The 57,671-nt window shown below is 38.0% G+C and carries 61 protein-coding genes and 2 pseudogenes (1 of these 63 cut by a window edge); 26 read left to right on the forward strand and 37 right to left on the reverse strand.

What is annotated here, in order from left to right; all coding sequences use genetic code 11:
* Positions 1 to 143, reverse strand: the beginning of a protein-coding gene (locus tag WIW72_RS10835) for an APC family permease (RefSeq protein WP_337721461.1). The gene continues 1,204 nt to the left of window position 1, outside the view; the window shows 143 of its 1,347 coding nt (coding positions 1–143); it begins with the start codon at positions 141 to 143; its stop codon lies beyond the left edge, outside the window.
* 193 nt (positions 144 to 336) lie between these two features.
* Here WIW72_RS10835 and WIW72_RS10840 point away from each other — a divergent pair, with 193 nt between their 5' ends.
* The gene (locus WIW72_RS10840; RefSeq protein ID WP_337721462.1) at positions 337 to 1,611 is read left to right on the forward strand and encodes a TM1812 family CRISPR-associated protein; all 1,275 of its coding nucleotides are present in this window, start codon (positions 337 to 339) and stop codon (positions 1,609 to 1,611) included.
* Positions 1,612 to 1,637: 26 nt separating this feature from the next.
* Here the strand turns inward: WIW72_RS10840 and WIW72_RS10845 are convergent, their stop codons facing one another.
* A complete protein-coding gene (locus WIW72_RS10845) occupies positions 1,638 to 2,402 on the reverse strand; it encodes a sulfite exporter TauE/SafE family protein (RefSeq protein ID WP_337721463.1) in 765 nt (254 codons plus the stop codon).
* Positions 2,403 to 2,494: 92 nt separating this feature from the next.
* Between WIW72_RS10845 and acnA the strand changes: the two genes are divergently transcribed.
* Positions 2,495 to 5,038, forward strand: a complete 2,544-nt coding sequence (acnA, locus tag WIW72_RS10850; protein WP_337721464.1) for an aconitate hydratase AcnA — start codon at positions 2,495 to 2,497, stop codon at positions 5,036 to 5,038.
* Positions 5,028 to 6,275, forward strand: coding sequence for a DUF402 domain-containing protein (locus WIW72_RS10855; protein WP_337721476.1), 1,248 nt, complete (start codon positions 5,028 to 5,030; stop codon positions 6,273 to 6,275). Before acnA ends, WIW72_RS10855 begins: the two co-directional genes overlap by 11 nt.
* Here the strand turns inward: WIW72_RS10855 and WIW72_RS10860 are convergent.
* From WIW72_RS10860 to WIW72_RS10870, 3 genes are all read right to left on the reverse strand, one after another.
* Complete coding sequence (locus tag WIW72_RS10860; RefSeq protein WP_156007945.1) at positions 6,261 to 6,434, reverse strand: AbrB/MazE/SpoVT family DNA-binding domain-containing protein; 174 nt, start codon at positions 6,432 to 6,434, stop codon at positions 6,261 to 6,263. The genes WIW72_RS10855 and WIW72_RS10860 overlap by 15 nt on opposite strands.
* A gap of 62 nt (positions 6,435 to 6,496) precedes the next feature.
* Positions 6,497 to 7,639, reverse strand: coding sequence for a VWA domain-containing protein (locus WIW72_RS10865; protein ID WP_337721465.1), 1,143 nt, complete (start codon positions 7,637 to 7,639; stop codon positions 6,497 to 6,499).
* 22 nt (positions 7,640 to 7,661) lie between these two features.
* Positions 7,662 to 8,339 (reverse strand): FHA domain-containing protein, encoded by a 678-nt coding sequence (locus tag WIW72_RS10870; protein WP_337721466.1) that lies wholly within the window; start codon positions 8,337 to 8,339, stop codon positions 7,662 to 7,664.
* A 60-nt stretch (positions 8,340 to 8,399) separates the two neighbouring features.
* On the opposite strand from WIW72_RS10870, the gene WIW72_RS10875 reads away from it, so the two are divergent.
* The 10 genes from WIW72_RS10875 to WIW72_RS10920 all read left to right on the forward strand — a co-directional run bounded on the left by WIW72_RS10875 (position 8,400) and on the right by WIW72_RS10920 (position 17,126).
* Positions 8,400 to 9,488: a VWA domain-containing protein gene (locus WIW72_RS10875; protein WP_337721467.1), complete on the forward strand. Its 1,089-nt coding sequence runs from the start codon at positions 8,400 to 8,402 to the stop codon at positions 9,486 to 9,488.
* 38 nt (positions 9,489 to 9,526) lie between these two features.
* Positions 9,527 to 10,198, forward strand: coding sequence for a DsbA family oxidoreductase (locus WIW72_RS10880; RefSeq protein ID WP_337721468.1), 672 nt, complete (start codon positions 9,527 to 9,529; stop codon positions 10,196 to 10,198).
* A 160-nt stretch (positions 10,199 to 10,358) separates the two neighbouring features.
* Positions 10,359 to 10,742: a CBS domain-containing protein gene (locus tag WIW72_RS10885; RefSeq protein WP_443295007.1), complete on the forward strand. Its 384-nt coding sequence runs from the start codon at positions 10,359 to 10,361 to the stop codon at positions 10,740 to 10,742.
* 31 nt (positions 10,743 to 10,773) lie between these two features.
* On the forward strand, positions 10,774 to 11,409 hold the full coding sequence (locus WIW72_RS10890) for a hypothetical protein (RefSeq protein ID WP_337721469.1): 636 nt from the start codon (positions 10,774 to 10,776) through the stop codon (positions 11,407 to 11,409).
* A gap of 119 nt (positions 11,410 to 11,528) precedes the next feature.
* On the forward strand, positions 11,529 to 11,846 hold the full coding sequence (locus WIW72_RS10895; RefSeq protein WP_337721470.1) for a hypothetical protein: 318 nt from the start codon (positions 11,529 to 11,531) through the stop codon (positions 11,844 to 11,846).
* 148 nt (positions 11,847 to 11,994) lie between these two features.
* The gene (gene thsA, locus WIW72_RS10900) at positions 11,995 to 13,599 is read left to right on the forward strand and encodes a thermosome subunit alpha (protein WP_337709245.1); all 1,605 of its coding nucleotides are present in this window, start codon (positions 11,995 to 11,997) and stop codon (positions 13,597 to 13,599) included.
* Between the two features lie 52 nt (positions 13,600 to 13,651).
* Positions 13,652 to 14,116 carry a hypothetical protein gene (locus WIW72_RS10905; RefSeq protein WP_337721471.1) on the forward strand — a complete coding sequence of 155 codons (465 nt, stop codon included), beginning with the start codon at positions 13,652 to 13,654 and terminating at the stop codon, positions 14,114 to 14,116.
* Between the two features lie 38 nt (positions 14,117 to 14,154).
* On the forward strand, positions 14,155 to 14,976 hold the full coding sequence (locus WIW72_RS10910; RefSeq protein ID WP_337721472.1) for an isoaspartyl peptidase/L-asparaginase: 822 nt from the start codon (positions 14,155 to 14,157) through the stop codon (positions 14,974 to 14,976).
* 449 nt (positions 14,977 to 15,425) lie between these two features.
* Positions 15,426 to 16,541, forward strand: a complete 1,116-nt coding sequence (locus WIW72_RS10915; protein WP_337702793.1) for an MFS transporter — start codon at positions 15,426 to 15,428, stop codon at positions 16,539 to 16,541.
* 111 nt (positions 16,542 to 16,652) lie between these two features.
* The gene (locus tag WIW72_RS10920) at positions 16,653 to 17,126 is read left to right on the forward strand and encodes a DUF2258 domain-containing protein (protein WP_337702795.1); all 474 of its coding nucleotides are present in this window, start codon (positions 16,653 to 16,655) and stop codon (positions 17,124 to 17,126) included.
* Between the two features lie 42 nt (positions 17,127 to 17,168).
* Here the strand turns inward: WIW72_RS10920 and WIW72_RS10925 are convergent, their stop codons facing one another.
* Positions 17,169 to 17,399 (reverse strand): ribosomal protein L13e, encoded by a 231-nt coding sequence (locus tag WIW72_RS10925; protein WP_337702797.1) that lies wholly within the window; start codon positions 17,397 to 17,399, stop codon positions 17,169 to 17,171.
* A 345-nt stretch (positions 17,400 to 17,744) separates the two neighbouring features.
* Here WIW72_RS10925 and WIW72_RS10930 point away from each other — a divergent pair, with 345 nt between their 5' ends.
* Genes WIW72_RS10930 through WIW72_RS10940 form a run of 3 tightly spaced genes read left to right on the forward strand, consistent with a single transcriptional unit; the run spans position 17,745 to position 19,919 of the window.
* A complete protein-coding gene (locus WIW72_RS10930) occupies positions 17,745 to 18,713 on the forward strand; it encodes an SPFH domain-containing protein (RefSeq protein WP_337702800.1) in 969 nt (322 codons plus the stop codon).
* On the forward strand, positions 18,700 to 19,110 hold the full coding sequence (locus WIW72_RS10935) for a hypothetical protein (protein ID WP_337702801.1): 411 nt from the start codon (positions 18,700 to 18,702) through the stop codon (positions 19,108 to 19,110). The genes WIW72_RS10930 and WIW72_RS10935 overlap by 14 nt, the downstream gene beginning before the upstream one ends.
* 26 nt (positions 19,111 to 19,136) lie before the next feature.
* On the forward strand, positions 19,137 to 19,919 hold the full coding sequence (locus WIW72_RS10940; RefSeq protein WP_337702803.1) for an aldose 1-epimerase: 783 nt from the start codon (positions 19,137 to 19,139) through the stop codon (positions 19,917 to 19,919).
* Here WIW72_RS10940 and WIW72_RS10945 read toward each other — a convergent pair.
* Entirely contained in the window at positions 19,889 to 20,422 is a 534-nt protein-coding gene (locus WIW72_RS10945; RefSeq protein ID WP_337702805.1) for a hypothetical protein, read from the reverse strand. The genes WIW72_RS10940 and WIW72_RS10945 overlap by 31 nt on opposite strands.
* Positions 20,423 to 20,458: 36 nt before the next feature.
* A complete protein-coding gene (locus WIW72_RS10950) occupies positions 20,459 to 21,277 on the reverse strand; it encodes a cation diffusion facilitator family transporter (RefSeq protein WP_337721473.1) in 819 nt (272 codons plus the stop codon).
* A 171-nt stretch (positions 21,278 to 21,448) separates the two neighbouring features.
* On the opposite strand from WIW72_RS10950, the gene WIW72_RS10955 reads away from it, so the two are divergent.
* Both WIW72_RS10955 and WIW72_RS10960 read left to right on the forward strand, forming a co-directional pair.
* Positions 21,449 to 22,975 (forward strand): APC family permease, encoded by a 1,527-nt coding sequence (locus tag WIW72_RS10955; RefSeq protein WP_337702809.1) that lies wholly within the window; start codon positions 21,449 to 21,451, stop codon positions 22,973 to 22,975.
* Positions 22,976 to 23,163: 188 nt separating this feature from the next.
* On the forward strand, positions 23,164 to 23,478 hold the full coding sequence (locus tag WIW72_RS10960; RefSeq protein WP_337702811.1) for a helix-turn-helix transcriptional regulator: 315 nt from the start codon (positions 23,164 to 23,166) through the stop codon (positions 23,476 to 23,478).
* 9 nt (positions 23,479 to 23,487) lie between these two features.
* Here WIW72_RS10960 and WIW72_RS10965 read toward each other — a convergent pair whose 3' ends face one another.
* The 11 genes from WIW72_RS10965 to WIW72_RS11015 form a co-directional block, all read right to left on the reverse strand.
* A complete protein-coding gene (locus WIW72_RS10965; protein WP_337702812.1) occupies positions 23,488 to 23,850 on the reverse strand; it encodes a DUF973 family protein in 363 nt (120 codons plus the stop codon).
* 60 nt (positions 23,851 to 23,910) lie between these two features.
* Positions 23,911 to 24,690 (reverse strand): hypothetical protein, encoded by a 780-nt coding sequence (locus tag WIW72_RS10970; protein WP_337702814.1) that lies wholly within the window; start codon positions 24,688 to 24,690, stop codon positions 23,911 to 23,913.
* 30 nt (positions 24,691 to 24,720) lie between these two features.
* Positions 24,721 to 26,067: an ATP-binding protein gene (locus WIW72_RS10975; RefSeq protein WP_337702816.1), complete on the reverse strand. Its 1,347-nt coding sequence runs from the start codon at positions 26,065 to 26,067 to the stop codon at positions 24,721 to 24,723.
* On the reverse strand, positions 26,064 to 26,573 hold the full coding sequence (locus WIW72_RS10980) for a hypothetical protein (protein ID WP_337702818.1): 510 nt from the start codon (positions 26,571 to 26,573) through the stop codon (positions 26,064 to 26,066). The genes WIW72_RS10975 and WIW72_RS10980 overlap by 4 nt, the downstream gene beginning before the upstream one ends.
* A gap of 67 nt (positions 26,574 to 26,640) precedes the next feature.
* Positions 26,641 to 29,373 carry a hypothetical protein gene (locus WIW72_RS10985; protein ID WP_337702820.1) on the reverse strand — a complete coding sequence of 911 codons (2,733 nt, stop codon included), beginning with the start codon at positions 29,371 to 29,373 and terminating at the stop codon, positions 26,641 to 26,643.
* Positions 29,374 to 29,434: 61 nt separating this feature from the next.
* Positions 29,435 to 30,136 (reverse strand): class II glutamine amidotransferase, encoded by a 702-nt coding sequence (locus tag WIW72_RS10990; RefSeq protein ID WP_337702822.1) that lies wholly within the window; start codon positions 30,134 to 30,136, stop codon positions 29,435 to 29,437.
* Positions 30,137 to 30,289: 153 nt separating this feature from the next.
* On the reverse strand, positions 30,290 to 30,823 hold the full coding sequence (locus WIW72_RS10995; RefSeq protein WP_337702823.1) for a hypothetical protein: 534 nt from the start codon (positions 30,821 to 30,823) through the stop codon (positions 30,290 to 30,292).
* Positions 30,810 to 32,375: a phospholipase C gene (locus WIW72_RS11000; protein ID WP_337702901.1), complete on the reverse strand. Its 1,566-nt coding sequence runs from the start codon at positions 32,373 to 32,375 to the stop codon at positions 30,810 to 30,812. The genes WIW72_RS10995 and WIW72_RS11000 overlap by 14 nt, the downstream gene beginning before the upstream one ends.
* 84 nt (positions 32,376 to 32,459) lie before the next feature.
* Positions 32,460 to 33,449: an energy-coupling factor transporter transmembrane component T family protein gene (locus tag WIW72_RS11005; protein WP_337702825.1), complete on the reverse strand. Its 990-nt coding sequence runs from the start codon at positions 33,447 to 33,449 to the stop codon at positions 32,460 to 32,462.
* Positions 33,424 to 34,986: an ABC transporter ATP-binding protein gene (locus WIW72_RS11010; protein WP_337702827.1), complete on the reverse strand. Its 1,563-nt coding sequence runs from the start codon at positions 34,984 to 34,986 to the stop codon at positions 33,424 to 33,426. Before WIW72_RS11010 ends, WIW72_RS11005 begins: the two co-directional genes overlap by 26 nt.
* Positions 34,983 to 35,720, reverse strand: coding sequence for a hypothetical protein (locus WIW72_RS11015; protein WP_337702903.1), 738 nt, complete (start codon positions 35,718 to 35,720; stop codon positions 34,983 to 34,985). Before WIW72_RS11015 ends, WIW72_RS11010 begins: the two co-directional genes overlap by 4 nt.
* A 310-nt stretch (positions 35,721 to 36,030) precedes the next feature.
* Here WIW72_RS11015 and WIW72_RS11020 point away from each other — a divergent pair, with 310 nt between their 5' ends.
* Positions 36,031 to 36,867, forward strand: coding sequence for a hypothetical protein (locus tag WIW72_RS11020; RefSeq protein ID WP_337702829.1), 837 nt, complete (start codon positions 36,031 to 36,033; stop codon positions 36,865 to 36,867).
* Between the two features lie 8 nt (positions 36,868 to 36,875).
* A complete protein-coding gene (locus WIW72_RS11025; protein WP_337702831.1) occupies positions 36,876 to 37,193 on the forward strand; it encodes a hypothetical protein in 318 nt (105 codons plus the stop codon).
* On the opposite strand, the gene WIW72_RS11030 is transcribed toward WIW72_RS11025, so the two are convergent.
* From WIW72_RS11030 to WIW72_RS11090, 13 genes and pseudogenes are all read right to left on the reverse strand, one after another.
* Positions 37,190 to 37,759, reverse strand: coding sequence for a carbonic anhydrase (locus WIW72_RS11030; protein ID WP_337702834.1), 570 nt, complete (start codon positions 37,757 to 37,759; stop codon positions 37,190 to 37,192). The two genes, WIW72_RS11025 and WIW72_RS11030, sit on opposite strands and share 4 nt — an antisense overlap.
* 154 nt (positions 37,760 to 37,913) lie before the next feature.
* Positions 37,914 to 39,054, reverse strand: a pseudogene (locus WIW72_RS11035) (MFS transporter).
* A gap of 26 nt (positions 39,055 to 39,080) precedes the next feature.
* On the reverse strand, positions 39,081 to 39,557 hold the full coding sequence (locus WIW72_RS11040) for a hypothetical protein (RefSeq protein WP_337702836.1): 477 nt from the start codon (positions 39,555 to 39,557) through the stop codon (positions 39,081 to 39,083).
* A 95-nt stretch (positions 39,558 to 39,652) separates the two neighbouring features.
* On the reverse strand, positions 39,653 to 41,008 hold the full coding sequence (locus WIW72_RS11045; protein WP_337702837.1) for an APC family permease: 1,356 nt from the start codon (positions 41,006 to 41,008) through the stop codon (positions 39,653 to 39,655).
* A gap of 152 nt (positions 41,009 to 41,160) precedes the next feature.
* A complete protein-coding gene (locus tag WIW72_RS11050; protein ID WP_337702839.1) occupies positions 41,161 to 41,562 on the reverse strand; it encodes an SRPBCC family protein in 402 nt (133 codons plus the stop codon).
* A complete protein-coding gene (locus WIW72_RS11055) occupies positions 41,559 to 42,056 on the reverse strand; it encodes a class I SAM-dependent methyltransferase (protein ID WP_337702841.1) in 498 nt (165 codons plus the stop codon). The genes WIW72_RS11050 and WIW72_RS11055 overlap by 4 nt, the downstream gene beginning before the upstream one ends.
* A gap of 45 nt (positions 42,057 to 42,101) precedes the next feature.
* Positions 42,102 to 42,584, reverse strand: a complete 483-nt coding sequence (locus tag WIW72_RS11060; protein WP_337702843.1) for a PaREP1 family protein — start codon at positions 42,582 to 42,584, stop codon at positions 42,102 to 42,104.
* Positions 42,559 to 44,685 (reverse strand): protein kinase domain-containing protein, encoded by a 2,127-nt coding sequence (locus tag WIW72_RS11065; protein ID WP_337702845.1) that lies wholly within the window; start codon positions 44,683 to 44,685, stop codon positions 42,559 to 42,561. Before WIW72_RS11065 ends, WIW72_RS11060 begins: the two co-directional genes overlap by 26 nt.
* Before the next feature lie 130 nt (positions 44,686 to 44,815).
* Positions 44,816 to 45,127 carry a PH domain-containing protein gene (locus WIW72_RS11070; RefSeq protein WP_337702847.1) on the reverse strand — a complete coding sequence of 104 codons (312 nt, stop codon included), beginning with the start codon at positions 45,125 to 45,127 and terminating at the stop codon, positions 44,816 to 44,818.
* A 44-nt stretch (positions 45,128 to 45,171) separates the two neighbouring features.
* On the reverse strand, positions 45,172 to 46,149 hold the full coding sequence (locus WIW72_RS11075; RefSeq protein ID WP_337702849.1) for an ABC transporter ATP-binding protein: 978 nt from the start codon (positions 46,147 to 46,149) through the stop codon (positions 45,172 to 45,174).
* Positions 46,142 to 47,101 (reverse strand): ABC transporter ATP-binding protein, encoded by a 960-nt coding sequence (locus WIW72_RS11080; protein ID WP_337702851.1) that lies wholly within the window; start codon positions 47,099 to 47,101, stop codon positions 46,142 to 46,144. Before WIW72_RS11080 ends, WIW72_RS11075 begins: the two co-directional genes overlap by 8 nt.
* The gene (locus tag WIW72_RS11085; protein ID WP_337702853.1) at positions 47,098 to 48,186 is read right to left on the reverse strand and encodes an ABC transporter permease; all 1,089 of its coding nucleotides are present in this window, start codon (positions 48,184 to 48,186) and stop codon (positions 47,098 to 47,100) included. Before WIW72_RS11085 ends, WIW72_RS11080 begins: the two co-directional genes overlap by 4 nt.
* Positions 48,183 to 49,214: an ABC transporter permease gene (locus tag WIW72_RS11090; RefSeq protein ID WP_337702855.1), complete on the reverse strand. Its 1,032-nt coding sequence runs from the start codon at positions 49,212 to 49,214 to the stop codon at positions 48,183 to 48,185. The genes WIW72_RS11085 and WIW72_RS11090 overlap by 4 nt, the downstream gene beginning before the upstream one ends.
* Before the next feature lie 280 nt (positions 49,215 to 49,494).
* On the opposite strand from WIW72_RS11090, the gene WIW72_RS11095 reads away from it, so the two are divergent.
* Entirely contained in the window at positions 49,495 to 51,327 is a 1,833-nt protein-coding gene (locus WIW72_RS11095) for an ABC transporter substrate-binding protein (protein WP_337702905.1), read from the forward strand.
* 46 nt (positions 51,328 to 51,373) lie between these two features.
* Here WIW72_RS11095 and WIW72_RS11100 read toward each other — a convergent pair whose 3' ends face one another.
* The 3 genes from WIW72_RS11100 to WIW72_RS11110 form a co-directional block, all read right to left on the reverse strand.
* On the reverse strand, positions 51,374 to 51,784 hold the full coding sequence (locus tag WIW72_RS11100; RefSeq protein WP_337702857.1) for a hypothetical protein: 411 nt from the start codon (positions 51,782 to 51,784) through the stop codon (positions 51,374 to 51,376).
* Positions 51,785 to 51,923: 139 nt separating this feature from the next.
* Positions 51,924 to 52,136, reverse strand: coding sequence for a hypothetical protein (locus tag WIW72_RS11105; RefSeq protein ID WP_337702858.1), 213 nt, complete (start codon positions 52,134 to 52,136; stop codon positions 51,924 to 51,926).
* A 78-nt stretch (positions 52,137 to 52,214) separates the two neighbouring features.
* Positions 52,215 to 52,913: a hypothetical protein gene (locus tag WIW72_RS11110; protein WP_337702860.1), complete on the reverse strand. Its 699-nt coding sequence runs from the start codon at positions 52,911 to 52,913 to the stop codon at positions 52,215 to 52,217.
* Positions 52,914 to 53,030: 117 nt separating this feature from the next.
* On the opposite strand from WIW72_RS11110, the gene WIW72_RS11115 reads away from it, so the two are divergent.
* The gene (locus WIW72_RS11115; RefSeq protein WP_337702862.1) at positions 53,031 to 53,291 is read left to right on the forward strand and encodes a hypothetical protein; all 261 of its coding nucleotides are present in this window, start codon (positions 53,031 to 53,033) and stop codon (positions 53,289 to 53,291) included.
* Here the strand turns inward: WIW72_RS11115 and WIW72_RS11120 are convergent.
* Together WIW72_RS11120 and WIW72_RS11125 are read right to left on the reverse strand one after the other, a co-directional pair.
* Positions 53,276 to 54,073, reverse strand: coding sequence for an MBL fold metallo-hydrolase (locus tag WIW72_RS11120; protein ID WP_337702863.1), 798 nt, complete (start codon positions 54,071 to 54,073; stop codon positions 53,276 to 53,278). The genes WIW72_RS11115 and WIW72_RS11120 overlap by 16 nt on opposite strands.
* The gene (locus tag WIW72_RS11125) at positions 54,060 to 54,773 is read right to left on the reverse strand and encodes a DUF3834 domain-containing protein (RefSeq protein ID WP_337702865.1); all 714 of its coding nucleotides are present in this window, start codon (positions 54,771 to 54,773) and stop codon (positions 54,060 to 54,062) included. Before WIW72_RS11125 ends, WIW72_RS11120 begins: the two co-directional genes overlap by 14 nt.
* Before the next feature lie 34 nt (positions 54,774 to 54,807).
* Between WIW72_RS11125 and WIW72_RS11130 the strand changes: the two genes are divergently transcribed.
* The 4 genes and pseudogenes from WIW72_RS11130 (at position 54,808) to WIW72_RS11145 (ending at position 57,645) form a co-directional block, all read left to right on the forward strand.
* Positions 54,808 to 55,185, forward strand: coding sequence for a thioesterase family protein (locus WIW72_RS11130; protein WP_337702867.1), 378 nt, complete (start codon positions 54,808 to 54,810; stop codon positions 55,183 to 55,185).
* Between the two features lie 31 nt (positions 55,186 to 55,216).
* A complete protein-coding gene (locus WIW72_RS11135; protein ID WP_337702869.1) occupies positions 55,217 to 55,795 on the forward strand; it encodes an alpha/beta hydrolase family protein in 579 nt (192 codons plus the stop codon).
* On the forward strand, positions 55,788 to 56,429 hold the full coding sequence (locus WIW72_RS11140) for a maleate cis-trans isomerase (RefSeq protein WP_337702871.1): 642 nt from the start codon (positions 55,788 to 55,790) through the stop codon (positions 56,427 to 56,429). Before WIW72_RS11135 ends, WIW72_RS11140 begins: the two co-directional genes overlap by 8 nt.
* 936 nt (positions 56,430 to 57,365) lie before the next feature.
* Positions 57,366 to 57,645 (forward strand): annotated as a pseudogene (locus WIW72_RS11145) (hypothetical protein).
* Positions 57,646 to 57,671: the final 26 nt, after the last annotated feature.

The following is a 57,671-nucleotide window of genomic DNA, read 5'->3' on the forward strand; positions in this document are numbered from 1 at the left end:
GATCCACCGTACGAATAAGAAGCCACGCCATAAACTAATATGCTCAGGAAGGGTGATTGTCCTCCAAGACTCATAAAAACTAGGTCTCTTAGCCCTATCTCTCTAGTCGGCTTTTGAACTCCTCTCTGTGACGACTTTGACATACGCTAAACTTCTTCATCACCCTTTTCATTAAAAAAACTTACTACTAAAATTTAATTTATACAAAGTTATTAGGAAAAATCACTAATTATTTATCCAATATTGCAAAGAACAATAAGAGCCTATAAAAATCTAGATAATAAACACGTTGAATGGAAACAATTTTAACTACGTAAGGAGTAATATTGCCTACAGATGAAAATACTACTTATATCTACATGGACTAACATATCAACTAATGAGCAAGAGTATAACGTTGTTGACTCTAGGGGAAACGAAAATGAAAACATGATAAAAGACTATAAACCTTCACTAGCAGAATACAGTTTTCTAAAGGAGGATGTAAAAGACGTTAAAATGATAATCCTATTGCCTTCTTTTCTTACGGCATCTTTAAACGACTTGCCAGACTCTTATTCGCTTCTTGAAAACTCCCTTAAGGATCTCGTAGCCCAGAAATTCCCAGCAGCAAGGGAAGCTGACATTTATGTTTTACCGTCGTCAGGAACGTTCAAATCCAGTAAGAATGTCATTCACATACATGACGGCGGTATCGGAAACTTTAATTTCTTTATTTACATGGATATCTATGAGGAGTTAAGGAAAGAGGATCCAGAAGTCGTAATGGTAGACCTTAGTGAAACATCCTCCTACTTATCTTACATCACGTCAAACGCAGTTAGGCTAGCAATTGAAGATTACGCATTTATTAATAAGAAACAACCCATGCTTATTGAGTTAGCGTCAGACTTCTCAAATAGGATTGTTACTTTGAGAAAGACGTTAATGAAGGACGTAAATATACATCAATATCTAACGTCTGATATTAAACTCGCTAAGGGAATGAATACCCAAGGAAAAAGCGAGCTTTACGGTATAGGAAAGGCATTAGAATTAGGACTTCCGTTAGCCCTAATATACTTACTTAGGGAAGCTGTTGATCTAGTTTCACCAGAAGAGTTCAGGAAAAAAGTCCTCGAAAACATACAAGTTCGAAAAAGTAACGGAACATACTCCCTAATCGCTTCCCTCAGGGCGAGTATGACCTCACCGTATTACTTTATAGGTTATCATTTTGTAGAAGCCAATAAAAAAATCATTGAAGGTGAAATAACTCTGGATAAATTAAACGAGTTAATGGATTACTATACCGGAGCAACTAGAGCGTTGATTAGGAGGGAGATCGAGATTATTAGAAAGTTGAGTCAACTTGTCAGAGACGGAGAATATTTACTTGACTCTTTGATAAGAGTGGGAAACACTAGGGTGCTAGACTGGCTAGATGGTAGGGTATATGAGGGGAGTAAGGTTAGATGTGAAATAACAGAGGAAGAGATGGTATCCCACGCCGGTATGGGAAGGAAGTTCACTAAGGTAAGTAAGGACGGAAACAATATAACTGCGAAATATGCAGAAGAATGTCTTGATAACGTATTGTCATGGATAAAGAGTTTAGGAAGAGAAGAATGACTATCTTCACTAACTTCGAGTTCACATTAAATAATCTTCACTATTTCGGAAATTGTAGTTAAGACGAAAGTACTTCCAAGAAATAAATATATCACTGAAGGCTTCATTTTATTAGCCAGACTAGCGAAAAAGTAGCCGAAAATAAGGGCGGTAAAACCGATTATGATTGAGTCAACTAGGTTTAACAACCCCACGGTAAAGTAATCTATTGCTCCGCTAGTTGCCGAGAATAACATGGCTAGTGTAGCGGTTCCTATCATCTTCTTTATGCACATTGTGGAAAAGAGAATTATCATTACAGCTATGAACATAATACCCCCGCTAGCCCCCAAAGTTCCAGTAACCATACCTATTAACACAGCCATGAGAAAGCCCATGGGGTAGGAAAACTTACCTAAATTCACGTGCCTTAACTTCAAGTTAGGATTTTTAGACCTCCTGAATGAGACGTAAGCCATTACGCTAGTGAATATTATAAACGCGCTTTCCAGTAATTTTTCCGGAGTTACTACGGCTATTCTTACTCCTATCTGAGCACCAGTTACAGCACCTAGAGCTAATACTGCACTTATCCTGAAATCCGCGTTCTTGTTCTTGATATAAACTATAACTACTGATATTGTAGTTATCACGTCAATAAGCAGGCTAGAACCTACAGCGCTCTTAAAAGACAGGCCTAGATAGGATAAAGCGGGAACCACTATCAAAACACCACTAGACCCAGTTATTCCCGTTAAAGCCCCTACTCCTATCCCTATTAATATTAAAAGCAAAACAAATATTATACTCAATGTGCTCCGTCCAAGATGTAACGTATTAACCTAAAAATTCTTAGTCTATTTTTATAAGACTAGCTTATAGTGTTTTAAGAATAGATAGATATATGTCACTGGCACCGGAACCGTTAGAGGGCAATATAAAGTTCTACAACCTGAAAAAACTCGAAGATTTAGGTTATGACATTTTTTCCTTACCTTACTCCTTAAGAGTTCTTGTAGAAAACGTGATTAGAAACTCGGATAACAAGAAAATCACTGAGGAAGACCTTGAAAAAATTGCCGGATGGAAAGTTGGTGAAGAATTCTCATTTATGCCTACAAGAGTAATAATGCAGGACTACACTGGCGTACCACTCCTTGTTGATCTTGCAGCAATGAGAAGCGAGTTGGCTAAAAGAGGGAAAGATCCATTAAGAGTTAATCCAGTAATACAGTCCGATTTGGTCATAGACCACTCTGTTCAAGTAGATTATTACGGGACATCTTATGCCCTAGTACTTAACATGCAGAAGGAGTTCGAAAGGAATGTGGAGAGATATACATTTCTTAAATGGGCACAAAGCAGTTTCAGAAACCTCAGAATAGTACCACCCGGTAACGGTATAATTCACCAAGTTAACTTAGAATTTCTAAGTAAAGTAGTAGATGTAAGAGAGGTTAAAGGAGAACAAGTAGCCTTCCCAGAAATAGTAATAGGAACTGATTCTCATACGACCATGGCTAACGGTATAAGCGTCTTATCTTGGGGTGTAGGAGGGCTTGAAGCCGAGGCAGTAATGATGGGAGAGCCTTACACAATGGTAGTCCCAGAAGTAATAGGAGTTAAACTAGAGGGAGAAATCAGGGAAGGAGTTACCCCCACTGACGTAGTGTTATATATAACTGAAGTTCTGAGGAAAAAAGGAGTTGTAGGAAAATTCGTTGAGTTCTTCGGACAGTCCCTATCAAATTTGTCAGTACCAGATAGAGCTACAATAGCTAATATGGCTCCAGAGTACGGGGCTACTGTAGGTTACTTCCCGATTGATGAAAGAACCATCAATTACTTGTACGTTACCGGCAGAAACTACAAACTCGTTGAGAAATACGCAAAAATACAAGGACTATTTTACGAGGGAGAGCCAAAGTATACCGAGGTTGTTACGATAAACTTATCGGATATTGAACCTTCTGTAGCTGGGCCTAAAAACCCTGATGAAAGGGTTACGCTAAAGGAGTTGAAAAAGAAAGTCCAAAAGAATAACAAGAAATCGGGAACGTACGTAAAGGACAATGACGTAGTGTTAACTGCAGTAACCAGTTGTACCAACACTTCCAATCCCACATTAATGATAGGAGCTGGGATCTTGGCTAAAAAAGCCGTTCAGCTCGGGTTGAGGACTAAACCCTATATAAAAACTAGTATGGCACCAGGTTCACCTATCGTAGTTGAGTATTTAAAGGAGGCCGATTTATTACCTTATCTGGAAGCCTTAGGATTCCACGTTGTGGGCTTTGGTTGTACTACATGTATAGGAAACGCCGGTCCTCTACCTCCTAAAATTGAGCACGACATTAAAAATAACGGTCTGGAGGTCTACGGAGTTATAAGCGGTAACAGAAACTTTGAAGGGAGGGTTAATCCTTACTTGAAGGGGGTGTTCTTAGCCTCACCCATTCTTGTGATAGCTTTTGCACTCGCTGGAAGGATTGATATTGACTTCTTTGAAGAACCGATTGACTACGATCCTAACGGAAAACCTGTCTACTTAAAGGACATTTGGCCTTCGATGAAGGAGATAGCAGATTATATGAACCTAGCGATGAACCCTGAACTCTACAAGTCAAGGTTCGACAAGATCTTTGAAGGAGACGAGAATTGGAAGAACCTCAAAGTTCCAGAGTCAGAACTGTATAACTGGGATAATAATTCAACTTACATTAGGATGCCTCCTTGGTTTTCCATCGAAACTAAATTTGGAGATATAAGAGGAGCAAGAATACTCTTGCTCTTGGGAGATAAGATTACAACAGACCACATCTCTCCAGCAGGACCAATAGACCCCAACTCTGTAGCTGGTCAGTATCTTAAACAGCTAGGTGTTACGGAACTCAACACGTACGGTGCCAGAAGAGGAAATCACGAGGTTATGTTAAGAGGAGGTTTCGCAAATCCAAAGCTTAAAAACATGCTAGTCGAACAACCAGGTGGTTATACGAAACACTTCCCTGACGGCAAAGTTATGAGTGTATATGAAGCTTCCGAACTATACAAGAAAGAGGGCGTTCCGCTCGTGATCGTCGCCGGTAAGCAATACGGCTCCGGAAGTTCTAGGGATTGGGCTGCTAAGGTTACCGCACTTCTAGGTGTTAAAGCCGTTCTAGCGGAATCATTTGAGAGAATACATAAGAGCAATTTGGTTGCTATGGGAGTAGTCCCAATAGAGATCCCTGACTGGAGAAGTTTAGGCATCAAGGGAGATGAAATAGTGAACATAGAGCTCAACAACCTTACTGTTAAGGGGAAAGTAAAAGTGGAATTCATGAAGGGTGATGAAAAGATAGAGATAGAAGGCAGAGCTAGAGTTGATACTAACGTAGAACTAGAGTACATTAAAGAGGGTGGAATTTTAAAGTATGTCTTCAATAAGTTATTACATGAGGGTTAGGATTAGGGGAATTTATACTACAGCCTTGACCTATTTATTCCTTAAATCCGGGTATACCATTGTTCAACAGACTCCCCAGATCGTTGAAAGATTCGGCATTGACACAATTAATGAACCGGCAGATGTAACGGTAAAGGACGGGGTGGACAGAGGGGAAATAGTATCAATCGGAGAGGATATTTATAATTTTTTACGGTCTACTTTGAAGTACTCCTCCATTTGGAAGTCTCCCGTGAAACTTTATTCTGTCATCGAACCTAAAAACTGTGAATACATGGGTTATCATGTGGAGCCGTGTATAGAGAAGGGAACTGTTATAAAGCCGCCAGTTGAGGGAAAAATAGTGCTATCACCGGTAAGGGCTGTTGGTAAAATAGCTATGGTATGGCGAGGCGAGGGAAAAACCTTCTTTTCAGAACACATTAAGGAAGAAGTCAGGGAGAAATTGCTGAGTATAAGTACACCCTTGAATAGAAAAGGATATAACGTTAAATGGAGAAGTAATGCAACTTTTATGCATTATTCAGAACTAAAAAAGGAACTTGAAGAACTCGTAATGAAGTATGAGTCTGAAGATTTTAGAAACCAAGGAGAGGAGTTCATAAGAACAATCTTGTCATTGGAAGACAAATTATTTCTTGACGGAATAAGGAGTCTAGTAGTAAAAACAATGAAGTTCCATCATATGCTCAAATACAGTTATCACCATAATGAAGTTGACGAGGAAGAACAGAGGGACAATCTGGATCCCTCGTTATTATTACAGAAGTTAGTGAGAGATACGATGTACATAGAACACCTAAAAGCTGACGGTAAAAAATATGTACTCAGGGAGGGTAAAGTGATTTACAGCGAGATAAAAAAGGACTACTATATAATTAAACTCAGAAGAGAGTTCAACGCAGGAGGACAGTATGACGGGTTAGGAATTCCAATAGAGCAAGGAGATTATGATATAGTAGAGTTCGACTCAAGACAGTGGTATCAAATACATAAATATTATAACGCTGAGGGAAACCTTAAGGGAATATACGCTAACATATCAACTCCTCCTGAACTTTTGAGAGGAAAAATAAGGTATCTTGACTTAGAAGTGGATGTAGTAAAAAAGGAAAATGAAGTAAAAGTAATAGACCTTGAGGAGCTGGAAAAGAAAAGAGAATTATTGGGGGAAGAGTTATATAAAAAAGCTATACTAACTTTGGAGAGTGTTAAAAACTTATTAATGTCCTTCTAGTTCCTCCCTACTAATCGGTATAATTTTCACTGTATCTTCCTTTTCGTCATATATGATTCTTACCAAATCTCCTTCTCTAATGTTGATCTTTTGCCTTATCCTCGAAGGGATTGTCACTTGGAAATTCCTAGACACTTTTACTACATCTTCAACAGGCATTCTAATCCCTTTAATATGCTTAGAACTCATGCTATAAAAAATTTATATTTAAAAAAATGCCTCTATGACCTTAACTTCTTTGTAACCTCGCTAGACACTTCTTTCGATAATTTTTTGGTTTGTTCTGTATTACCTAGTCTTCTTGTAGTCTCTAGACTCTGTTGTAACCTCCTCGTAGTTTCCATTAACTCTATCTTTCTCGTCTGTTGAGCTAATTGCTGCATTTGCTGCAGAGTCCTAGTAGCCTCGGTTAAATTGTTGGTACTTAAGTCTGACGACAGCTTATTCATCAGTGCATAGTACTGGTACTCACTAAGTAGATCATTATTTATGCCACTAAGGAAAGTCTGTGTATCTCTTGCTGGGATTATTTGAATTATGCTCACTTGAGAGTCAGGTCTACCACTTGCTGGATCTTCATAATTTACTTTTACCGTCATCAAATTACCAGTGTAGTTTGGAGGTACCGTTATTTCTCCCAATATTCTCACAACACCCTCAACAGCCCCTAGTTTGACTGGGGGACCAGGATAGTTAAGAAGTTTCACTGGAGACTCGGATATTATGTCCACCGTAACATTTTTAGCACCTATTTCGGTTACAGCAGCTTGCGGGAGAGCATTCGCTACTTCCATAGGGTCATTTATATGGTTCAATATACCTCCACTTTTATCAGCCAAAGTCTTAAGTAATTGTTCATTATAATCATCACCGATTCCAAATGCTATGACTTTGAATCCTGGCGGTAGTGTCACCCTTTCATAAGGAGTAATATCGGTTATGTCGGTGGGTTGTCCGTCTGTTAATAATATGATGTATCCCGGCATCTCATATCTTTTAGCAATTTCTATAGCTTTACCGAGGGCTGTGTATAGTACTGTTTGCCCTCCTGCATTTACTTGCTGAATTTGAGAGACTAAAGAGGGGGCATCAGCATACTCGCTTAGGACATTAACCGAGCTTGAGAACGTTATAAACGTAATCTTGTTACCTCTTGGAATTTTGTTAAGAAGTTCTATTGCTCCGTTTTTTGCCGTGTCTAATTTTACACCATACATCGAACCTGATGTATCTAACAGTATTATGTAGTGAAAACCAGTTGCAGTAGTTACTCTTTCTGGCACAATTATTATTCTGAAAACTGCTCTAACTTGTGAATTAAAAGAATACTTATGGCTGATTTCTACTCTGGTAGAAATAGTCATAAAAAACACCTTGTTAATTCCTTCACTCTTTAATTATCTTGATCATGGTCTGATTTCCTAACTTTATTATAGAATTTGGGTCTATCTTTTGTTTACCTTTTATAGGTTGGAATATCTTACCGTCATAAACGTAGGTACCGTTCGTACTATTCAGATCTTCAATGTATAATTCGCCATTCTCGAGAGAGATTATTGCATGTCTTCTTGAAATCTCTGGATCTGGGATGATTATCACGTTTTCGGGACTTCTTCCTACTGATATCGTAGGGAATATGTCAAATGATAGGGGTACTTTCTGATTTATCAGATTAGCATAAGGTGTGTTTATGAATAATATATAATACTTACCACTTGTAGGTGTTGGGGGAACTGGAGATACTGTTGGTGTTGGAGGTTGGGGAACTGGAGGTTGTGTTACGACTTGCTGGGTAGGCACTGGTGCTGGAGAGTTCAGTGGAGGAGCTGTCTGACCGACTGGTGGTGAAGGTGTAGCTTCAGTTGGTTGAGGTGGTGCAACTGGAGTCGGCGGAGCTTGCGCTACTGGGGTCTGTTGAACATCTGTGGGGGTAGGTTGAGGGGGCTGCTGAGTAGGTAGTGGAGGTTGTTGAGTTGTCATAGATGGTTTTTGTGTACCACACTTTATACAAAACAAAGCGTCATCGTCGTTTTCATAACCACATACGGGGCATTTCCACGGCATGAATAATGTATTTTGTATAAAAGTATTTATAGTTTTACTCACGTAATATCTTATTTGGCTATGACAATAAGTGTAAAGATTAAGAGCTCGACCAATTACGTTGCTTTTGAGACGCCAACAGAGGTGGATTTAATAATAAGAATAGTCCCAGAAACATTCGTTAGATTTACTGGAATTAACTATGTTATTCTTTTAGACAATAGTCCTTCTATGAGGAGAGAAAACAAAATGCAAACCGCGATAGCAGCTGCAAATAAACTTTCCAATGAGATTCCACCCGGCAATTATCTCTCTATTTATTTATTTTCAAATGACCTAGAAAAACTCTATGAAGGACAAACCGGCACACCGATAAATATACCTATGGAGATCAAAAAAGGGTACACAACAAACTTCTATAAAGCAATAACTAAGATACTAGATATAGTTAAGGGATATTCTACTCCAGTAAAGCTCATTATTTTGTCTGACGGGAAGCCAACTGATAAGAGAAATCTCAACGACTACGAGCCTATACAAGTACCCCCTCACGTTCAAATTATATCCATAGGTATCGGAAACGATTACAATGAGGCTATAATGAAGAGACTAGCAGACAAGGGAGCAGGTTTATACTATCATATTTTAGACCCCTCTCAATTACCAACCTTATTTGCCCAACTAAAAGTATCAGACGTAGCCGGGTACAATTTAGTGATAAATGTACCGCCAGGTTTCGAAGTACTAAACTATGAAATGCCTGTCAGTATACCGATTTTAGATAAAGCAATTACCATCTATGCCGTAGGTAACGTTCCTCCGGGAAATCAGCCAGTAGTTCTTACTGTGACAGGGAGCTACTACGACCCAGCCAGAGGAAGTATAATTCAGATAAATGAACCAATATATCTACAGAGAGCAAGCCATGAAATGGTACAACAACGTATAAACCATAGCGTTGTAGCAGAAGTGAGGTATTTCAATCTCCTCAGACAATACGGAAACGCCCTTATGAAAGGAAATAATAAGGAGGCTACACAGATAGCTCAAGAACTCTTGAGTGCGGCTGAACAGACCAGAAGAGAGGACTTAATAGAAGAAACGAGAAAGTTAACCGGTGATAAGAAAACTGACTTATCTGAAATTACGAAGACGATGAGGAAACAGTAAATAGATGCTTTTTAAATCTTTACTGGTTTCTTAAACCTATGATTAAGTTAACATTTTTCCATGATGTAATTTGTCCCTTCTGTTATATGGCTTCTAAAAGGTTGAAAAAAGTAGTAAACGAGTTTAAGGGAGAAGTAATAGTAAAGCACAAGGCTTTTGCAATCATTTCGTCTTTAGAGGACTTAAAGGCTATAGCTCCTACTGAAGAAGATGCGAGACAAGTATTTCTTAATGAGTTCTCTATTTTAAAAAGATACATACCAGACTATGACCCTGAAAAGGTTATAGGTAAAGGAAAAATAAAGTACGTATGGTCTATTCCTCCTTTGATAGCGTGTAAGGCAGCGGAATTCCAAAAGGGTGATGAAGGACACTGGGAGTTTTTTGATAGAGCACAAGATAAGTTCTTTCTTGAAGGTGAGGACATAACAGACGAAAAGGTACTAGTATCTATAGCTGAGGAAATTGGATTGGACGTTAACAAGTTTAAAGAGGATCTGAATGCTAAGAGGACAAAACTGGCTGTGATAGAAGACGAAGAAGAGGCAAAAGCTATGGGAATTAGAGGAGTCCCTGCAATATTAGTTAATGACACTTGGTTAATAAGGGGGGTACAGGAAGAAAATTACTATCGAGCTGTTATAAAGGACATATTAGAACACGGAGAACCTAAGGAAATAAAGTTGAAAGCTTATTGGGAAAAAGACTAGTATTTTTCTAGTCTGTTACAACGCCTCTAGTCGTTTTAAAAGTGAATTTTGGAATATGAAACAAACTACCAGTACTTTTTACATAGATAACATTTTATCGTGTTATTTTTGCTAAGGATCAAAAGGAAAGCTTATTTGGGTAGAGAATAGATAATGAATCATGAAAACTGTTAAGAACTATATGTCGTCACCAGTATTCCAAGTTGAGGCAAATACCTCAATTCAAGAAGTATGTAAGTTAATGATGGAGAGAGGAGTAGGATCTGTAATGATAACAGAGAATGGTGTACCAAAAGGAATCTTCACTGACAGAGATGCTGTAAAAGCGTTTTCGCTTGGTTTAAGCCCCAATGATGAAGTAAGACTCGCTTCAACGCTCGGTAACCTGATCACTGTGGATGAAGACACGGACCCGTTCACCGCAATTGATATTATGACAAAGAACAAGATCAGGCACTTACCAGTAAGGGATAAAAGAGGGAATATAATAGGAATGTTTGCCATAACTGATATCTCAAAAGTAATGCACGATATGACCTCTTAACTTAAAAAATTCCAGTCGAAAATATTTTCAAATGAAAATAGTAACTTTGTTACCGTTATCAGCTAAGAATTTGAAAGAGGTAAATGAAGCAATAGTATCATCTTTAGATAATAACAAACATAAGTACGAAATTTTCTCTCTTTCTTACCAAAGGATATCCTTGGTGGGCCAAAGTAGCTATGATATGATCTTTTCTCCAGAACTTCTTGAGGGCGAAATGTCCCTATTACACCTTCTTTCTCCTTTAGTTATCAGGACAAACTCATCCTTATCTTTTCATACTCCACGACTTAGGCCTCCGTTAAAACTCGAATTAAAGGGAAAGAGTCTGTTGATCGGTTCACCTCTAGTTGAAGGGTTAATAAGTGTTACTAGTCATGATTGCTTGTTGAGTACAGACGAGGAGATCAGGGCTGTTTATCCTTTACCATTTAGAGATGAAGTATTCGACAACGTAATTCTTTCCGAGATAATGGATTATGACTTAGTGAAAGAAGCTTATAGAGTTACTAAGAGAGGAGGGAAAGGGTTTATCATCGTTCCCTTTTGTGTAGACCCTGTTAACGCCCTTAAGGTATTGTCAGTAAAGTTTAGAATAATCAACGCTATAGCAAAGAACCGCTTCTGGATTATTGAAGGAATTAAGAGTGACTCAAAGCGCGTGTAACTACCTACTGAAAATCTCGTCTTTTGGGGCTTGGATGTCAAAGGCTTAACCACCTCATTTCTTCGGCACCATTTAGAAAAAGAAAACATTTTTAATTCATGTACAGTTAGCAATACTAAATGGTCAAAGTATACAAGTACGGAGATTATTATTTTGCAGGAGTGAGTCACGTTATTCCAGGTTATTTGCAAGACGTAGTTTTCGTTTATAAACAAGGTAACAACTGGACTTCAATAAGTGCTGAGAAATTAAGAACTAATAATGGGTCTTTAATACAAATAGCTGAAAGAATAAAGTACGCTACTCACGAAGACGATATAGAAAAAGCCGTATCAGAGTTAAAAAGGATGGGGATAAAAATCGAGGAAGTAGATAAATCGCCTTTTCCGCTAAAGATCTTAGAAGGGAAGAAGAAAATACAAGCGGAGTTCGACTAATCCGGCCCAGATTCAGTCATCATTTTTCAGTTCCGCAGAGACTCTTCATCTCGATGTAGAGGTTATTCAGGGTTAATTAACAGACCTTTAAGCCTTGTTTGTTTTAATTCATCTTCGTTTAAATATAATGAATACGAGATTTAAAACCATGTCAGTATTGTTTAAGGAAGGAACTCAAAGAGAGAGTGGTGTAGAAACAATAAAGTCGAACATTTTAGCAGTTAGGACATTAGCAGAGATGTTAAAGACTAGCTTGGGACCGAGGGGTATGGACAAGATGCTAATAAGTGGGACTTCTGACGTCACCGTAACTAACGATGGAGTTACGATAGTAAAGGAAATGGATGTTCAACACCCAGCAGCTAAGATAATAGTAGAGGCTGCTAAAGCACAAGATACACAAGTTGGTGACGGTACTACATCAGCCGTAGTACTAAGCGGTTTCTTAGCTGAACAAGCTGAAAAATTACTAGATCAGAAGATCCACCCGGTCACAATTATTGACGGATACAAAAAAGCCCTTGAATTCTCACTTGAACTCGGAAAGAGGTTCGCCCTCAAGGTCGATCCAAATGACAGAAAGATCTTATCTCAAATAGCATATACTGCACTTAGTAGTAAGTTCTTTTCCTCCTCTACTACTTTAAACAAGATCATAGACATCTCAATCGATGCTGTACTGAGCGTGGCCGAGAAAGTAGGAGACCAATACGTAATTGATATGTCAAACATTAAATTCGTGAAAAAGAGAGGAGAAAGTGCTGATGAAACAGAACTCGTAAAAGGATTCGTCTTAGATAAAGAAGTAGCTCATGAAGGGATGCCGAGAAGAGTTGAAAAGGCTAAAATTGCCGTAATAGATTTCGGCTTAGAAGTAGAAAAGCCAGAGATTTCAGCTAAAATGAGCTTTACCGATCCTGAACAGATAAGGGAAGCTTTAGAAGAGCAGACAAAGTATGTTAAATCACTTGTGGATACATTAGAAAAGCTCGGAGCCAAAGTAATCATCGGACAAAAAGGTATGGATGATATTGCATTATACTTCTTAGCAAAGAAGGGAATAATCGCAGTAAAGAACGTAAGTAGAAGTGATTTAGAGAAAGTAGCTAAGGCAGTTGGGGCTAAAATAATATCGTCCATTAAAGATGCTTCGTCTGACGACTTAGGCTATGCTGAAGTTGTAGAAGAAAGAAAAATTGGGAACTCGAAGGCAATATTTATTGAAGGGGCTAAAGACGCTAAAGCTGTTACAGTTTTAGTGAGAGGCTCCAGCGAGATAGTGATGGACGAAATCGAGAGAAGCTTCCAAGACTCAATAAATGCAGTTAAGAACGTTCTCAACTACCCGTACATAGTAGGCGGTGGAGGAGCTTACGAAGTAGAGCTTGCTATGAGATTAAGGGAGGAAGCTAAAAAAGTAGGAGGAAAAGAACAGCTAGCAATTGAGGCCTTTGCAGATGCATTAGAAGAAATAGCTACAACTTTAGCTGGAACCGCTGGGATGGACGAAATTGAAACTATAGTTCAGCTCAGGAACTTACATGCAAAGGGTTATAAATTCGCGGGAGTAAATGTAGAGAGCGGAAAGATAGAAGAAGATATGATGAAAATAAACGTCATTGACCCGTTAGTAGTAAAGGAAAGTATCCTAAAAAGCTCGGTAGAAGCTGTAACAGCATTATTGAAAATTGATGACTTCATAGCAGCAGCCCCCATGAAACAAAATCCACAACAGCAACAGCCTTACGGTTAAATAATTAAGCCGTGAAAGAGTTTTTTATCTATAATATTGTATTATGCCGTTGATGAATAAACTGACTCTCTTAGGAGTTATTCTAATTATCATCGGTGTAATACTATTTGTACTAGATTCGACCGTAGCACCAACCTTAATAAAGCCCTCAGTTAGTGGGAGCACTGTTATCCCTTCTAAAGGAGAATTTAGACTTCCATTAGCTGGAAGTTCTATTACTGCTGTCCAATATAATTCCTCTGGAACGCTACAACTAGAGAATCTACCCAATACTTCCGTTAAAGAGAATTTGTCTCAGGGACATCTAGTAACAGTTGAAAACTTGAACTCAACTCCTAGCTACATCGTATTTTACAATCCGAATTCCTATAACGTGACCCTAACTTACAAGGAGTCAACTGTAAACATAGGACAAGCCGCGACTATAGGAATTCTATTTATAGTGTCAATTGCTTTGTTTATAGTAGGAGTAGTAATAGCAATATATGGGTTTATAAGAGGTAGAAGGAGAGCATAATAAATAATAATATTTGGTTTACTTAATAATGTTCTTTCATGAGGTATAACAAACCCGTTTTAGCTGTGCATGGTGGTGCTGGAGATTGGAACAAAAGGGATAGTGATAAGGCATTAAGCGAGATCAAGAAAGCATTAGAGAGAGGATTCGAACAGTTTAAGGCAGGATCTTCAATTGAGGCTGTGGTCGAGGCTATAGCCTACATGGAAGATTGCGGAATTTTCGATGCCGGGGTGGGAAGTGTGAAGAACCTAAAAGGGGAAGTAGAAATGGACGCAGGGATAATGCATGGTAACACTATGTCTGTAGGTGCAGTAGCCTCTACGAGGGCCAAAAACCCCATCAAAGAAGCGTTAAAAGTAATGAAACTTACTAAACACGTACTACTGGTAGGTGAAAGAGGAGACTTAACACTAAAAGAACTAATAGGTTCCAGCACCATATCTGGCGATACAGTGGGGGCGGTAGCATTGGATAAAGCCGGGAATTTGGTAGCAGGGACCAGCACTGGAGGAATTTCCGGCAAACTACCTGGGAGGGTAGGGGATTCTCCAATACCTGGTGCAGGTTATTACGCTACTGAAAAAGTCGCCGTCTCCTCTACCGGTACAGGGGAGATAATTCTGAAAATTTTACCCGCAAAAGAAGTAGATATCCTCGTTTCAATGGGATTTAGGCTTGAAGATGCTATAAGGAGTGTCATTAATAAAATAACTGACAGATTTGGAACGGATAACGTAGGGCTGATAGGTGTTGACTACAGAGGTTTCGTATCAGCTCATTATAACACAAAAGGTATGGCTAGGGGTGTAAAAGACCAACAAACCCTTCGTGCTTTCATATTTGAAGGGGAACTCTAATGAATCTCTCTATTTAACTGAGATATGGCGTTAATGTTTCTAGGCTGGTATTAAGTTGACCTGAATAATTGAAGACACGAAATCCAAGTCAAGTAATGTATAATTAACTTAACATTAGAGCCTTTTTTCTTATTATTACTTTGTAGACAATTCTTTCCGGTAATATCAGATTAAGAAATACTTAAAATCGACAATAACAAATGCTGAAATACTCTCAGTTGTAACAAACACGCGTCAATTCACTTTCTACTGTTGTAAACTGACAGATCCCTTAAGATCCATGATTAGACTTCTTTATCTCTTTGAAAGGATCATGTTTACAGAGAATGTTTTAATGTGAGCGATTTAAACTAAAATATAACTAAAATATAAAGGTCATATACTCTCTTTTCCTTCGTTAAGCAATATATATCAAATAATATTATATAATCAAATTATAACAATTATTCATGGCTCTAAAGAACAAGGGAGAAGTACTGAAGATCTCTTTCTCAGCATTCTTTGCAGACTTAGGATATCAAGCAGCAGTTGGCGCCTTACCTATATTACTTGTAGTATACTTCCACGCACCAGTAGTCATTTATGGCATTGTAGAGGCGTTAAACTACGGTGGAGGAAGTTTAATTTCTCTATTGGGGGGATACATGGCGGACAAAATAGGAAGTAAAGTCATAGCAGTTACTGGTAATGCATTGATCATAATATTATCATTTACCGGATTAGCCCAGAATTACGTTGAAGCCGCCCTATTATTTGTAGCCGGATGGTGGTCGCGGAACTTCAGGACCCCAGCAAGGAGGGCAATGCTGGCTGAAGTGACCTCTGAAGAAGAGAGAAAGGAAGCCTACGGCATTTTACATTCTTTAGACATAGGAGGGGCAATGCTGGCTGTAACGTATTTGACACTATCGCTCTATTTCAACATATGGATAGGTTATGTGTTGTTATTTACTGCAGTTCCTCTCACAATTTCTACGTTGCTATTGTTGATAGTGAAGGCTGGAAGAAAAGGTACAGCAAGAAGACCCAGAAAAATAGCTCTATTTCTAGTTATTTCAACTATGTTTTTTGGCTTTAGCCAATATAGTTTTGGTTTCCCTATACTCACAGCATACGATTTCTCACATAAAACCTATTTGGCTACTGTAACGTACGGAGTTTTCTTAGGTTTCTCTTCTCTTTTCGGATATATCTTCGGCAAGATAAGACTGGAGAGTTATAAAGGACTTGCTTTCTTAGGTTATTTACTGGCAAGTATTGCTACTCTGGGTTTTGCCCTTCTATCGTCAGGAGGTCTAATCTTCATATACTTGTTATCGTCAATAATGGGGATAGCTGTAGCGTCAACCGAGACTTTCGAACCCACAATTATGTCGAAACTAAGCCCAGAAGGTTTAGGCTCGGGAATGGGTACTCTATCCTTCGGAAGAAGTATAGGACTCCTTATTGGAAATTCGTTAATGGGCTTCTTATACCAAATAAGTTATGTATACGCCTACTTATTTGCGTCAACAATGTCGTTCATTGCGTTCTTAATAGTCGTTTCTAAAGTCAGAGAGGGTTAAACAATCAGAGATTTTTTGTTTAGTATTCTAATAATTAAAGGATTTCAGTTCTTTTTCCATAAAAATAGAATTCCACAATGTTTTAATTATCCGTAAAATATAATTATAAATATGACAGAGGAGTATTCAAGAGATCTTGAAAGAGCAGAAGAGTACGAGCAAATTACAGCTAGAGCAACAGCTCTAGGAAAAAACAAGATGGAATTGAGTACCGGACTTATTATAGCTGCCAGATATGCAGACAAACTTAGGAGAGTTGCTCTAGTAGCTTTCAGTAAAATGGTTCCAAAGGAAGTAATTATTAGAGACATTGCAGAGTTAAATAAACAGCTCTACGACAAGATCGTTAATGAAATGAAGCTTGACAAGCTTAGTGTGATTAAGATTATAGTAGATGCAGAATATGACGAGCAAAATAAGAAGTTAGTATTCTCTAATGTGAGAATTTTAAGGTACTATAATGAAGAAGAAATCAAAAAGATATGTAAGAGTTATGAAGATAAGATAAAAGCACTAGAGGAAGATATTCAGAACTATAAGAAAAAAGTAGTTCAGATAGAACAACTCCTGAAGTCAATGGAGTAAGATAGTTTACTGTTTCTTTTCTTCGCTCTTGCTCTTCTCCTCTTATTTTCTGTTAATACTTCCAACATATTTTACTAATGCATCTACGTTCTCCTTGTGGACACTTTTTCTCCTCTTGTCAATTCTTATACTTAATTTCTTAGCTTGTAGTAAAGTGAGCTTTGCTTCCTTTATTTCGCCTAAGCTAAACCCCCTTCCTTCTTTAGTTTCCTTTCTCTCGTACTTATACTCGAAATGGTAGTTAGGCCTCTTAACGATAGGCCTAAGCTCCATACTAAGATAAATTATATACGTCTCACTTTAAAATTAACGTCGAAGTGAGTTTTAAATAAAGAACCTACTTAAAAACATACATCATACTTTTCTACAGTGTCTGACTAAGCGAGGGAAAAAGCAATCTATGAATAAAACATTGATTAATCTAAGAGATAAGGTATAAATTATCACAACCATAGAAGATGCATACGTAACAATTTAAACTTTCTGATGCTTAATTTGTGAATATTTTATAAATAACAATGAGATGCTCGTCATAGGAAAGTCATGTTATAATCCACTTACGCTTTACTATCGATAAGGTTTTTAAACTCATAAGAGAATGTTAAAATTTGAAGGATTATGTCAATTTCAATAAGAGGTCAGGTAATTTCTACTGAATTAGACAACGGAACTTCGGCAATGGGTCAAGATGTAATAATTTTCAGATATCCTAGAGAAAATATTACCTCAAAATCTTTAATAATAGTGCAACCGACAGAGAAATGTGTAGTGGTGATCCAGGGTCAAATAGCTGCTGAACTACCACCTGGAAGTCATAACATACAGTCGCCAGCAAATCCGCTCTCAGCATTTCTTTCTAAATTCAGATATAACCAACTACCTTATGACACCGTAGTATATTTCATTTCGACCACAAGACATGAAGTTAGGCTAGCCGGTGTTAGTCAAACAGACGACCTTGTACCACTGGAATACGAAGTAGCTGTATATTTTAGAGTCCAGAACCCCTCATTGCTAATAACTAACGTTCAGTTCGGGGCTCAGTTTTTCAGAGACGCTGATCTAGCAGCCTATATATCACCCATAGTAGACCAAGAGGTAAGTCAAGTGTTAAATCACGTGAAGCTAATCGAAGTATTTAAGAAGTTTGGCGATATAACTACTGCCGTAACAGCCGGTCTCAAAACGTTCTTATCTGAGATAGGAATCGAGTTGATATCAGTAAGAATGATAAAGCTAATTCCCCAAGATCCAGAGCTCAGAAGGATCTTACAATTAAGAGATCTAGGTATTGAGATATACGACGCAGTAAGGTTAGGATTAGCGAGGCTTCTTGCCGAGAAAAGCGACCCAGCAAGCGTAAACATGGCCTTGGGCATACCTTATTTCCCAGATTTATCAACAATAGTAGTCAGCGGTGCACCGTACACTACAACCGGAGTAATGCTAGGGACTCAAGGAGGAAATACGCCAGGTGGGCAATCCTCTGGAGGAGGAACTGCTCCGAATCCCTCACTGTTCCAAGCGGCAATAAAACAAGTCTTCGGAGACGTAAAGACCAGTGGGACTAAAAATGATGAACAGTAGGGATCTAAGCTGGAACATAGCTGCAGGTGTAGGTTTTTCTTTCGTATTAACCATAATCATGGCTATTACTGCTGTAGCCGTTAAACTTTTCTACCCTCCGTCGATGATCTCGATCTCACCTATAATATCTCTTTTTATTACACCGGCTCTTGGAATAATTCAGTTAATAGTATTGGCTCTTAGCATAGCCTTTGTAACACCTATCAGGTCGAACTTAATTGTAAAAGAGCTCGGAGGAACTAGAAAATTAGGGTTCTACATAGGGGCAGGTTATTTAATATTTTCTATTCTCCCCTACGCCTTTCACGTACCCTATATTCAGACGTATGTGGGATTAATAATTGCATTTAACATAATTAACGGGGCTATCGGAGGCTTTGCCTCGTCGGTAAGTTAAAAACCTTTTTTACAATATATCTTCTCATGGAGATAAGGAAAGGCGACTCTAGGGCAGTCATTCTCGAGAAAGGTGCTTATTTGTTCAGCTTAACTTTGAAAGGTAAGGAAGTTTTACTTCAAGGAAAGGAGAGACAAACAAGAGGGGGAATGGCGTTATTAATACCGTTCGCTAACAGGATAAAGGGCGGAAAGTACACGTGGAATGGAAAAGAATACTCATTACCAGTCAACGCTGAAGGAAATGCAATACACGGGCTAGTTATGGACAAAATATGGAAAATAGTAAAATCAAACGATACCTCTGTGTCGCTGTCATTAAGCCTTGATTCTGAAGGCTATCCCACTTCGTTAGAGGTTAACACTCTCTACGACATAGACTTTGGCAGTATCCTTGTCAGACTTCAAATAAATAACATTGGTAACTCTGACGCACCACTCACAGTAGGTTTTCACCCTTACTTTATTGTTAAGGGATTATGGAATCTAACCCCCAATAAGGGAAAGAAATGCGTAAGTATAAATAAAATACCTACTGGGGAGATGATTGAGGAAGAGGTAGACGGAACTAAGCAATACGATGATTGTTTTTATATGCCTATCGAGGAGTTAGTGCTTTCCTCTGAGTACTCGGAGGTTAAAATAAATAAGAAAAATCTGGACTATGTGCAAATATACACTACCCAGAACGCAGTAGCAGTTGAGCCTATGAGCGGAGCTCCTGATGCTTACCATAACGGTATAGGTCTTAAGGTCATACAGCCTGGAGAAAAAGTTACCTACGAAGTAAAATTTGAATTGTTGAGATAAGGAGTTATCACCCTATTTTTGACAAGGAAGAGCTTTACTGGGAGCTTGGACTCGTAGAAAAACCTTAGATTTTCTTCCTTATCGTCATAAACTTCGACGTCTCCCTTAAAAATAGAGATTATCTGGGCTTTCCATTCTTCATCCTTCATCTTCATTTCGTCATCTGTCCTACAAATAACTCCATTTACTATAAGACCGTGAGATAGTAGGGAGAAATCAACATAACTCCTTACGGAACAATGCCTAGCCGTTAAAACAAAAACTTTATCCCCTTGTTTAATCCTTAGTTTCAGATACTCAATCAAATCGACATTAGGCTCTGCTAAATAGTGGTATTTAGTATAGGCTAGAGAATATATTGCACTCTTACCGGGACTTTTCTCCTTTCTCACCTGCTCACTTGTTAGTTTCTGACCCCATAATTCCAAAGCTGCCTGTTCCACGCAAGGGTCTGTATTGAAGAGAGTGTTATCGAAATCAACTAAAAGAATTTTGAATGACACTAGCCATCTTGTTCTCGATATTATTTAACTTTTTATTCAAAACTCGTGTTCGTGGAGAATATCACTCTCAAACTGTATAGTTACATGCGTAATATCGAATTTCTTTTTCAATATATCCTCTGCCATCTCTCTCTTCTTGTCTAACTCGCTCAATGTAATATCAGGATTTTCCCTTACATGTAGTGTAGCGATCCTAATGTGATCGCATAAGTTCCAGACGTGTATATCGTCTATTTCCTTAAAAATCGGATTCAGATCTCTTTTCACTTCATTAACATTAACCGGAGAGCGTTCCATAAAGACATAATAAGAATTCTTTAAAACACCAACAGAGAAAAATAGGATTACGGGAATCGTTGAAATCGCGGCAATTGGATCTAGGAAGTAATATTTTGTAAATACTATTGCTAGTCCCGTTACAGCACCTATCAAGTATACTAAACTATCTTCAAAAGCATGAAATAAAATTCCAGTATTTTTGTCCTCATCTTCTCCGCTTTTTACTACTAGTACTGAAATAAAAAGGGACACTAATGAGGAGAGTAAAAGAATGTAAGGGTTATCAGTGACTAGATTAAGAAGGAATATAGCAGCAAACGCAGCTCCTAGAATTGAACCCATTATTACGGTAAAAATATTAAGTAAAGCACTCATTACTTCTAATCTGTGAAGACCGTAAGTATACATTCCATCCCTCTTATTGACTACTTTAATAATATATGCAGAAATCGAGACTACTAGGGCATCAAGTAGTGCATGTATTGCTTCCGTTCCTAAAGTAACGCTCCTACCTACAAAAGCTGTAATAAGGGTTAGTACAAATATTGACCAAAACCCTAGTTCTGTTTTTCTCACAATATTTTATCTCATTGTAATTTTAAATACTTACTTTAGGGAAGTCCAAATGAACTCAATTTTTAATAGTACTACAGATAATTAACTTGTATAATTTTAATTTCTTGTTACACAATTATCTTGTCTTTTTTAATAAATGGTTATATAGGCTTTTATACTTTATATGTAATGATGCCATTACGTAAAGAATTAGGTTTAATTGAACTTGTAGTTATAGGTATCGCGGGAGCAGTAGGGACTGGAGTCCTCTTTAGTTCAGCAGGTATGGCGGCAGTAGCAGGACCGGGTGTAGTGTTGGGCTGGATATTGGGATCGATCTTCTACTTCTTTGTAAGCCTTACTTACGTTGAGTTATCCTTAACTTATCCTGAAGCTGGAGGTCCTTCAAGATATGCTTTGTACAGTCACGGAAGAGTAACAAATTTCATAAACGCCATGGCTGACTTGATCTGGTACCTTTTCATACCACCTATCGAGGCCTTAGCCGTAGTAGAAGGTTTAGATTTCTTTTACCCTAGTTTGATCAACCAACAAACGGGTGTACCTACACTACAAGGTGTTATATTAGGAGTTATCCTACTCTTATTATTCGTTCCGTTTAATTATTTCGGTGTAAAAGTTTTTGGAAGGTCAACTTTAGCTTTCGGTATTATTAAACTTATCATGTACGTTGCTGTAGCTATAGGAGTTATATTCGTATCGTTTAACGTTAGTAACTTCACTTCTTACGGTTTCTTACCTTTCGGAATAGCAGGAGTTTTTTCAGCGGTCCCCCTTGCAATGTTTGCGTTCGGAGGGATAAGAGTTTTACCGGATTACGCTGAAGAGACTAAAGACCCAGATAAGCTTAAAGAAGGAATAATCTTGACGGTATTAGGACAATCCCTAATTTATGTACTGTTCGCAGTTGCATTTGTAGGAGCGATTAACTGGATCGGACTGGGAATTAAAGAGGGGGATTGGTCCGCTTTATCATCTCTCCCTGGAAATCCCTTTATAGATATTGCTTCATCATATCATGCTAATGCGTTATTATTACTTACGGTTATAATAGGAATTATAGGACCTTTTGTTACAGGCTATATATACTTGGGAGCAGGTACCAGAGTGCTATTTGCTATGGGGAGGTCAGGATACGTCCCGAAAGTGATGGAAGATTTGCATCACAAATACGCAATACCCTCTTGGGCCTTATTAGTCTTTGCGATAGTAGGAGCAATAGTAACGTACATTTCTTCACCATTACCAACGATTTACGGCTTAATTACTGATTCAGTAGTAGCCGGTTACCTCGGGTTTTCAGTTAATCCAGTAGCCATGATGGTATTAAGGAAGCAAGGCATATCTAGGAAAATCATTCCGGGGGGTGCCATCATTGCTGGGATAGCTTTCGCTTCAGCTTCACTGATCGTATTCTGGTCGGGTTGGCCTCTAGTCCCTTATGCGGTCTTACTACTTACTATAGGCTCAGTAGTATTTGGAGTTATTTACAAGATAAAGGAGAACTTCACTAACTCTTTATGGTACATAGTTTATATAGCGTTCCTTACACTAATGTCTTACATAGGGTCTGACGGTGCGTTAAACCTTATCAATTTCTACTTAGCGTCAGCTATTGTAGCAATAGTTTCAGTAGCAGTGTTCTACCCTTGGGGAGTTATTTCCGGCATGAAAGAGGTGAGGACTAAACAGAATTAATCAAGTTCAACTTCTATACCTTTTTCTCATTTATGTTAAACTAATATAACTAAATCTTTTATTAAATAGATTTTTCTTAATATTAGAGTAGACCATTTAAGAAATACTTATTAAAATTTTTTGACTATTTTGCAAAAAATTATAATATAGTATAATCTATTCTTTTCACATACATGAAAGGAGAACGAATGATAATATTACGAGGACTACTGCCAGTCTTTGTCTCATTTATAATCTACAAAAGAGGAAAAAGAGCAAGAGCAGCAGATATAGTAAAAGATTTACAGTACTTATACGGAAGACCTATACCAAAGAGCTTGGTGTTCACGACACTAAAAAGATTGATAAGATATGGAGTAGTTGAAAAAGAGACTGACGGAAATAGAACCTTTTATATTTTAAATGAGGACGGTGAAGTATTTTTAATTAGACATATTGAGATTTTAAAGAATATAAACGTGGTCATACAAAAGGTAATAGGCGAAATGGAGAATAACGGATAATTTTGTTAACTAAACTAAAACAATCGCAGGAATGCCTACAGTATCCTTATCTGCTGTTGTTAGCATAACTGTAACTCTCTCTCCTACCTTTAATGAGTTGAGCATTCCAGAGAAATATATCGTTACCTCATTATATCCCTTTCTCAAGTACGGTGGATTAATAACTTGAGATGTATAGGGGGTACCGTCTATTTGAGCTGACAGTAAATAAACTTGCCCTAAAGAATATAGATGTAACCTCACCATTCCGTTTAGGTAAACTTCACCCACTTTCAAATATTTCACTAAATTTGCTTGAGAATAAGGAGATTGAGTAGACGTTGGCTTATTATTATAGGGAGTGTAATTATATTGAGTATTAGACTCACTCATAATTAATTATTAGATATTTTGAAGCACATTATTAAATCTTATCCGCTTATTCTAAAAGACTTATCTTACCTCATTCACCAATTCATACTTACCGTCTTGTATAATTAAGTTAGCGTTAGTATACTTTTCCTCTGCCGTCAAGATCGCGTCAATATTTCTCTTAACATCACCACCCAGTACGTTGTAACAGTTCCTTAGGTCTTTAATCATCATAAATTTTAACAAGGACAAATCTGGAGGAGAGACCTCATTGCATTCAAACTTAGCTAAATCCCTTTCGAATATTCCTCCCTTTTGGATAAGTAACGCGAGGATTGGATAGTAATAGTTACAATCACCAATTTTTATTGGTTTTACTACCTCCCCTATATACATCATAACGTTTGTCAGGCATTTTTCGTCCCACGCATCTACTTCAATCAGATCGTTAATAATTAACTTTCCGTCCCCTTCAAAGTACTCGACCTTTCTTACACCAAAATACAAAACTTTTTGAAGTTTATCCAAGTCCCAACCATGATATATTACTATACTCGGGGTTTGATTTTCCACAATTTTAAACAGTCTTTTTATATCTTTTAATATAGCCTTAAGGTCAGCATAGAGATGAAGTTCCTTACGCAGGTCCTCGTCGATCACTACCACTCCGCTCTTGTTAATTTTTATCGTAGCTCTTTTGTGACTTACGTCTAGTAAGCTCTTTACATCCTCTACGTCCAACGACTCAGCGGTAATAATTCTTAGACTCCCGACATCTAGTTCCAATTCACCTAACAGTTTCAAAGGGATCTTGAGAGCCTCTGCGACTTCTATCAGCTTGATTATCCTTTCATCAATCACAATAAGAAATGTGAAAACATGGTAAAAACGTTATGTCACGACTTCAGAGTTGGTTACATTGCTTTCCTTTTGTGACAGTAAAATAATTTTTAGTAATCCCCTTACTTTCTCCTCTAAGATAACAGTATCCCCACGGATCATTCTCACAACTTCTAACGTTGATAATTCTACGCTGTCTACACCTTCTAACGATATTTTTCCGTTGGTTATAACGAATCTCTTAGCGACTTTATACTCCTTTTTATCATGCTCTATAACATTGATGAAAGGTAATAATTGTGTCTCCGAGTCAACTTCTTGATTATTCATTAACTTCACCAATCCTATATAAGCATATTCGCCGTAAATGAAGAATAGACCCACCGTGATATTTTTCCCTTTCACTTCCACTCTCTTACCTCTGGGGTGAACATATGTTATATCGTATTCTTTAGCCAAGTTTGTTAACTCTTCTCTTATCATTTTCTCTAGAGTTTTTGAGTCTGTTTCTATGTCTTTAAGAGTATAGGAGTTCTTAACTTTCTCCTTTACACAACTTAACTCCTCACTTCTACAATCATTTACTGCTTTATCAACTTCATTTTTGACGTATTGTAGGATAGAACTGACCGTGTTGAGTTCTTTACCGTTCCACATTGATAGAACTATTGGATATAATTCTTCACTTAGTGGTTTGCAGTAAACCTCTATGATTTCCCTTATATCATCCGCAGTTAACGCACTATCAAGGCTTATCCTACTCTCGTCAAGTCTTCTCCTTATAGCTAGGTCTGTGACCTTGTTATAAGCATCTGTAGGTATAGCCATTAAGACCGGTACAGCAAGGCCTGAATTTATAAGCCTATGAATCTTAGGTAAGTGTGAGTCTCTAACTTCATCTATAAATAACACTACGTCAGTTACTGACTTTAGATCCCCTATAAGTTTAAGCATACCGTCGAAATCTCTCGTGTAATTTATGCAATATAACCTGATCAAGGGATCATTCAGTTTATCGCAAAGACCCTCTAAATGCTTCTCAAAGTTTATGCCTCTAATCCTCTTAAAGAATGTGTAACCGTACTTCTTCTTATCCATTTTCGGGAGTACTATCTCTCTAAGCTTAAACTTGTCTACTTTACTCCAGAACTCGTCTTCTATCTCGTTTTTGCTGGCAAGATCAAGGAAGAACGTGAACATTTTGTCTTTACACGACTCTTCAGCCTTCCTAAGTATCGTAGTTTTTCCCATTCCAGGTTGTCCAATGATCGACGCAACGTCCTTAGAGCTTATTATCTCTAACGATTTATTTAAGTACTGCCTATAGGTAGGGCCTGCTAATACTATCTTATCGGAAGACCAAGTAGTTACAGTTACTTTAGGTATATTGCATATCATTTCCCATTACCCCTCTTTCTTATAATCCCGTAAACTACACCTTTCTTTACTAAACCCTCCTCACCTCCTGCTATGAGGTCGTATAAAGACTCTATATGGTTCTTAAACTTAGAGTAAAATTCTTCCTTAGGTAATCCCAACTCAACCCTTATTGATTGGAGGGAAGCATATCCTAAATTATCCTTTATTTCATCGTAAATTTTGTCAAAAAGGGAATAATCTATCTTAGACTTCTCGTTTACCAGATCTTCTAACCTCCTTAGCTCTTCCTTTATTTCCTTAAGCATATTAAGAATTTGAGTTATCGGATCGGTTTTAACCGGTTCGTAAGCCTTACCACCTCCAACTTCGTATCTCCTTATCAAGCCCTCACCTTCCATTTGCTTAAGAAGCTCCTCAACTATCTCAGGACTCTCTTTTATTTTCTTTTTTATTTTAGAAAAGGCGACGGGTTTGCCGTCATATAATTCCTGAAGAACAGCCAATAGTTGTTCCTTCGTAATCATAATTCTAAGCTTAACTTAGTGTTTATAAAAACGTAGAGGTATATAATACTCTCCGTGTTAAACCAGATTACAATATAATGCCAGTGTCCCTTTCATCTCTCCTGCCTAACGTCAGAAGTCCTACCTTCACTGAGCCTGGCTTAAACTTATTACTAGTGATTACTGACGGATTCACCATAGGCTGTATATTTGCACACATAAATGCCAAACCTTGACTCTTAGCGTTGTCTATGATGTCTTTAATGATAGTGAGGGCTGAAGTATAATGAGTGTTAAAGATTTTGTTAAAATTTTCTATAAATTTCTTCTCATCATCTATAAGCTTTACAACTTCCTCGGCTTGGGGAAACTTTAACGTTATTATAATTTCAGGGTGTTCGTTCCCCTCATGCTCAAGATAGACTTGTTCCCCCTTTACCGTAATTTTGTGACCGTGATGGCTTAAACTGAAACCGTCTTCTAAAGTTATGATGGGTGTGGTAAAAGAGAATAATTCAAAATTTTTTCTAGTTACTATTATCGTCCTATTATTAACTGTTATTGTATTTCTATCCGGCACGTAGATTATTATAGGTAGAGCCACATTCCTAAAAGTCTCATAATCCGTAGATTTCACGCCGAGAGAACTTTGAGAAGAAACCGGAAAAGGTAAGCCACAATCGATCTCATTTATTACCGATGCAAATTCCTCAGCGTTAAATTTGGACGGTATCTCGTTCTCAGGCGGGAGCCTCAGACCTCTTATCAACGTGTTTAGCATATACTGCCTAAATAAAGGCAACATTACATCTTTACCTCTCTTTCCGTGTCTTGTTAAGTGTTTATAGTAGAAATCGATTAATCCCTCCATACTAGTTGTAGCACTCTTTATCTCTGACTTTGTGACGTTAGCCTTATTTATACCGAGAAGATAAAAGTGACTTCTACTGACTCTAATTCCGTTTGCCTCCAATAATTTTATGAAATAAGCGTCCCTTAAAGTTAGAATAAGATCATAAATAAACTTCTCTCTATTGTCGTCGTATACAAGCCTGAGAATATTTCTTGTGAATGAGGATCTAGGGTTATAACATATTCTTTCTAATAATGCATAAACTCGGTGCATATCGTACTTTAACTTAGCACTAGTGATTTCGAATGCTTTTATGGAGAGTTCTGCTATTTTCCTTACGTCAGGCTTTGGCTGAGTTTTATTGTTAAAGAAAATTGTTACTACTAAGTCATTAAGAAACCTCATCAGAAACTCGTGTCTAGCATCTAGTTGTTTAACAATATCTATGTCTAACTCGTTCACTCGTTCGATTATGTTCCTAACAGTGTTTATAACCTTCTCAATCCCGCCTAAGAGGATTAAACTGCCGTCTAAAAGGATATTTACAAATAGATCCCCTAATCCGTAGTAAACTTTACACCCCAACTGTTCCTCCACGAAAGGTATTGAAAACAAGTAACTACCTTCACGTTGAAGTAAAAGACTGCTAAAAGGAATATAATAGTGAGAATTCCGACAATCCGAACTCGTAAGTTCGTATATTGCCTTTGAGAAATAAAATGAAGGGGTATCGTAATTGAATTTCTTTCCTAATAATTTTTCGAGGATTTCTGACTGATATTTTCTAATCTTCTTTACTTGATATTCCTTAAAATTCTTTAATAATAATAAAGATGACTCTGTTTCGTTTCTGTTCACTGTCGCTATTAATTCTTTTAGAAAGTCTAACGTGATTATAGGAGTTACTAATAGGTAAAAATCTCCTTGTTTTACAAGAGTCAAATCTTCTACCCTTATATAACCAACGTCATTTACAAATTCCTTTCTAGATATAATATCTAAATAGTCTTTCACATATTCCTTTATCCTTTCTGGCGGAGCTATAAACATATTTATGAATAATTTCTCTGTACCGCCTACGTACTCAGCTTGTTTACCTACAATATAAACTGGGAAAAACTCCGTAAAGAAGTCTAAAAGCTCTTCGAAGAATATAGCGGAAAAGGACTTATCCAACGTCTCTGTAATTGATTTGGTTCCTACTAAAATGAGGTATTCGTCCGGTCTATTTGGTTTTAACTCTGTTATCAACCGATCTAAGTCATCTCTCAAAGCGTTGAGACAAGTTAATTCCTCACGCTTTCCCTTGTAAGAAACTCTGCAAGGCTTGTATAATGTCTTACCCATATCTTTAAGTTCGCCTTTTTCAAATTTGTACACATTTAGCGGATATCCTGATGCATAGCTTAATATACTCCCTACTATCGATTGATAGAACTGATTATCAAAGACTTTCGACGTAATATATTGCACTCTTATGTCTTGGAATATATAAAATCTTTCTATAAATTCTATCCTGTTTTCCTTAGGATTTTCCATCCTTAACTCAAAAAGAAACTTATGCGTACCGCTCTCTCTTATGACAATCGGGACGTAGAAGGATACAACTACCAAATATTTCTTCCCTTGTATATCAACGTGATACCTCGTTTCATTATTGGGTCTCTTAAGTTTTATTTTCCTCGTAGATCTTGTTTGTGCTACACTTTCCGTTTGACCCTCCAGTTTAAAGTATAACCTCATTTGATCTGAGCCGGAATCCACATCTCTTAAGACAAGATAGAATTCATTTGGAAGGTTTACGATTTCAGGAATATTGATCTCTATTTCGGATTCTCTGGGCTCGTCCATACTTGTGGGATAATTAACGAGAAATGTAGACGACATATATACGTTTATTCCCTCTATAGGGATCCTCAACTTTCTAGTAGGTGAACGAGTGTGATCAAAGCTCTTGATAATATTCATAACATACACTCTCAAAAAATAATACTATAAACTTTGTTCACATAGAGCATTCATAAGTTATCTACAGTTCCCCTAATGAACCGAACATCACTTCGTCTCCACTTTCGCAGAAATAAGATAAGGAAGAAGAAAACACTACGTTCTCTTCTCGGTAGAGTTTATAATACTCACTAGGTATACCTTTCTTTTTCACGTAATCTTCGTTGTAAAAATTGACGTAGAGGAGTTGCGGTATGCCTTTCTCCCTAGGGATCCTCAGGATGAATAAGTTTAGTGCACTCTTAGTAAACTTCTTCAATTTGTCTATAGACTCTTTACTCAATCCTTCCCTGACGAGAAATTTCCCTATGAGTTCCGAATCGACCATAAACTGAGGGTCTATTCCCAAATATTTCCCTAAAGAAAACTTATCAACACTACCATTGTGAGCAAAATAGAGTAGCTCATGTGGGGTAGACTCTATGTAAGGGTGTGAGAACTTCGAGTCGACTAATTCTTTCTGCGAAGCTAATCTAGCGTGTATGATCACCCAAATCTGACCTTCCAAAATATCTAATATTTTCCACAATTTATTATCAGAAAAGATCGGCAAACTACTTCTGTAGTGAATTAAGGTTCCGCTGTCACTATACACGACTATACCCCACCCGTCACCATGAACATCGCCAGTAATAGGATCCTTTTCTGCAGCCTTTACAAGACAAGAGACATAATTTTTCAACTCCTCCTTGCTTTTTCCCTTATATGCAAGCATCCTACACAAAGCTAATCGTTCATATTAACCGCTTAGTCGGATTTTAATTTACCTTTAATTCTTCAACGAGTGTGAAGACCTTATTGTTTGTTTACTGTAAATAAGATCCAAACTTTCGGTTCAGCCAAAGTGGGCAAATAAGTTAAAAACATAAAAAGTTACTTAAACTAACCCGCTGGTAAGTACAACGAATCCAACAGAATACAGTATTGCAACTGCTAATCCTTTCAGTACTTTTTTCGATACCCTTTTAGACAAATCCCTAAATACAAATAAACTCCATAAGAAACCCAGGAAACCCCCTATCAATCCCAACGCACTACCAGATATTATCCATGCACTCACAGAAAATATATCGACTTCCAGTCCCTCAGCTACAATACCGATAAAGGCGAGCAGGAAAGCACTGTTCGGTTCAGGATAATTGTCCTCATAAAGGAAGTAGGTGGCTAAAGACACGAGTAGAAGTCCTAACAAGAGTTTTATATAATATTCTGTTATATCGGACACTAGAATAGGTAGCATGATGAAAGTTAAATACAACATTAGTGTAACGACCAGAATACCACTGATTACACCCATGTTAGCCTTAGCTTTATCTTTCAAAGACGCTAGGCTCCAAAACATACTCATTTCAAATCCTTCGAAAGAGGAGGGAATAAAAGAGGCTAAAAAACCTACCTCATTTATATCCACTACTTCCCACCTTATTACCAGACCTCAACCTTAGTGCTCCCGCGGCTAAGAATCCTATTAGACCCGAGTATGTATAGTAGTGAACTACGAAAGAATACATCACAAATGATGAGTTATAGTATAGAGCTATACCGGTAACTAATAACATTAAAACTAATGATAAATCTAGTAGAAGCTTTCTCTTAGACCTTATTAAAAATGACGTTACTATCAACGCAAACCCCGTAAATGTCATGGGAAATAAGAATGAGACTGCAGGGGCTGGGTACACTTGAGCGTAAGACTGTCCTTGAGATACCTTAGCTATAAAACCGTAATGAACCGGGTACTGTAAAGGTATTGGATAAGTCCAGTTATTAGGCGTCAAAATTATTGGAGGCCTTGGCTTCGAAGAGAAGTTGAAAGCTTGTAAAATACCTCCCACATCACTATTCTCTACCCACTTCGTAAGCCATGGTAGATGCCAATTATAGTCTATAAACCCCAGAAGAGTATAACCGGAAAGCGTGTAGTTGTCTACCCATGCCTCTTTAGCATAAGGGGATATTATAAGCAAAGGAATCCTTTGTCCTAAGCCCATTGTGTTAATCGCAGGCGGGGTGATTTGGTCGTAATAACCTCCTCCTTCGTCAAACGTTATGAATATTACTGTTGAGTTCCAATAAGGGCTCTCCATTACTTGGTTTATAATGTTACTAAGCTCTACAGCACCCTTAGTGACGTTGTAAGGCGGGTGCATGTCATACTTGTCAGCGTTACATCCGATTAACATAACCCAACTTACTGCCGGTAGTTCACCGTCCTTAAGGTCGTTAAAGAACGTAGTTAGGCCGTGAATGTGGGATTGATATTGTTGAATCCCTATAAACGCGTTTAACGGCCAAGGAATACCTCCCTGATAATCATAAACGAAATAGTCCCACGAGATACCGTAAGAGCTTAGCTGATAGAATATTGTCTGATTAATTGGAATTACATTAGAAGCACTATCGGTAAAGAAGTTAGGAGGTGCGCCGGTTAAGTAAGCAACCCTGTTAGGCTCCGTAAGCCCTAATACCGGAGCGTAGTAATTATCTGCCAAAACATATTCCTCAGCGTAATCCCATAATATCCCTACCTGCTGATAGGAAAAGTAAGCCATAGACTGAGGACCAGAGTAATAGACAAAGCCTATCGGCTTTCCGAACCAATAATCCCCGTGATATGATGACCAACCTTCGTAAGGGTCTATCGTATCCCATGAATTAGCATAATAAGGATGTGATACACCAGCTAACGGAAACCAAGGGACGTTGGGTACCGTGATATAACTCAAGACTCCATTTTTAGACTGTTGTAACTGACTATAGTTGGTGTAAAGCCCTTCGGGCCACATGACAGATAGAGTAATGTTATTCACTATAGGAGGCCATCCAAAGGGATATGTACCGAACAAGTTGTCAAAAGAGTGGTTTTCTTCGATTATGATAATGACGTGCTTTATAGGAGTAGCAGTAGGGGTCTCTGAAGAAGCTATTGGAGAGAGTAAAATTAATACTACGAAAGATAGCATGATTAAGTCCCTAATTATAGATTTCATCAGAAACACCTAATAGATATTTTGAAGGTAATTTATAAAGTTGCCTAATAAAAAGACTTACAATCCTACGTAAGGTATCGTCCTACCGAAACCGGTTAAATTCGCAACAATATCAACGATGATTAATAACACTATCACTGCAAACATAATATAATCCAGTTTACCAAGAGTTAGATTAACTAATGACGTCCTGCTGGGATAAGCCCTGAAACCTCTAGTATCGGCTGAAATTGCCAATGTTTTTGCTCCCCTAAATAAGTACACTATCGCCGGGACTATAGCCATTATTCCGGCGTAAAGGTAATAAAATACCCTTAGAATCCTTGGCTTATTATGACTTAACCCTCTAAGTAACTGCATCTTTACGGAAGTATCTAAAACTTCGAAGATCTTAGGCACTGTCCTGACACCGACCATAACGGAGAATGTAATGGGGAGTGGGACCTTCATCTTGGTGAACATCCTAAAGATGTCAGAAGTTGTAGTTGTGAGAATTAAAAGAAGTGCTGAGACTAGTGTTGCCGTAACCCTAAAGGATGTCTGAAGACCGTAAATCAGCGCTTGCAAAGTGAGGACAGGCTCGTAACCCATATAAGTGAAATAACTCGGCCACACCCATACGGTTTCGTAAGATGAAGGATTAGGGAATACCAACTCGAGAACGCTAGTGGGAGTATAAGGAGCTATCGCCCACGTAGAGCCTATAATTGTAGAGAACACTAAGAGTATTACGTAAAGGAATTTCTTAAGACCGTTATTAAGAGTTAGATAAAGAGGAAGTATAGCTAGAGTTAGTAGACCACCTATCCACCATATAGTAGTTGAAGCAACAACCATAACCACAACTCCGAAGACCAACTTTGTAATCGGATTTAATTTGTAAAGGAATGTACTTCCTCTCTCAAACCTGGTCAGCTCGATAAAACCCCTAAGACCTATCGCACCAATTATTATTACGACAGGTAATGCTACACCATAAAAGAACAGAAACCAACTTATCACGTTTTGAGTTAGGGGATTTTCATAAAGGAAATTCCAAGGAACCATATTTCATCACCAAATACTCTGTGGGAGGATGAATCCCAAGCCCTTCTTTGGAAAATATTTCCTCCGGTTTATCGTCAGCAACTATCCTTCCCTTTTCCATAACCACCACTCTATCACAGAACTTATCTACGAACCTTGAGTCATGCGTGACTATTAGGAAGGAAAATCCCTTATCTCTCAGGTGCTGAACTTCTTTTCCAAACATCTCTCTGTGATACCAGTCTTGTCCGCTCGTGGGTTCGTCCATTAAAAGTACTTTAGAACCAGATGCAATAACTGAAGCCATAGCCACCCTCCTCCTCTGACCCATCGAGAGCATTAAAGGGTCTTCACGCCTTATTTCGTATAAAGAAAACATCTTTAGAATCTCGTCCAGCCTCTCTCTACTATAAATACCTCTATTTTTCATAGCAAAAGCAACTTCGTCTTCAACCGTTCTTTTTATAAACATCACGTCAAAGTTTTGAGGTAAGTATCCAATGTAAGCACCCCTTTCCATAATACTCGATTTGCTCAAGTCCTTTCCCTCTACTACCAGCTTTACCTCTGACTTCAAATTACGGTCTAAAATACCCATGATCGCCTTTAACAGAGTAGACTTTCCGGCACCGTTCTTACCCATTAGTGCGGTTATTTCACCCTTACGTAAGGTTAAAGACGTGTCTACTATTACCTTACTTGACTTCTTGTCCCAAACTTTCACCTCTGCATGTAAAATTGTGCTGTCCCCTTTCATCCTAGGTGGAGGTATATAAACGTAATCTTTAAGGGATTTATGGGTTCCTAAGTGTGAATAGTAATCCGGTACTTCCACCCCGGCCTCCCTTAAGAGGTGAACCTTATCGAAAAGCTCCTCTTTTTTAACGTCAAAAACTAACCTGCCTTTTTCTACTAAAACTACTCTATCAACATAAGGTAAAACCCTTTCCAACTTATGTTCAACAATTATTAACGTCCTTTTCTCCTGCCTGAACTTCTTTACAAGGGAAAAAATCTGAGCCGTTCCCTCAGGATCGATGTTAGAGGTGGGTTCATCGAGAATCAAAGCCTTAGGGTTCATGGCCAAAACTGAAGCAATGACTGTCCTCTGTAACTCACCTCCAGAAAGCTGTATCGTCTCCATATCTAAAAGTTCGTGAACTCCAGTGATCTTTGATGTCTCGATCACTCTGTTCATTATCTCTTCGGGGGGTAACATCAGGTTCTCCGGACCGAACGCAATTTCGTCTATGACCTTGTGATTAAAAACCTGCATTTCAGGGTCTTGTAAAACTGTCCCCACTTCTTTTGCAATATCGAAAATAGGAGTCTTCCTCGGATCCTTACCGAAGACGTTTATTTCCCCTTTTACATTAGCAGAAATCATATTAGGGATTACGCCATTGATTACGTTTATAAGTGTCGACTTACCGGATCCAGACTTACCCACTATCAAAATAGACTCTCCTTCCTCTACGTGAAAATCATGAACTACCAGAGACGGTTTGGCTCTACCTGTATATACCACCTCTACGTTTCTTAGCTCTATTACATTCACTGTCCCACCGCCCTAGCTATGTAATATGCTAAAATCCCACCTATAATACCCATTATAATATCTCCGGGTAGGAATGCTTGAAGATGAAATATTATTTTCCCCCAGTTGGGAGCGTATGCATATATGAATGGCCCGAAAAAACCATCATAAAACAATGGGTCTGGCAGTGCCCATAGAGCACCGACTATACCGCCCTCTAAGGCAGCTAATACATTTGTTCTACTCACAGATACAGCATATGGTTGGTCTACTTCTTTTGGAGTATAACCAATACCGAATATCTTTCCCTTAGCGAACACTATCATTAAATCAACGAAAAGACCGTACGTTAACGCCTCGTATATAAAAAACATAGGTTCTCCTCCGAAACCATAGTGAAATAGGTCCGATAGAAAACTATATATGAATAACGTTAACATACCTACACCGGGTTTTCTAACCAACCCCGCTACTATGAAAACTATTATTAGTCTTCCCCAGAAACCCACATCAATAAAAGGTGTACTGGGAAGGAACCTTCCTATGAAGCTTCCTATGTAGAACTCCCATACCATTCCGAAGGCTCCACCTATACCTATGTAGACGAGATCCAATGTAGTGAACGCCTTTAAGCCTCCATATTTCTTACCTATAAAGAATACTATTGCTAGAGCTACAACGAAATATCCTACTACAACTTCCCACGGTAATTCTCCAGGTTCATTTACTGCACCACTTATACCGTTAAAACCCATGTTTCCTCGATATAAAGTTACTATCACAATTTATAAGGATATCCTATTTAGACTATATATATTTTATAATTCTCTTTACAACTATGTATTGCTATGATTAATAGATTTTTAATAATGATAATATCAGTCAGACGTATATCGATACAGAATTTAACGTGGAAACTGTTTTAACTGGAAAAATCCTTATATTATTCACCGTCTCAAGTTTAGTGTAAATAATGTGGACGTGTCGCGGCACTGATTGGTGAGGACGCTTGACCGCCTGAACCCTATATTATTGTTTTTAAACCACGTAAGTAAAATATACACTATGAGTAAAGGCACTTACCTGATTAAAAACGGCAATAGGATAACCGTTATAACGGGGAATTATACAGCTGAGTTTGAGGGAAATTCTGTAAAAGGCTTCATGGACTTTCAGGGATTAAAAGTTGAGTTTGAGGGAAAAGTAAACTCTCTGCCTAAAACAGTAGAAGAGGCAAACGAGATCATAAAATCCCTATTCTTAAGCCCGCCTATAAAGGTCAAAATGGGATCCGTTGTAGAGGCTGAAAACGACAAAGTAAAGATAAAGGCTTGGGGGATAATCATAAACGACATTAATTCTCTATTTAATAAACTCTCTGAAATAAAAATTTTCCCTGTGGATGTTAATAAAATTTCTCATTACTATGACCTACCTCCTAAGGTAGTGAAGAATATTCTTAAGGAAAGCCCTTTAGAGGTGGATGAGAGAGCACAAAGGGATTTTATGCACAAATATGGGACCCAGTTGCCCCGAGTAGAAGAATTGGGAGAGTTCAAGGTCATACTTGACGTAGACAAAAACTTTGGTATTGCCAGACTATTTTATAACAATATCTTCATATACTCAGTTAAGGTTAGCCTCTCTACACTTGCACACTACCTTAAACTTAATACCAAGGATTTAATTGAGGAACTTTTATATTCCCTTGAGGCTCTTATTAATCTCGCTGGCAAAGCTACTGGTAACGTGTTACCAGGTGTAGTTGAGGTACATAATGACGGTATCATTAAGATCACGAGTTCTAACGAAGTCGCGGAGATACCTATAAACGATACGAGTAGGCTTAATGAGTTCATCGATGAGCTGAGGAAAAAGTTTTTACTATTAAGTCATAGATAGTGTTAGAAATGAGCATATTCGGCTTAGACGTAAAGAGAATTCATGAGAGTATCAGATCGCAATTGGATGATATATTGACAGAGTCTCATGAAGTGAGGGGAATTTCTAAAGGTTACGAGATAAGGCAGAGATACACGAGAAATATCGACGGTGAGATAGAGGAAATCTTCGTTAAGAAAGGGGATTATAGCGTAAGCCTTTACATAAACTCCAACGGAATATATACAGTAACTATTACCAAAGATGGAAAGATAGAGGCTAAAGAACTCTCACGTGAAGAGTTAGAAAAAATTATCAAAGATATTCTTTCGACCATATCGGGTTAGATCTCCTTACAATCACCGCTTGAACAGTTATAAATATCTTTAAAACCTAATTTATCTTTAGCTATTTCTATATCAGCCTTTACGTCGTCTATTGAAGTTGATTGTAGGATATATGCACCGATTTTATCAGTGGGCCTTGCCGTAATAGGGTAGAAGTACACTTCCGTCTTTTTCTGTGGCCACTGTATCTTCTTTACGTCGATTAACTCCGTCTTGACGTTCTTAGTCACTTCCTTTTTTAACATCTCTTCGTTTATTTTTGCGTTTAATTGTTCTAACTCCTCTAAAGTCTCGAACTTCTGCCCTGAGAAAACATCCACTAGCTTTTCCTTAACGTTTTTGCTTACATTTTCGCCCTTCTTTACGACGTTGAAGACGAGCTTCATTGCAGCACAATCCGTGTGAGGAAGGTATATAACCTCGTCCGGGTTTATCTCCTTAAGCCTTTGTAAGAACTCCTTTACATTTGCACCAGCATTCCTGAAAATTAACGTGTCTTTGTCTGTCCTCTTCAATATTTCATCAGTGAGTCTGTAGTCCATACATGAGACGATAACTCTTTTCATAAGATACAATTACACAAGATGCTAATTAATCAGAAATTTGAAGAATTGTTAATTTTATTTTTATGTATGTTTAAACAATTTAAACATTTCAATTAAAGTTAGTCAGCCCGGGGCTCTCAAATTATTAATTCACTGATCATCTTGGGTAGCGTCATCATCCCTTTATTTTCTCTAAGGGTATCTTGTTTGTTATTTGTCCGAAAACCATTATTAAGATTGACGATATTACAGACGCTATACCTACTACACCGGTAGAGAAAGCTAGACCTATGTGATCCTGCAATAACACGAAGACTATAGGCCCTACAGCTCCTCCTAAGTGACCTATACCGTCGGCAATCCCATAGCCCAAAGTCCTTATCTTAGTTCCTAAGTTTTCAGCAGTATACGCATACATAGCCGGAAACTTAAAACCTTGGAAGAACATGATAGCAAAACCTATCGGCAAAAACATGATTCCCGAAAAAGGCCAAATTATCATAAGAATAGCCGATAGTAGGTTTGCCGATGAAGAAGTGTACTTCCTCTGCAGACGGTCGTTTAGTACACTTGCAATAACAACTCCTAGTGGGTCTCCGTATAGAATATAGCCGAAGTAAAGATTAGAAGGAGTATATCCTTGGCTTGATATTAGTGAGAAGATTGGAGTCGAGAATAACGCATAACCAGTGAAATAACTTGCAAACCAAATCAATGTGAAGATAACTACATCCTTATCCCACCTAAGGCTCTCATACCTTTTATTCTCCCATAATGCCGACTCAGGTAATTTTATCCTAAATAAGAGAGCTATTACTGCCAAAAGTAAACTAGGTAGAAACAATAGTCTCCAAAAATCCTCTCCTAAAAGAATAGCTATAGGAGTTTACTACTAAACTCATCAAGAATCCGCTCATTGTAGTATAACCGACATTCTTCCCCCTTGATTCTGCGCTTGACATTTCTGATACATAAGATGGAACTATAGCTACTTCACCCTCTATTCCTATACCTATTAGAAGTTCAGCCACGAGTAGCATTGCTAGGTTAAGCGATATAAACCCCAGTAGAGAGCCCATACTGATTAGAGCCATAGAACTGAGAAGCCCGAACTTTCTTCCGTATTTACTTGCTAAATAACCGTTTATTACTCCTCCTAGGAAGTAGCCTAGCATTTCAGCTGACAATATTAGTGTTGATGAGATCTCCCCTATCTGTTTTGATGCATAATTTTCGATATAGGGAACGTTAAAAATATCCCAAAAAGTCAAGGATGTTCCTATGGATAAAAGGGCAATCTGTTTTTTCGATAACATAAGGTGTTCAAAAAATCTAAACATTTTTAATCTTTCTTCACGCTCTTATTTTCTAGTTTATTTAATCTATATGAGACAGCTAGACCCATGAGAACACAAGAGGTTGTATATATAATAGTACCTCCTACAGAAGCTACAATGAAACCTAATAAAAAAGTTACCACGATGAGTGATGCAATACCCCCCATAAGACCCTTCATATACCAATGAGGACTTTTATTCCATAACTTGGCGATAAGATAACCGGCTAAAAGACCACCAGAAACCAGCGAAATTAGGTCTAGATATAGCAAACTAAAAGGAAGAAAAATGGGAAGTTCTTGACTATATTTTGTAGCTTCTGTAACATTTCCGTTTGTTGAATTAAGTATTTCATGATAATAATATTGTTGTAACTGAGGTAGTTGTGGATAAATGAATAATGTGTAGTATAACGCCGTTGAGCTAACCGCAAACAGAACCCCGAATATTAACCCCCATTTTAAGCCAGTGGACGTTTTCATATAACGTGATCATCGCATCCGTACTATTTAAATTAAGTAAGCTGAGAAAACTGATGCCTCTACCAGTGAAAATTGTAATTACAGCTTAAAATTCATTATGTCTTGTTACTTTTTCCCTGATAATTTTCGTCTTCAAAATAATCCTCTGAAATCATTTCCCTTACTTCAGCGTAGAGGAATCCGAGTATAATCCAACCCATGAATGCATAGACTATATATGCTTGAAAGCCTGGTATCGAATAAAATAGTACAAACAAGCTAATTACTATCGCTATTAAGCCAATAACAATTTCTGACTTATGTTTACGGGGTCTCTTAGACGCAGTTCTTATCAAGGAAAAATCTGCAGATAAGTGGATGAACAAATTAAACATTCCAGCTAAGGAACCCAGTATAAGGAAAGTCTCATAGAGCCCTAGGAAGTAGCTTAACAAAACTACTAACGCAGTAAAAGTTCCAGCTATTGTCACCTCTGCATATAACGGCTTATCATTTCTCTTCTTAGCTAAAATCTGTGGAAATATCTTATCCTCAGCCATAGCCTTTAAAGTTCTAGAGTTAGCTAAGATATAGGTCATCCCCCCTAAGGTTCCGTCATTTAAAGCTACGAAAGCTAGCAATATAGCTACGATAAAACCGAAATTACCGAGTAAATATTCCACTAAGTTACCCGTGAAATCCATTGAGCCTAACGAGTAAAAGAAAAACGTAGCTATTAAGCCACCAAAAAGTAGTACAGCAATTGCAGCTTTACCAATTTCCTTAGATTTAGCCTCTTCACCTAGAGGTGCAATTGACCCGTAACCCGTAGGTATTCCCAAACCTAAAACTACTGCGTCCAGAACTCCCGGATTGATGGATTTCGGAATCGGATTATAAAATCTCCAGCCAGATTCATAAAGAAAGTAAACAGCCAAACCAGCTATCGCTATAATTTCAACTATTGACATGATCATAGCATACTTAGCTGAAAATTTTACTCCTGAAATTACTAAGGAGGAAGCGGTAACGCATACTACTAGTGCTAAAAACCACTGTTGTGAAATAGGGAAGATCAAGCTATTACCAGTTACCTTGGAGAGAATAGTATACAAAACATAAGCACCGCCAGCCAAGAGTGTCCCACCGTAAGATAAGGCGTAAATAAGGTAAGTCCAACCAGTATTTAGTCCCAATCTAGGTGTTAAGGAGTATAGAGCGTAAACGTAGAAACCTCCACCTCTCTTATACCTCTTCGATAAAAAATACACTACCAGACCGTTAAACAATACTACAAAAGTTGCAATAAGCATGGCAAAAGGACCAGCCAAACCAGCTTCTGCTATCATCACAGTACCGAAAGTAAGGAGGGATATAAACGGGGCTTGACCCCCAAATGATATGAAGAAAAGATCAACGAAAGATAGACTATTATCTCCTTTGTTAAACTCTGATTTGGCTTGTGAGGACATTATTATACAAATTGAGACTTCCCTCTTATAAAAGTAGTGTAAAAACCGTCCTAGTAAATTAGTATATCTCTTCTAATCATTTGTAAAAAATTCTAACTAGAAAGACTTAAGTTAATTCATAGAATTATTTGGTTTTACTTGCTAAGTCCAGACTATCGCATACTATAGCTTAGTATCCTCTCCAAGGCGTGTTGAGTACCATTCTTAAAGTGTTCCTCAGTCCACCTTTCTCTAAGGCTAAAAGGAAAGGTTAACCTAACGTTCCATTTAGAGCAAAGCTTTGTTTCAGTGATATAAATCTCATGAGTTCCTAAAACTGGTCCTTTAAGGTAGTTGATGATAATTCTTTTTTCACCCTCGCGGATCTCAATTTTCACCTTTCCCTTAGATGGGAAAGCAAACCTTACATCCCCTTCATATATACCTTGACTCGTCTCCTCCACGTTAAGCTCTCTCATCCCTTTCCAGAACTCTGGAATCTTCTTTACATCCTTAACTACATCCCATACCTTTTCCCTATCGTCTATTTCTTTACAAATCTCAAAGTTTATCATCGCTTAAGCACCAGCCCGAATTGATAAGGGCTAGGTGAGAATTTTTCAACTAATGAAAAGTCCTTGAAAAATGCTAGATAATCTACCTCACTCATCCTCTTACTCAAGGGAGGTCCCATAGTAGTTTGTTCCTTTTTCCAATCCACTATAATAACCTTCCCTCCAGCCTTTAAAATCCTCTTTAACTCTTCTACCACTTTTTCCTTATTTCTCATGTCATGAAAGGAGTTAGCCAATAAAACAACATCTACACTAGTGCTAGGGAGAGATATTTCTTCAGCTGATTCACACAGAAATGTAGCTGAAGGTGCACTCTCTTTAGCCATTGAAAGTGCTATGCAGTCCACGTCAATACAGTACACTTTCTTGGCTAACTTGACTAATGTCTTACAATAATACCCTGGTCCACATCCTAAGTCGACAACAATATCATCTTTTGTAATATATCTTGGAAGAAAATCATCGGGATTCTCCGGGTGTATAACTAATCTCACAAATATTAAAACTCTCAACGTTTTAAAAATTTTTACCCTAGTATTTTAATCTGAAAATTCTGCAATTTTTTCCAGTTTTTTCATCAACTTAAAGAGATTATCTACCCTGAACTTAAATTCAGACTCACCTTGTGGTCTTGGATGGTATTCTCCGTGAAGTCTCTCACTATTAACAAAGAGTTTGACTATCTCTCCGTCATTAAGCTTATAGGAAAGATAATCTATAAGCGAGAAATAATCTTGATAACTTGTAATTTCAAATCCGAGCTTTATAGCAATACTTTGCATAAGAAACGCTAGCCCCCTCCAATACATCTCTCCTGATTCGACTAGAGCACCTTTTTCTTCTAATTCTCTACCTCGGATTATGTACTCCTTACTTATTGCCTGAAGTGCCCTAACCTTTTCTTCTTGAGACATTATATTAAGTACTAATTTAACGACTATGTCACTAACTGAAGCCCTCTCCTGCTCACCTATCTTTTCAAGGTAGGCGTAAACTTCATCGGGTACTAGTATTTCCTTCATTGTTATTAATTATCTCACCTAGCCTTTTATATACTTCTAAAGCTGAGGGTCTTTTTTCGGGATCTGGAGAAGTCATCTGTCTTATCAACTCTATTAAACGTTTGTCTACGTTCTCCTCAACGGTTAGAATTTCATGGAATTTCACGTAGAACTCTTTTGCCTTTTGGATAGAAGGCATTGGATCTTTATTTTCTTTATAAAGCAGCTCAGCGTCATTAATGAAGTTTATTACTTCCCTAGGATTAAAGGGTTGTCTAGTCAGTAGAGAATACATTGTAGCTCCAAGAGAATATATATCCATGTAGAACTCCGCCCCTTTGTCTCTAAATAAAGCCTCTACCTGATCTAAAGGGCAATATTCGGGAGTATATTGTATGAACCTCTCGCCTCTCTTTCTAGCTGAACCTAAATCGCTTAGCTTAACTTTTACTTCTCCCTTAATTAGATTTTCGAAGACCTCTTTACCTGTCCTCCCCGGATACTTTGAGAACAAAATATTTGATGGTTTTACATCCAGATGTACGAAGCCCATTTCGTGGATAGATTTTAATGCTTTAGCGATTTCATAGCCTATTAACGCTACTATCTTCCACCATTGGTCGGAATAATATACGTTATTATCGCCCATAAGGGATTTAGCACTACCTCCTTCCATATACTCCATAACCAAGATCGGTGGTTCTTTCATATAGGACAACACGTCACCTGAAAGAATCTTTTTCAAGCTGAAAGAATCTATCTTCGCGTCGACGAACCTAACTATGTTCTCGCTTCTGTTAGACAAGTCCCTCAGCTGTGAGTACTCGTTTACGAAGTCATAATAACTCGCGCTAGATGTAGATGGAGGCATAAGTATAGGAATTTTAATTGCGTATTTTTTACTATCTTTTTCACCTACTAAGACGTAGGCTGAACCTCCTTTACCTAAATAAGATGTTATCTTATACCCGTAAAGTTCCTTCCCTATCCATACTTCTGGATCCCAATTATATTTTAAGTACTCTAGTTTTAAAACTTCTATTTCTTTCATTATATTAACCAGTTTAGGCGAAGGAGAAATTTCTAAAGCTAACTCACCTACTTTTTCAGCTAGGTTGACGTCTTTTTCCTTTACAAACCTTAGATAATTAACCACGTCTTTCGTCGGGACTTGTTTCAACTCAAAGAAGCATTCAGCTACTTTCTTGTAATCCACTTCTAAATAATTAATCTTATAAGGACAAAATTCCGGTAACTTAACTACAGCGATACATAACTTCATATCGACCAACTTCTTATACACTTCTGTTAGGTCACCCTCATATATGAAAGAAGCTCTTTCAGCCAACCTTAAATCGTTTCTCTTAAACGCTTCTATGATGACATTAGCTAAATCCTGCTGTGAAAAAACAAAACTCGTACTAATCGAGCCGGAAAGACCGAACATTATGGATATAGGTGAGACAAATAAATACGCTACCGCACTTCCTACAGTGACACTTACAATCGATATGATAACATTAATGTACCCGTGCATTAAGTATTCCTTTCTCATTAGATAGAGTACAAACGTGATAATTACTACAGCGTATGCAAGGTAAGCATACTTGCTCAGGGCTCCAAAGAGGTTTAACGCCCAAAGAGAAGGAGAGATATATGTGGAGTAGAAAGCTAGAAACAGAACTTGAGTAACAAAGTAAGGAATAGCTAAAGTGAAAACCCCACTTGGGTCAAAAGGTCTATTATAGACTGATAATATTAGTCCAGCGGATACCAATAAAGATACCGGTAAGAAACCGTTAAATAACACAGAGAGTAAAACAACAACTGCAAAACCTATTAGAGGAGAGAGCCTATTCTTGAACGAGAGAACAGAGGAGATTAGTCCTAAGATGGGAACGAGTAGTCCGATAACGTTAACACCGGAGACGAGAAGAGTAAACACTAAACCTGACAGAATAAGACCTATCCCTAAGGTTCTATAGCTAGGTCTTATTCCGAGAGCTACGATAGGTGGAATAAACGAGACCCCTAATGTGAATGAACCCCCCTTTATTACGTAGAGGATTATAGGTAACGCGCCGAGATAAATCAGTATCTTGCTAACTCTATATAAATCCATAGGCAAAATGAATGAAATAAGGTATATAAATTTTCGCATGAATTATTACTTATTTTCTTATTACTAAAATCACTTAATGAAAATCTATTGATTTATATAATTACTGGCGATTTTCCAATAAATGCATGATTTATGTAATCCTTTGCTTTATTACTTCCTCTATCTTCTCAGGCTCCGGTATATCTTTGAGGATCTCTACTCCTTTTCCTCCCTTTAAAACTATGTATATAGAACCACAATTAAACTTTCGTGCTAATAGACCTTGGGATAGAAATCCATCCTCGATTTCACTATATTCTATCCTCTTTGTAGAGAGAAGGTTATGAACAACTATATACGTCTCCCCTATTTCATAGTAATTTAAATACTTAAGCGAAGAATAAGACAGTAAGAGAGAAAAGGAGATCAGTAAGAATTCAATAAAATTCTCTATCTTGCTCACATTCAAAAAAATAGAAAAAATTAAAATTAAAAATGTCCCTTTAACTATTGTTTTTGAGATTTTTGGTCTAACAACCAACATGCTACTTTTCTACCACCGATCTCGAAAAGTGGAGGCTCCTCTTTTTTGCAAATATCCATTGCATAAGGACATCTTGGATTAAATCTACAAGCCGGAGGAGGATTAATTAGCGAAGGTACTTCACCAGAAGGCGGAGTTAGTGCCTTCTTAGACAATGTTGGCACTGAAGAAATCAAGCTTTGAGTATAGGGATGTTTAGGTGAAGATATTACTTCCTCTACTTGCCCTATTTCAACCAACTTCCCTGCATATAAGACTGCTACCTTGTCGGAAATGAATTTCGCCACACTTATGTTATGCGTAATAAACATATACGTTATGTTTTTCTCCCTCTGTAATTTAACCAGAAGATTCAATATTTGAGCTTGAACTGAAACATCTAAGGCAGAGGTAGGTTCATCCAACACTATAAATTCAGGAGACGTGATTATAGCCCTAGCGATAGCCACTCTCTGTAATTGCCCACCTGATAGCTCTCTAGGATACTTATTTGCTACGTATTCATAATCAAGTCCCACTTCTTCTAAAGTGTTTCTAACCGCTTTCAGCCTTTCCTCTTTTGGTAGTCTACGTGAGGCCTCCAAGAGAATATCTAAGATTTTCATTCTAGGATCTAAACTCGATGCCGGATTCTGAAAGACCATCTGTACTTTTCCTCTAATTTTAGACAAATTCTCCTTAGTTACTCTTTCCCCTTTAAAGTATATTTCCCCCGACGTAGGAAGGTCTAATGTGGCTAAAACCCTTCCTAATGTCGTTTTACCAGAACCCGACTCACCTACAACTCCCAATACTTCACCGCTGTAAATCTCAAGGCTAATATCGTCAAGAGCTTTTACGTAAATAGGTTTCTCGCGGAAGAGTTTTTCTATTAGCCCAACCTTTTTTATCTCAAAATACTTCTTTAAATGCCTCACTTCATATATAACCTCTTTACTCATATAACCAGCACCTCACCTTTCGTCCTTTTACTTCAACCAACTCTGGTTCTTTCATCTTACATTTCTCCATCACCCTATCACATCTAGGGTTAAACTTACACCCCATCGGTAAGACTAAAAAGGAAGGAGGAGAACCTTCAATTGCTTTAAGCCCTCCGTCTTTCTTAGTTATAGATGGTATACTTGATATTAAACCCTGAGTATAAGGATGCAAAGGACTTTTTATCACATCTTCTATGTTTCCATCCTCCATTATTCTTCCTGCATACATCACTACCAGTCTGTCAGCTATAGCGTAGACTAACGATATATCATGAGATATAAAGATTATAGAGATCTTCTCTTCATCCCGTAACTGTTTAAACAATTTTACTATCTGAGCTTGAATAGTTACGTCCAAAGCTGAAGTAGGCTCATCTGCAATCAGGATCTTAGGTCTCAATATTAGAGCCATCGCTATTACGACCCTCTGAATTTGACCGCCAGAAAGTTGATGAGGGTATTTCTTTATGAACTCCTCAGGATCAGGTAACCTTACGTCTTTTACCGCGTTTAGTACAATTTCATTAGCCTCTTTTTCATCTACTCCAGGCTTCTTGACTTTTACAGCTTCTAATAACTGATCTCCTATTCTTTTTACTGGATTCAGACTATTAAGGGGATTTTGAAGGATCATGAATATACCAGTTCCTCTTACCTTAGTCATCTCCTTTTCATTCAATTTCACGAGGTCTTTACCTTGAAATATTATCGAACCTTTTTCTATAAATGAATTAGGAGGTAATAACCTTATGATAGCGTGACCAAAAGTGCTCTTTCCAGAACCAGATTCTCCAACTATTCCTACAATTTCTCCTTCCTCTAGCGAGAAGTTAATATTATGAAGTACTGTAAACTTACCTGCTAACGCCTTATATCCCACACTCAAATCATTAACTTCTAGTAAGCTCAATAAACCACCCTCCCAGAGATTACGTCTTGAATTCTGTCTCCAAGTAATATAAAACTGGTTACAATGATCACAATAACTAGAGATGGAAATACTGGATACCACCACGCTTGCGGTAATTCTTCAACTCCGTGAGACACCATTGAGCCCCATTCTGGAGTGTTAGGATTGAGCAATCCGATTCCCAAAAACGTTAAAGTCGCGTACGTCAAGATCACGTTACCGAAGTCAAGAGAGGCATAGGCTAGAACAGCATCTATTACATTATGGACAACGTGCTTCGTGAGAATCTTCAACCTACCTAGACCAAGAAGTTTTGCTGCGTCAATATATTGCATGTTTTTGACTACTAATGTTTGACTCCTGAAAAGCCTTGCATAAGTAGCCCACCACGGTACCATTAAGCCTATTATTGCACTAGTAAAAGACTCTCCCAATAAGACACTAACTGCTATAACTAAAATCAAACCCGGTACTGCCAGAAACACATCAGTTATTCTCATTAGTACTTCATCAACAATACCACCGAAATATCCAGATAATATTCCTACCAGTCCCCCTATTAATATAGCTGATAATACTACAATCGTGGAAATCTCAGCATCAGAAGGAGTTGCATACAAAACTCTTGATAAAATGTCCTCTCCGTTAGAGTTAGTGCCGAAAGGATGCGCAAATGACGGAGGTAGAAGAGCCGCTGACGAGTTGTACTGGAACGGATTATAAGGTAAGAACATATATGAAAGTCTTACGTAAAGTATTTGTCCCGAGGCGTACTCCAACAGTCCCTCAAATAAAGACCATATGTAATAAGCGAAAAGAATTATGAAAGCTACTAGTGCAGGTTTACTTCTCAAAACTAGCCTTACTGTCTTATTCGTCAAAAAGAAAACTAGTGCTAATATAGCTACTGAGATCGTTATACTGAAGGTCGAGAACAGGACGTAAGGAATTAATGATAATATATCGAAATGAACGGATTGTAGCGTTCCTTTGTTTGCATAATGTAGGTACACTCCTATGTTTATTAAAAGGTAAAGAGCTAATGCTATTATAACAAATCTTCTCCACTCCTTTCTGAAGTTCATTGAACCTTCACCCGCGGATCTAATATACCGTAAAGAAGATCCGCTACAAAGTTGGCTACTATTACAGCAATTCCGACTATAATTGTAAAGTCTAGAACAGCAATATAATCTAGGTTCTCTATTGCTTGAGTTATGTAATATCCTATGCCCTGATAACTGAAAATGTCTTCAACCAGAACCGCCCCAGCTACTGAATAGCCAAAGAAGAGCGCTATTAGGGTTATTACTGGAATTAGACTATTCCTTAACGCAATCTTATATACTACATAACGTCTTGTGAGACCTTTAGCTAAGGCTAGTTTAGTGTAATCCGATTCCATAGAGTCTATCATTGTAGCCCTAGTTACTCTTGTGAACAAGCCGAACGTAATTATAGCAATACTTAAGGAGGGTAGTATTGCATGTCTAACAGCGGATATAAAGAACGTCCAGTCTCCATCAATTAACGCGTTAAGTATTGGAAAGTCTGTATAGTGGGGTGGACAAGTGAGCAACTCATTTACCGGTTCCCCTGCAGGTAACAAATTTAGATAGTAAGCTATCACTAGTTGCAAAACAATTGCAATGAAGAAGGGAGGGGAGGCCCACGTTGTAATATATAACCCTTTAATTGTTTTGTCCTTCCATGTCCCCCTTGATGATGCTGCCACTGCCCCACTGAGTAGTCCGAGGATTGCCGCTAAAATATCACCGGGTATCACTATCTGAAGACTTATAGCAAGTTTAGGAATTAATAACGACAGTTCTGAAGTCTTATATATAGGATCTACACCCCAGTTTCCAGATAATATATCTTTGAGATAGTTCACGAACTGGACGTAAAGTGGTTCATCCAACCCGTACTCCTTTATTATTTGTTGAATCTCCACAGGAGGGGCATGGGGGTTACCAGCATATATTCGGGCTAGTTGTGCAGGATTTGGTGCTGCTGCATGGATGAGGACGAACACGAAAAAGATCAATAAGAGTATGGTGATAAAGCCGTTTATCATTCTCTTTATAGCAAATTTTATATAATCCGTCAGCATAAACATAAATCCCTTAAATTGTTTATTAAATTTTCGCATAGTATATGAAAACTAACGAAAAAGTTAATTATTAGTTAAAAAGATGCTTATACTGATTACTATGAAAAGTAAAAAGAAGTTAGGTCTTTCAAAAACTGCTATTATAGGAATAATAATAGTAATTTTAATCATAGCAATAGCAGCTGGAATATTTTTAACAACACAGCATCCTAGTACTACATCTACAACTACAACTTCGGTTAGCACATCAGTAAGCACAAAAACATCAACCTCACCGACAATGGTTACACTTTCGCCACCAAATACAAGTGTACTAATTGATGACTCTCAAATTGCTCCACCAGACGCTTTAGACCCCGCTACAGGTTTCTATGTACAAGACGGTCCATTGTTTACAGCCTTATTCCAAGAGCTAGTCGAGTTCAACGGAAGCAACTTCCATCAAGTAGTTCCAGTAATAGCACAAAACTATACTACAACAAACTACGAGAACTATACATTCTTTATCAGACAAGGAGTATACTTCCCAGATGGAGTACAAGTAAATGCTTCAACCGTATGGTTCTCGTTTTATAGGACTATACTAATAGGTCAAGGGCCAGGAGTTGCTAATTATATAGGACTATTATTCAACTCTACGGTTTACGGACAGACTGGTTATGCAATTCCTTGGGGAGTTAATAATGCAATTCAAAATGCTACTGGTTTACCCACTGCGAAAAACTATACCCTAACAGCTCTTATATTGGCTTCTATACTGTCCCACTTTAATGCCAATAACGCAACTATTCAAAAGATAATGGAGTACCCATATCAGGCTGTCGTTGTTAAAGGACCTTATGAAGTCCAGATCAACGTGTTAGCTCCATACAAATTCTTCCTTTACGATATTGCTTCATGGTGGGGTGCCATAGTGAACCCAGTATTCGTTGATGAACACGGGGGTGTACAGCCTAACTCACCTAACGCTTATCTAGATGAAAATGGTATGAACGGGACTGGTCCATACGTTATAGTAAAAGTTACCAGTGGTTTCAGCACGATAGTCTTAGATAAAAACCCACACTATTGGGCTCAAAACGTATCTAATATACCGGCTGTTGCACAGCCCGCTCATATACCCGTATTAGAGATAAACTACGGTCTATCCCATGAACAAAGAGTAGAGGACTTCCTCACTAACAAGGCTCAGATGAGCTATGTGAGCATAACTTACATATACCAGATACTTAATCAAAGCCCCTACAACTCAATGCCAATTAACGAGACTTTCAGAAACTTCGGATCTGAACCTGGAGTCCTATACATCTCGATGAATATGATGAAGTTCCCCACTAACATAACCGACTTTAGACTAGCGATAGAGTATGCAATTAACTACCAGCAATTACTAAGCATATTCAGTTATCAAGGACAAGATTTAGCAATTGAGTATTTAGGGCCAATTTCCCCCCAATTCCCTGGCTATTATAACCCAGACAACCTAAGTGAATATACTTACAACCCAGCATTAGCAATTAAATACCTAAACGAGGCTGGATATCAGGGAGGCTTTTACGTAGTCTTACCTAATGGTACGGTAATAGGAAACCCGAATGGTCAACAATTACCTACGTTAGACATATATTCATTAGCACCAGTTAATTTATTAGAGCAAGAGGAGCTTACGATAATAACTCAGGATTTACAGCAAATAGGAATAAGCATATCTACCAAGTTCGTTCTACCGTCAGTAACAGATAGCTGGACAACTCCTAACGGAACGCCGGTTATGGTTAACTTGGGATGGTTCCCAGACTGGCCTGATCCAGTATTCCAACAATTAATGCCATTAACAGACGTGCAATTTGGAGGAATATCTGGCAATTTAGCATGGGTAAATATTTCGACCTTGCAGACAATGTATCAAACTTTACCGTTTATAACTAATACGACAGAGCAAGAACATATGGTAGCACAAGCATATAACATTATATATCACGAAGCACCTTACGTATGGTTACCGGTTCCAAGCACTTACTACTTTGTACAGCCATATGTACAAGGATTCGTATACGACCCATTCGTCGGATATTTCTATAATATGATGTACTACTCTAATTCAAGCAGTTAATTTTTTTAATTTCAAATTTAAACATATAATGAAAACAGTAGAAAAGTTATTCTTTTCTAAGGAATTTTAAATTATAAGACAGATGTTCTAATATATGTCTCGGTTCTATTGGAATCGAAGTAAAAAGACCTTTCTTCTCCACACCAACCATCACATTTAAAGTTCTTGAGGTAACGCTAGACGATATGATAAAAGTGTACTTAATCTTTCCCCTTATATCTTCTCGAAGATACTTAATTCCCTCACCTGAAGTAGATATTGTAAGATCAAATTTTTGCAACTCTTCTCCAACTTTTATATTTTTTACTGTTTCAAACGGGTATAAGAATACTATGTATTCATTTTCACTCTTCTTTTTAAAGAGATGAAAATGCCATGTTAAGGGTATGAAGAGCTCTGCTTTCGATAATAATTTATAAACATTTGATGAATATGGTAAATGTTCATTAACCCACATAATTCTTCATCAATAATATTCCAGTTCCAATCAGTAATATAATATCTAGAAGATAGCAGGATATACTTCTGGTATGATAGGCAATGGTTTTCCTAGTAATGGAGCTTTATCAACGTGGGTATAAATTATTAAAAATGTATTAAAAAGGAAGAAGAAGTTTTCTTGTATTCGTAAATATCTCGTATGATGCAAACAAATACAAAGCTGCGTTAAAACCGAAATACCCCGAATATATAGCAAAGATTAAAGACGCATGACCTACAACACTCGAAGCTATTACTGCAGCATTATAACCTACTATTAGATGAACTGTAGACCATATTGCTGCTGAAACACCTACAATTATCCTCAATATCTTTTCATTACGCTTCCTACTCGGTTGGACATTAAGGGGATTTAGAGCTTAAATATTATTAGACTATTTCCCAACTCAGGATAACCTAACTTCATACTCTAAACTTCCACTTTTAACCCTTAACCTATCTCCCTTTTTAACGTTAGTGGGTCCTACAAACACTCCTGAAGATACATAACCGTTTATGTAACCTACCCTCCTCAATAACCACTTCACCATATCATCTACAGTTCCGTAAACATATCTAGGTCTGCCCTTGCCTACTTTATGACCGTTAAGGTAAAGCTCCACTTCCTCGTTGTAGGGAAGTTTAATACCTTCACCGACGAATAACCTACCAGCAGCACTATCATCTGCTACGATCTGGTAAGCCTTCAGATTCCAAGTGTCAAACCTCGTAGCGGGTAATTCAATACCGAGGTAGACACCGTTTACACAAGTTGGATAAGATTCAACAGTGCAATGATCCATCTCGAAGACAATTTCGACCTCAGCCATATGATTCTCGAACCATAACTCCACTTCGCTATCAGTTTCAATCATTGGTTTAGTTAATATCCCATATAACGGTTCAGTGGAACCGAAACGTTTAAGTGTTTCTTCAGTAGTGAGGGATATTTTATATCCTCCAAATCCCTCTGATTGAACTAGCATCGAAGAAAACACGTTAAAGACCCTTTTTGCTTGGGCCATAGTCACTTCGAAGGGTTTAACAGATTTCCTCTCTTGGTATGCTTTATAAAGCGTTTGGGCTAGAACATCTTCCAAAGACATGATATATAGTGATAAATGTTACATCTTATTAAGAATAACTATACATTAATTTTACTTCGAATTATAAACAAACATAATAACTTAAACTTAATTATGCGTACTGATTATTCCTTTATTGTGGGTTGGAAATTTAAGGTCGGTAATAAAGTGGAAGCAAAGAAGTCCATTTGTACCGTTGACGAGTTAGCTGACGAAATAAACAAAATAGTAGGGAACGCTGAATTCTCTCAACAACTGGCTACCAAACTACTGGTTAAAGTCTTCACTGAAAAGAAGGAAACTTTAGAGGAATTTATGCAAAAACACAAAGATTTAGGCCCAGATAAACTTCAGAAGATTATTAACATAGCTAACTCCAAACTTCAAGGTGATCTGTAAGCATACACGATCCCTTTTTCACTCACTTTCACTTCATTTGCTATCCCCATCAATATACTCTTCACTGTTACGGAATTTAGCATTATGTTTGTGATCTCTTTAGATCCTGAAACTAAGTAAGTCACTTCTTCTGCCGTCCTCTCTTTATTGGTTATCAATTCCTTAATTTTTTGAACAAGTTTCAGATTAAATTGTATATTAAAATCTAATAATTCCTCCATTTTCTTTCTATTGTTATACACGGGACCATGAGAGATAACTACTTGTTCTACACCTTTTATTATCTCCTTTAAGGACTCAAGTGTGTCCGTAGCCTTCCAAAAGTCGCTGTAGAAAGGTACGCCGAAAGACTCTAAGACCTTTTGGCCGAAAAAGGAATCACCCGCATAAAGAACTCCCCCTAAGATATAACCAACTTGACCCGGCGTGTGCCCCTGCAATTTAACCTTTTCTACCTCAGTTTCACTGAATTCATCCCTTAAATCCTCTTTAACCAGATCAAAAGTAAAGTATTTATCTTCCTTAGAACTAAAGCCGTAAATCATACACCTCCTACCCATTAAAGTCAGAGACCAGTAGTCTTCTTTAGGTAGATACTTAATTTTCGCATTTTTATCTAGTAACCCGGCAATGTGATCTGCGTGCCCATGGGTTGCAAGTTGAACTTCAGCGTTCAGTGTCAAGTTAGCGTTTTTCCCTCCTTGATCAACAACCACTCTTCCTTGGTAAACAAGGGTGTTAGGACTTCCCGGGATAACTTCAACGTCTCTATTTAGCTTCAATTTTTAGATCCCTCACGTTTGGTTCAACAACACTATAAACTCTTATTGCCTTTTCCAGTTCTTCCCTGGAAGTTGTTAGCGTATGTGAATAAATACCTATTATCTTCCTCATAATATCCAACGAATAGTACTTACTAGCAGAAGAAATTATCATTGCAGCTTCTTCCGGTTTTTCCCTAATCATTTTTATGCCCTCTGAATAAGCTTTGAGAACTTCAGAGGCATTAATTTTTGCATAAATTACGCATTGGGGTACTAAGTAACCTAACGTCTTCATCTCGTCTTCAAAGATCTCCCCTAATTTAACTTCTATCCCTACAACACCTATTCCTTTTCCAGCTTCAGCCATTTTCACAGCCTCATCTGCAGTAGTGTTAATTACCTCATCAATTCCTCTTATAACAGCGTAAAGCCTTGCATTATAATCTGCTAGAGTCCCTTGCTTGATCGTGAAGATCTTTGAAGGCCTCTTAGTCTTATCTCCTATTAAAGAGTACATCCTGATGTAAACTCCTGCAACTATCGAATAGCCCTTTACATTAAGTTTCGCAACGTTAGTTATTGAGTCGAGAACTACTTCACTAAGTTGAGGATTTTCACAACTGTTTCTTAACTCGAATGAGGACTTTCCGCCGCTCAATACTTTATAAACCAATAGAGGGAACGATACCGGTCCGGCAAATGGTGCACTAACTATCATAAAAAATATTTGGCTTAATGACTATAAATATTGTATGCAAGTAGGAGAGACACTAGAAAAAGTATTTAAAGTTCTTCCAGAACATTCTGCATCGTCAATCTCTAGCGGTGCTGTTTATGTCCTTTCTACTCCATGTATGATAGGCTTTATGGAAGACGTTTCTTTCACTCTATCTCAAAAACACCTGGAACAAGGACTGACTACTGTAGGTTATCACGTAGACATAAAACACTTAGCACCTGCACCAGTAGGGGGCGAAGTAAGAGTGAGATCAACTCTTATTGAGATAAACAACAGGAGGTTAAAATTTAAGGTCGAAGCATATTATAAAGACGTCAAAATAGGGGAAGGAATTCACGAGAGAGTTATTGTAAACGAGAAGGAATTCATGGATAGAGTGTCGAAAACTTGATTTTTTAATTTCGAGATGTAGTGTAAACTCTATGAAATCCCTAGTCTTACACGGTAAAGGATCGTCGCCAGAGAAAGTAGAATGGTTAGCAAAACCTTTGCGCCAATTCGGAGAAGTATTAATACCTGAGTTCGAGATCGAGGCTAAAGAAGGTGTTCAAAAAGCTTTAACTTACGACTTTGACCTAATCGCTGGTCATTCTAGAGGAGGCTTAGTAGCTTTAATTGCTGCGGCTTTAAAGGGAAAAAGTGCCATAGCAGTTTCCGCCCCCTCGGATAGGAGAAAACAAAAGGAATACCTTTCGAAATTCCCACCCGGCACTATTCAACGTAAGATATACGAGGACATAAAGAACTTACCTGAGGAGGAGTTAGAGTGGTACCCGTTAAAGTACGCTGACAGAATTAAAAATGCGCTGTTAATACACGGAGAGAATGACGACGTAGTATTGAAAGAGCACTCGATTATTTTGTGCGATGAGATACGTAAATACGGAGGTAAATGTCAACTATATATAATAAAAGGAATGAAGCATTCGCCTCTAGGACAACACTACAACGAGATCTGGAAGATAATAACAGAGTGGGTTAAGGCGAATAACTATGCCTAAGACGGCTTCCCTGATAATATCTGAAGAAAACCCGACATTACCAAGGGACGTTAATTACCTCTACCCCGGGAGGTTTAATATCTTTAATATGAAGTTCTACCCCGGGCACGGTATAAGGAAGGACGAAATGGAAAGGATGTATAAAGAATTAAGCCAGATCAAACACGAAGTCGAAAAGAGCGACGTGATCTTCTATGCTAGATCTTACGGAGTCTTCTTCAAAAATCAGTGGGAAAGAATGAGGAAGTTCTTCTCCAAACCGACGATAATCGCAACAGAAGCGATTATAACTAGGCTCAGGGAGTTAGAAGCTAAAAAAATCTACTTGGTCACCCCTTATAACCAGAGGAGGCATGACTACGAAATAAAGTGGCTTAAAGATTTCGGATTCGAAGTGATTGGTTCAATAGCCCTCGGAAGGACTGGAGGGAAGGAAATAGCTTCTACACCGCATGAACTCACGTTACAAGCAGTTAAGGTAGCTCAACAGTCTTCAGCTGATGCCGTTTACATCGCTTGTACCATTCTTTCTACTCTTCCAATACTTCAGGAAATGGAAGGCAGACTTCCCGTTATTACCGCTTCCGGTGCTATGTTTGAAGTCGCAAGGGAAAAGGAGTTGATTGATTTCTAACAATATCATTAAAAGATCCCTAGCCCACACGGTAAAAACTTTCTCTTTGGGCAAATCCGTAAACCCGTAAGGGTGTAAAACTCGTGACAAATTAGCGTAAATCTTGAGGAGGGAGTTAGGTTTCTTGCCTACCGTTTCGCAAGCTAGAGCTATTAACGCACTAGCTTTAGGCATTGCCAACGTGAAATACTTAGCCTCTTGTTTACAGTATTTACACTTTATATCCTCCTTGCCCTTCTTTTTCTTAAAACCTAGTTCTTTATACAATTCATGGATTGAAAGCGAATATCCATCCCATTTCAAATGTTTTTCACACACAGGTTTCCCGGCAAAATAGATAGTTATACCGTTGACCTCCCTGCCTCCAGCGAACTTCCTTATCCTAGTTAATCCTTCTCCTCCAGACCTAATTATAAAACCGTCATCGACTAGTTTGTGCCACTCCCTTCTCTCCAACGCTCTTTTGTAAGCCTCGGTAGTATTTTTCACAAAGACCGAAAGAGAGGCCCTCTCTATAAGAAACCTGTTATTTTCCTCAGCAGAGTGGAGATAACCGAGTATCGCGGTCTTGTACCCAGCCTTCATGGCGGTAACCATGTCATCACCGAATAGAACGCTATTCAGTCTCTCACTTTCGTCAATAATTATTCTCTTTATTAATTTCCTGAAGGACTCGTCGCTAGGTGGAGCTTTAGTTATGGCTTCTATCGTTCCTGATGTGTTCTTTAGAAATTTAAGTATGTACTTATCCACGCATGTACTCATTGAATCACGGTTTAATATTTATTTACTAAATTACACAATAACTAGTTAATGATAGTGACACGAATATAAGCCAAATTTTACAAAGAAAGGGGTTAAGGGGGGGGGGCCTCGCCAAGTGATGGATAGCCCCTTATAGAAAGTTTAAATGCTCCTTTGCCAAAATTTCTCTTAGTGACGCTAATGACGCTCTTCCCCAGCTCGATTGAGGGCTTAATGGGACTGTGAGAGGAGCAACCGTTATCTTCCTTATTCCTTCAAGGGACTAGAGCTTAGCAATGAAAGTCCCATCTTCACATGGGAGTGGTTCTCTGAGCCACTCGACTGCCCACCAGATGAGAGATGTAAACCCGAATCAATGGTGGGAACGATGAGCCCTCTGGGAGGGAACCCTCGACCCTTCCAGGGGGGGGAAGCTTCCGGTATAAAAACTTTCCTTGAAAATCGAGCATAGTCCACACTACTTACGCCATGAAACCC

Source organism: Stygiolobus sp. CP859M (genome assembly GCF_037389975.1).
Lineage (GTDB): Archaea > Thermoproteota > Thermoprotei_A > Sulfolobales > Sulfolobaceae > Stygiolobus.

What these genes read in the sequence shown, in the direction of transcription:
- WIW72_RS10955 (WP_337702809.1), top strand. Translation starts at nt 21,449, where the DNA reads ATGCCATTACGTAAAGAATTAGGTTTAATTGAACTTGTAGTTATAGGT.
- WIW72_RS11050 (WP_337702839.1), bottom strand. Translation starts at nt 41,562, where the DNA reads ATGATAAACTTTGAGATTTGTAAAGAAATAGACGATAGGGAAAAGGTA.
- WIW72_RS11015 (WP_337702903.1), bottom strand. Translation starts at nt 35,720, where the DNA reads ATGGGTTTTAACGGTATAAGTGGTGCAGTAAATGAACCTGGAGAATTA.
- WIW72_RS10865 (WP_337721465.1), bottom strand. Translation starts at nt 7,639, where the DNA reads ATGACTATTTCTACCAGAGTAGAAATCAGCCATAAGTATTCTTTTAAT.
- WIW72_RS10895 (WP_337721470.1), top strand. Translation starts at nt 11,529, where the DNA reads ATGGTCAAAGTATACAAGTACGGAGATTATTATTTTGCAGGAGTGAGT.
- WIW72_RS11005 (WP_337702825.1), bottom strand. Translation starts at nt 33,449, where the DNA reads ATGGTTCCTTGGAATTTCCTTTATGAAAATCCCCTAACTCAAAACGTG.
- WIW72_RS10905 (WP_337721471.1), top strand. Translation starts at nt 13,652, where the DNA reads ATGAATAAACTGACTCTCTTAGGAGTTATTCTAATTATCATCGGTGTA.
- WIW72_RS11085 (WP_337702853.1), bottom strand. Translation starts at nt 48,186, where the DNA reads ATGAACTTCAGAAAGGAGTGGAGAAGATTTGTTATAATAGCATTAGCT.
- WIW72_RS10940 (WP_337702803.1), top strand. Translation starts at nt 19,137, where the DNA reads ATGGAGATAAGGAAAGGCGACTCTAGGGCAGTCATTCTCGAGAAAGGT.
- WIW72_RS10965 (WP_337702812.1), bottom strand. Translation starts at nt 23,850, where the DNA reads ATGAGTGAGTCTAATACTCAATATAATTACACTCCCTATAATAATAAG.
- WIW72_RS11135 (WP_337702869.1), top strand. Translation starts at nt 55,217, where the DNA reads ATGAAATCCCTAGTCTTACACGGTAAAGGATCGTCGCCAGAGAAAGTA.
- WIW72_RS10855 (WP_337721476.1), top strand. Translation starts at nt 5,028, where the DNA reads ATGAGGGTTAGGATTAGGGGAATTTATACTACAGCCTTGACCTATTTA.
- WIW72_RS10890 (WP_337721469.1), top strand. Translation starts at nt 10,774, where the DNA reads ATGAAAATAGTAACTTTGTTACCGTTATCAGCTAAGAATTTGAAAGAG.
- WIW72_RS10930 (WP_337702800.1), top strand. Translation starts at nt 17,745, where the DNA reads ATGTCAATTTCAATAAGAGGTCAGGTAATTTCTACTGAATTAGACAAC.
- WIW72_RS10925 (WP_337702797.1), bottom strand. Translation starts at nt 17,399, where the DNA reads ATGGAGCTTAGGCCTATCGTTAAGAGGCCTAACTACCATTTCGAGTAT.
- WIW72_RS11030 (WP_337702834.1), bottom strand. Translation starts at nt 37,759, where the DNA reads ATGAAAAGAGTTATCGTCTCATGTATGGACTACAGACTCACTGATGAA.
- WIW72_RS10860 (WP_156007945.1), bottom strand. Translation starts at nt 6,434, where the DNA reads ATGCCTGTTGAAGATGTAGTAAAAGTGTCTAGGAATTTCCAAGTGACA.
- WIW72_RS10920 (WP_337702795.1), top strand. Translation starts at nt 16,653, where the DNA reads ATGACAGAGGAGTATTCAAGAGATCTTGAAAGAGCAGAAGAGTACGAG.
- WIW72_RS11020 (WP_337702829.1), top strand. Translation starts at nt 36,031, where the DNA reads ATGAGTAAAGGCACTTACCTGATTAAAAACGGCAATAGGATAACCGTT.
- WIW72_RS10885 (WP_443295007.1), top strand. Translation starts at nt 10,359, where the DNA reads ATGAAAACTGTTAAGAACTATATGTCGTCACCAGTATTCCAAGTTGAG.
- WIW72_RS10915 (WP_337702793.1), top strand. Translation starts at nt 15,426, where the DNA reads ATGGCTCTAAAGAACAAGGGAGAAGTACTGAAGATCTCTTTCTCAGCA.
- WIW72_RS10840 (WP_337721462.1), top strand. Translation starts at nt 337, where the DNA reads ATGAAAATACTACTTATATCTACATGGACTAACATATCAACTAATGAG.
- WIW72_RS10910 (WP_337721472.1), top strand. Translation starts at nt 14,155, where the DNA reads ATGAGGTATAACAAACCCGTTTTAGCTGTGCATGGTGGTGCTGGAGAT.
- WIW72_RS11045 (WP_337702837.1), bottom strand. Translation starts at nt 41,008, where the DNA reads ATGTCCTCACAAGCCAAATCAGAGTTTAACAAAGGAGATAATAGTCTA.
- WIW72_RS11090 (WP_337702855.1), bottom strand. Translation starts at nt 49,214, where the DNA reads ATGCTGACGGATTATATAAAATTTGCTATAAAGAGAATGATAAACGGC.
- WIW72_RS10985 (WP_337702820.1), bottom strand. Translation starts at nt 29,373, where the DNA reads ATGAATATTATCAAGAGCTTTGATCACACTCGTTCACCTACTAGAAAG.
- WIW72_RS10960 (WP_337702811.1), top strand. Translation starts at nt 23,164, where the DNA reads ATGATAATATTACGAGGACTACTGCCAGTCTTTGTCTCATTTATAATC.
- WIW72_RS10880 (WP_337721468.1), top strand. Translation starts at nt 9,527, where the DNA reads ATGATTAAGTTAACATTTTTCCATGATGTAATTTGTCCCTTCTGTTAT.
- WIW72_RS11095 (WP_337702905.1), top strand. Translation starts at nt 49,495, where the DNA reads ATGGTTACACTTTCGCCACCAAATACAAGTGTACTAATTGATGACTCT.
- WIW72_RS10975 (WP_337702816.1), bottom strand. Translation starts at nt 26,067, where the DNA reads ATGATATGCAATATACCTAAAGTAACTGTAACTACTTGGTCTTCCGAT.
- WIW72_RS11040 (WP_337702836.1), bottom strand. Translation starts at nt 39,557, where the DNA reads ATGAAAACGTCCACTGGCTTAAAATGGGGGTTAATATTCGGGGTTCTG.
- WIW72_RS11075 (WP_337702849.1), bottom strand. Translation starts at nt 46,149, where the DNA reads ATGAGTAAAGAGGTTATATATGAAGTGAGGCATTTAAAGAAGTATTTT.
- WIW72_RS11130 (WP_337702867.1), top strand. Translation starts at nt 54,808, where the DNA reads ATGCAAGTAGGAGAGACACTAGAAAAAGTATTTAAAGTTCTTCCAGAA.
- WIW72_RS11100 (WP_337702857.1), bottom strand. Translation starts at nt 51,784, where the DNA reads ATGTGGGTTAATGAACATTTACCATATTCATCAAATGTTTATAAATTA.
- WIW72_RS11140 (WP_337702871.1), top strand. Translation starts at nt 55,788, where the DNA reads ATGCCTAAGACGGCTTCCCTGATAATATCTGAAGAAAACCCGACATTA.
- WIW72_RS11000 (WP_337702901.1), bottom strand. Translation starts at nt 32,375, where the DNA reads ATGCTATCTTTCGTAGTATTAATTTTACTCTCTCCAATAGCTTCTTCA.
- WIW72_RS10980 (WP_337702818.1), bottom strand. Translation starts at nt 26,573, where the DNA reads ATGATTACGAAGGAACAACTATTGGCTGTTCTTCAGGAATTATATGAC.
- WIW72_RS11025 (WP_337702831.1), top strand. Translation starts at nt 36,876, where the DNA reads ATGAGCATATTCGGCTTAGACGTAAAGAGAATTCATGAGAGTATCAGA.
- WIW72_RS10935 (WP_337702801.1), top strand. Translation starts at nt 18,700, where the DNA reads ATGATGAACAGTAGGGATCTAAGCTGGAACATAGCTGCAGGTGTAGGT.
- WIW72_RS10870 (WP_337721466.1), bottom strand. Translation starts at nt 8,339, where the DNA reads ATGCCGTGGAAATGCCCCGTATGTGGTTATGAAAACGACGATGACGCT.
- WIW72_RS11125 (WP_337702865.1), bottom strand. Translation starts at nt 54,773, where the DNA reads ATGATAGTTAGTGCACCATTTGCCGGACCGGTATCGTTCCCTCTATTG.
- acnA (WP_337721464.1), top strand. Translation starts at nt 2,495, where the DNA reads ATGTCACTGGCACCGGAACCGTTAGAGGGCAATATAAAGTTCTACAAC.
- WIW72_RS11110 (WP_337702860.1), bottom strand. Translation starts at nt 52,913, where the DNA reads ATGTCTTTGGAAGATGTTCTAGCCCAAACGCTTTATAAAGCATACCAA.
- WIW72_RS11060 (WP_337702843.1), bottom strand. Translation starts at nt 42,584, where the DNA reads ATGAAGGAAATACTAGTACCCGATGAAGTTTACGCCTACCTTGAAAAG.
- WIW72_RS11065 (WP_337702845.1), bottom strand. Translation starts at nt 44,685, where the DNA reads ATGGATTTATATAGAGTTAGCAAGATACTGATTTATCTCGGCGCGTTA.
- WIW72_RS10875 (WP_337721467.1), top strand. Translation starts at nt 8,400, where the DNA reads ATGACAATAAGTGTAAAGATTAAGAGCTCGACCAATTACGTTGCTTTT.
- thsA (WP_337709245.1), top strand. Translation starts at nt 11,995, where the DNA reads ATGTCAGTATTGTTTAAGGAAGGAACTCAAAGAGAGAGTGGTGTAGAA.